The following is a 57,671-nucleotide window of genomic DNA, read 5'->3' on the forward strand; positions in this document are numbered from 1 at the left end:
GCGACGACTACCGGTCGAAGGGGCTGACGGCCTCGCTGGAAGCGGGCTATACGCTGAAGGCGGGCGAGTTCAGCGGCAGCGCGGGTACGCTGAACAGCTGGTACGTACAGCCGCAGGCGCAGGTGACATGGATGGGGGTGAAGGATGATGCGCACACCCGTCATGACGGCACGCGCATCCGCAGCGAAGGCGACGGCAACGTGCAGACGCGTCTGGGCGTGAAGACCTTCCTCAACAGCCATCACAAGCTGGATGAAGGGAAGGGTCGCGAGTTCCAGCCGTACGTGGAAGCGAACTGGATTTACAACAGTGAAACCTACGGCGTGCGGATGGACGGGGTACGCGTCAGCCGCGACGGCTCGCGCAACCTGGGCGAAGTGCGCACGGGTGTGGAAGGCAAGCTGAGCCAAAACCTGAGCGTGTGGGGCAACGTGGGCGTGCAGATGGGCGACAAGGGTTACAGCGACACCCAGGGGATGCTGGGGGTGAAATACGGCTGGTAAGGCCGGAAGTACAGAAGGGAGCCATTCGGCTCCCTTCTCATTTTTGCCTGATGGCGCTTCGCTTATCAGGCCTACGTGTTTTTCGCGATATATTGAATTTACGTGAATTTGTAGGCCGGGCAAGCGCAGCGCCTCCCGGCAATGTCACCGGGCTAAAAACACCTGCGGCGCATCGCATTCGGGATGCGTCCGTACCTGGACCTCGGCGCCGTACCAGCGCGCCAGCGTCTCCGCCTGTAACACCTCATCAGGCGAGCCCTGCGAAACAATCATTCCGTCATACAGCAGCACAATTCTGTCTGCCCACAGCGCGGCAAGGTTTAAATCATGCAGCACCACGCACACGTGCAGCTCCCCTTGCCGGGTCAGCCGTTTTAACAACCGCAGCAGATGCTGTTGATGGAACAGATCCAGCGCCGAGGTGGGCTCATCCAAAAACAGCCAGCCGCGCGGCGAACCCTCACACCACAGCTGCGCGAGCGCTCGTGCCAGCTGTACGCGCTGCTGCTCACCGCCGGAGAGCGAGGCATAACGCCGGCCCGCCAGCGGCAGACATTCGGTTAGCTGCATTACCTGCTGAATCACGGTGTTTTCCGGCTGCGGTGTCCACGGCATGCGCCCCATGCCAATCACCGCTTCAACCGGCCAATCGAAGCCCATCTGCGTTTGCTGAAGCATCACCGCGCGCTGGCGGGATAGCGTGTTGGCCTCCCAGCTTTCCAGCGTTTTTCCCGCCAGCCAGCGCTCGCCGCCAGCGGGCGCAAGATAACCGGTCAGTAAGCGCAGCAGCGTCGATTTCCCCGCGCCGTTGGGGCCGATGAGCGTCAACAGTTCACCGCGTTCAAGGCTGAGTGACACATCACGGATGATCAACCGGTTTGCCACGCGGTAGTGGAGATTTTTTACGCTCAGTGAATCAGCCATGTTGCCCTCCACGACGGAAAATCAGCCAAAGAAACCACGGTGCGCCAAGAATGCTGGTCAGCAGGCCGACCGGCATCTCCGCAGGTGCCACCAGCGTGCGGGCAAAAGTATCGGCGATCAGCAGCAGTAACGCGCCCGCGAGAACCGAACCGGGGATAACAGCACGGTGATCGGCACCCAGCCACATGCGGATTAAGTGCGGCACCACCAGGCCGATAAAGCCAATCACACCGCTCACCGCCACGGCGGCGGCAACCAGCAGGGCGCTGCATACCAGCAACAGTCGTTGAACCGATTGCACGTCCACGCCGAGATAGTGTGCCTCTTCCTCACCGAGCTGGAGCAGATTCAGCGCAGCGGCGAGACGCCAGATAACAAACACGGTGGGCACCATCAGGGAGGCAACGGTCAGCAGCGTTGACCACTGTGCCTGCCCCAGGCTGCCCATGCCCCATAGCGAGAGCTGGCGCAGCTGCGCATCGTTGCTCACCCACGACAGCACGCCCACCGCCGCACCGCACAGGGCGTTAATGGCGATGCCGACTAACAACAAGCGCGACAGCGAACTGTCGCGCTGGCGACTCAGCAGGAAGATAACCACCGTTGCCGCCAGCGCGCCGAAAAAGGCCGCTAACATGGGGGCGTAAAGCATGATCAGCGGCGGCAGCGTCAGCGGTAATACCACCCACAACGCCACCGCCAGCGCCGCGCCGCTACTGATACCGAGCAGCCCCGGATCGGCCAGCGGATTGCGGAACAGCCCCTGCATCACGCAGCCCGCCAGCGCCAGCGAGCCGCCGACAACCAGCGCCAGCAGTACGCGCGGCAGGCGAATGGTGAACCAGATTTGCCGCAGCGCGTCATCGCTGTTATTCCACAGCAGGCTGAGAGGCAGGCGCAACGCGCCAAAACCGCTTGCCGCCAGCGTCCCCACCGCCAGCAGCAGCGCCAGCGTAATGAGGGAGAGGGTGATCCGCCGTGACATCAGGGCAGCGACTCCGCTTTGGCACGCAACTGCTGAATCGCCTGCGGCGTACGTACGCTAAACCCGAGCAGTGCCATATCGTCTACCGGCAGAACCTGTTTGTGCTTCCCGGCGGGCGTTTGCGCCAGCCCCGGCAGCTTCCACAGATTCGCTTCGCCGCCAATCGCCGCTAAACCGTCGGCGGGGATCACCACCAGATCGGCCTGGCTTGCGATCACGCCTTCCTGCGACAGCGGCTGATAGCGGGCAAAACCCTGCATCGCATTCTTTAACCCGGCAGCGCGAATGGCCGCATCTGCCGCCGTCTGCTGCCCGGCGGCCATTGCGTTCATGCCGCCATGGTTGAGAATAAACAGCACTTTTTTATCGAGCGGCGTGGTGGGCAGCGCGGCAATAGCCTGACGCACGCTATTGCGCAGCGTTTCGCCTTCCGCTTCACGGTGCGTGGCTTTGGCGATGACCTGCACTTTTTCATCAATCACGCTGAGGTCGTTACGGCTCGGCACGCTGATCACCGGCACCTTATTCTGCTCCAGCTGTTTGAGCACCAGCGACGGTTGCGCCTGCTGGCTGGCGAGCACCTGCGTTGGGCGCATCGCCAGAATACCTTCCGCATTGAGCTGACGAAGATAACCCACATCCGGCAGTTTGGCCGCTTCCGGCGGCCATTGGCTGGTGCTGTCACGCGCGACAAGCGAAGACTGCGCCCCGAGTGCGTAAACAATCTCGGTCACGTCGCCGCCCAGGGCGACGATCTTCTCCTGCGAAGCTGCCAGCGCCGCGACGGGCAGGGCGACCAGCAGGGCGAGCCATTTTTTCATGCTGCCAGCCCTTCCGCCGTGAGGGCATCAATCTGTTTGCGCCACTGGGTCTGTTCCGGCTGGCCTTCGGTACGCTGACCGTAAAGCTGGGCAATCTGCGTGCCGTCGTGGGCGAAAATTTCCAGGCTGGTGACGTGGCCGTCAGCGGTCGGTTTGCGGGTGACCCAGCTTTCGGCAATATGATCTTCCAGCAGATGCAGCGTGAACGCCGGGTTGAAAATGTTCAGCCAGCCTTTCATCGGCACCACTTTTTCCACCACGCCGGTGAAGATTTGCACGCAGCCACGGTTGCCGACAAACACCATAATTTCATTGGCGTCCTGACGAGCGCTATCGAGAATCTGTGCCAGCGCGCTGTTAGGCACTTTGCAGGCAAGATCGTCGCCGACCAGCGAAAATGCCTGCTGACGCGTCAGGTTGTGGCGCTTCAGCAGGGTGAAGAACTGATGCACATCGGTCATCGCACGCCATTCGCTATCAACGGTTGCGGCGTCGGCGTGGCTTTCGCTGGCGGCTTCTTCAGCAGGTTTCAGCACCAGGGTTGTATTGTCGCTAATGATAAAGCGCGCCAGCACATCGGCCCATGCGGTCATGTCGGTGCGCTCGGTGGCGTAGACTTTCAGTAGCGCATCGCCCTGATGGTCAAAGAACTGAATGCTCTGGCGTTCGCCGCGCGCGGTCATCTCTTTGATGTGGAAAACGCTGGCCCACTGGTGCAGGAACAGGCGCAGGTCAAGCGCGCGTGGGTTGAGGATCAGCCCCGCATGGCCGCTCAGGTGCTGGTTAGTGAATTCGCCAACCTGCTCGTGCACCGCATATTCGTTACGGCAGATGCACTTGGTTTCGCCAACGGTTTCCAGCGCGGCAAGGATGTCGCGCACGTCGCTGGCAAGACGCACCGCGTCATAGCCCACACGGGCAAAGGTTAACTCTGCCTCGCTGATATTCATTAATGCTGCGATGTCACGCGCGTACTTACCTGGGTTTTGTTCTTTTAGCTCAAGCCAGCGTGTGTAGTGATTCATTGTCTCTTCCTTCCAGATGAAGCCCCGGCGAAGCGGGGCGATGTCGTTACCACTGATAACTTACGAAAATTTTCCCGTTGCGCCCGTCCTGCGGAATTCCCTGCGGCGACCAGTACTCTTTATCGAAGGCGTTACCCAGCACCAGGGTGGTGGTGACGCCTTTCAGCTGTTGCTGGCCCTCATAACTGACGTAGAAGTCGTTAACCGCATAGCCCGGCTGCTTGCTGTAGCTGCTGCTGACGTGGGTGGAGCGATCGGCAAACGTCCCAATCCAGCCGACCGAGAAGCCGCTGTGCGCCACCGGAATATTCAGCTTGCTGGTGACCGTGTCCGGGTTGATGCTGGAGATATACTCCCCGGTATCGGTGTCTTTCCCGCGCGTGCGGTTGTAGGCCACGTCGAGGCTGAACAGGTCCGCGCTATATTTGGTCATCACGTCCCAGCCCCAGATTTTGGCGTTCGGCACGTTATAGGACATCGTCGTTGCTGCCGCGAAATCGACCGCCGTGGAGATGTAATCCTTCGCTTTGGTATCAAAGTAGCTGGCTTTGAATTCGAGGGAATCGTTGGCCAGCATCAGGTCGTCGAAGCGCAAACCAAAACCGTACTCCTGCGTTTCGTTTGTTTCCGGACGCAGGTTCGGGTTCGGTACCCAGTAGTTAGTGTAGAAGCTACCGATGGAGAAGTGCTTCGAGTCGTTGTACATCTCGCCCATTGTTGGCGCGCGGAAGGCCTGCGCGTAAGAGCCGAACAGCATCAGCCAGTCGGTTGGGTTAACGGTCATCCCGGCGCGGGAAGACCATTTATCGGCATCCACGTCGTCGTAACCGTCGCTGCTGCCGCGATAGTTGTCATAACGCGTGCCGCCAAGCAGGGTAACAGGCAGATCGCGAAGGGTGATTTCGTCCTGGATCCAGCCGGAGCTGAAATCGATTTTCGCTTCCGGGAAACCGGTGGTAACGCCGCCGGGTTCCTGCTCCTGACGATAATATTCACCGCCCCAGGTCAGCAGGTGAGAGGCGAAGGAGTCGCTGAACAGACGGCTGCGGTTTTCGACTTTGCCGCCTTTAGTGGTTTGCTTGCGGAATTCGCCGGTGTTATCGATGTTTTGCGCGTTAATGCGTGCTTCCGACCAGTAGATTCTGGCGTCAGCGTTCAGCCAGTCATTGCCCTGCGGCGCGAGTTTATAGGTGAGCTGCGCATCGCGCTGAATGGTGGAACGATCGACCATCGGGTTGCTGCTGGTGGAGGCTTCGATAGTTTGCGGGTTTTTCGGCTCCTGCGCTTTGTTGTTGTAGTAGCGGAATGAGCCACCCAACGTCTGCGCATCGTCGATTTTCCAGCTTCCTTTCGCCAGCATGTTGTTGATCGACTCATCGTTTGGCGCCGTTGAACCATCGCCCTGGCGCAGATCGCCACGATCGCGGCTCGACCAGGAGACGATGCCATCAAGCGTATCCGTGCGGCCAAAGGCGCTTGCGCCCATACCGATGCTGTGATCGCCCGTCGCCCCGGAGCCAAAGACGCGGAAGCCGCTGTTCTGACCATCGCGCAGCAGATCTTTAGCGTCTACCGTATCGTATGAAATGACCCCACCCAGCGCGCCGCTGCCGTACAGCAGCGCCGACGGGCCGCGTACCACTTCGATTCGCTTGATCAGCGCCGGATCAAGAAAGGTGCTGTTGAGGTGCCCGGTATCGGTGCCCTGGCGCACGCCATCCACCAGAATCAGTACGCCGCGACGATCGTAGCCGCGCATGTTGACGTCCTGACCGTTGGTGCGGCCTGTGCCGTCAAGCGTAATGCCCGGCACGGTGCGCAGCAGGTCAGCCGCGGAACTGGCGGTTTGATTTTCAGGTTCGGTGGTATCGATGACGCTGACCATCATGGGCGCTTCAAATGCGCTGCGGGCGTTACCGGTGGCGGTTACGGTCATGGTATCGGCGGCGAGGGCAGTACCGGGCAGAATGCCGGCGATGGTCAGGGCCAGCAGCGTCGGGCGCAGCGGGGCGGATTGCGGGCGTAGCATAACAACTCTCCATAAGGAAAATGAAAAATTGCTGGCTGCCTGGGCGTCACCTGGGTGGCTGGCGAAATAGGATGATTTATTTAGTCAGGATCAATTTGCCGGATTGCGTCTGGCGAAGCTGATAATGTTGGCCATTGTGCTCAATCAGCACCGAACCCTCGTCGCCGAGCAACAATTTGCTGCTAATCAAGCGCTTCTCGTGCGAAGGGTACGGCGAGGCGCTGTGCTTTGTCCGGTCTTCTGCTGTGTTATTCATACCAGGCGCGTTCCGTTATGAAAATGATAACTAAGTCGATAACGAGAAGCATTATCAATATGTGTTAATTTGTATCAAGCTTTTTTTTACGGAAAAGAGAGATTGGGGGGAATTTGGGGGAATGCGCGCTTGCTTCCCCCTCGCCCCTCACCTACATCGCATCAAACATATAACTCACCGACAACCCTACGCCATAATTGCGTCCCGGAGCCGGTTCGTAATAACGCCCGTTGCTTTCGTTGACGATAACCGAACCCACATACTCTTTATCAAACAGGTTATCGACGCGGGTATACACATCCACCACCCAGTTATCCGCCACGAACTTATAGCCGCTGTTCAGCGCCGTGACCGTGTACGCCGGAGCCTGTTCGGTATTCGCGTCGTTGGCCTGAATGTCGCTCATGTAGCGCATTTCCGCGCCTGCATACCAGCCTTCTTCCGGCACCCAGCCCAATGAGGCGTAAGCGCTGTTGCGGGCAATACCTGGAATACGGTTGCCGCTTTGGATCGTGCTGCTGGCGTCTTCGCGATAGGTTGCATCCAGCCACGTCCAGGCGAGTTTGGCGCGCCATGCGGTAGCGAACTGCTGATCCCACGCTAGTTCTACGCCGCGACGGCGTGTTTTCCCGGCATTTTGATAGGAGGTACGCCCGTTGTCGCTGGCGGCTACCACAATCTCATCCTTCGTATCGGTGTTAAAGACGGAAAGGCTGGCAAGCCCGGTGCCAACCTGCCACTTGCTGCCTGCTTCAACGGTGGTATTCGTCGCTGGCTGTAAGCCAAAGTTCAGGCCGGATTGCCCATCAGGGCGATACGACAGTTCATTAATCGTCGGCGTTTCGAAGCCACGCCCGGCGGAGAGATAAACGTTCCACGTCGGCGTCATGGCATATTTCAGCGCGGCCGCCGGAAGCCATTTGTGATAGCTTGCTTCGCCGCTGTCGTCGCCATTTTTACCCACCACATAATGGTCATTGGAATCAAACCATACCGAGCTGTAACGTACTCCCGCATCGAGACTCAGGGCAGAGGTAAGCTGCCAGTTGGTCTGAATGTACGGGTCGAGGTTCCACATCAGGTTACGTTCGTTGCGACGCATGTCGCCCTTCGTCCCCAGATCGTAATGACCGTCCTGATAGACAAAGTTTTCATACCCTTTGCGCTGCTCGGTCATTGTCTCGTAGTCGAGGCCCGTGGTGATAGAGTAGGGCAGGAAGCCGCTCTCTTCGTGGTGCGTCCAGCGGGTATCAATGCCCTGGTAGCGACGCGTTAAATCAATCACGCCGCCCGGATGCGTGTCGCTGCGCTGCTGCACAAAGTAAGGAATAGACTGGTACTGCACGGTTTCACGGATACCGGCCCAGGTCATCACGCTCAGGTCGTCGTGCTCGCCCAATCCTTGTTGATAGCGCAGCCCAGCCTGTGTCTGCTTGACGGTTTTGCGCATGCGATACTCTTCGCCGCGCGGCGCTTGCGCCGAGTTATCTTTCCACTCTTTGCGGGTTAAACCACCCGGATCGTCCGCGGTGATATCCACGCTGTTGAGCTGCAATGTCAGGCTGCCGGTGTCGTTGACCTTCACGCCCAGTTTGGCATTGAGCAGGTTTTTGTGTGCGGCGCTGTTGTCGCGAAAACCGTGTGTAGAGAAGCGACTGCTGGAGACGGTGTAGTTCACATCGCCTTTCTGCGTGCCATCGCCCACTGCACCCGTGGCTTTTAACCCGGTACGCCAGGTACCGAAGCTGCCGTAATAGTTGCTGCTTTCAATCGTCGTCGGCTGGCGGCCCGTTTCTGTTTCCACGTTCACCACGCCGCCGGAAGCGTTGCCATAAAGCGCGGAGAATGGCCCGCGCAGCACGTCGATACGGTCAATCGAGCCAACATCAATATTGGAGAGCTGCCCCTGACCATCCGGCATGGTCGCAGGAATGCCGTCCACGTACAGCCGAAGGCCTCGAATACCAAAGGTCGAGCGCGCGCCGAAACCGCGAATCGACATCTGTAAATCCTGGGCGAAGTTCTGTCGGTTTTGAATTTGCAGGCCCGGCACATCGGCCAGCCCTTCTGAAAGGTTAATTCGCGGTGCAGCGTGACGGATATCGTCACCGTAATTGACGGAGACGGCAGCAGGCGTATCTAACGCGGAGAGGCCGGAATGGGGCGCTGCGCTGACGATCATGGTTTGCTCACCATCACCTGTTGCGGCGTCCTGCGCATAAACGTATGAAACCGGAGACAGCACAAAGGTGGCCGCCAGCCCGGAGAGGGGCAGAGTTAATTTCATCGGTGTGTTTTTTATAGGAAAGGGAAAAAAATCAGGCGGGCCAATAGACCCGCCTGCAAGTGCATTATTTACCGGTGTATTCGAAGACGATAATCGAACCCGGGTTGCTCAGGTTGTGCGTCGGATGGTTAGACTCATCCATCACGTTGCCGAAGTTATCGGTGGCAACGAAGATTTTACGCGTATCCGGGCTGACCACCACCATGCGGTAGCGGTTGGCGGTGTGGAAGTATTTCGCCACGTCACCCTGCACGTTTTTCTTATCGGCGTTCAGCAGAACACGATAGAGCGCGCCATTTTTCATCGAACTGACGATGATGGAGTTACGCCAGCTTTTGATGACGCCATCGGCCGGGTAGTACGCTACGCTTGACGGTGCAATAGTCGGCCAACAAATGTACGCAGAATCCGCGCTGCAGCTGGCGTCGTTATAGGTGTAGCCCTCTTTGACGGTGAAGAAGGTTTTGATTGGCGCTTTAAAGTCAGCAGCTTTCCATTCAGTCTCTTTCTGCACCGGTACGCCTGCCGGGATGTGGTTCGGGTCCCATGTCAGCGACGGGCAGTTTTCAGCTTTCGAGTAGTTTGCATAAACGTAAGCCTGATCGTCCTGGAAGCCTGCTACGTGCGGCCAACCGTAGTTTCCGCCCGCTTCCAGAATATTCAGCTCATCGTCAGAAGAGGGGCCTTGTTCAGAGGCGTAAAGGGTATCGCCGACAAAGACCAGCCCCTGCGGGTTACGGTGGCCGTAAGTGAACAGGTGGCTTTTAATGCCGTGAATGGTTGGGTTATCTTCCGGAATGGAGCCGTCGATATTCAGACGCAGCACTTTACCGGCATAAGCGGCGTAATTTTTATTTTTCAGCTCATCCTCAGTTGGAATTCGCTGTGCATCAATAGGTTTGCAGAAATTCGCGCCCTGGTTATGCCCTTGCTCACCGATGGTGTAATAGAGTTTACCATCCGGCCCAAAGCGCAGACGCCCACCATTGTGGTCATTCCCCGCCGGGAAACCGGCCAGGATTTCTTTTTCGTTACCCAGTTTTTGGGTTTTTTCGTCATATTCCAGACGAACAATTTTGGCATGTTCTTCATTACCGTTCATATAGGTATAAGCGGTATAAACATAATTATCGCCACCCGCTTTCATAAAGTTTGGCGATAATGCCAGACCCAGCACACCTTCGTGTTGCGGGCCGGTATGGACGCCGCTCAGCGTGATAGCGACTTTTTTCTCGCCGGTTTTCGGGTCGATGCGATCGATAGAAGCGGCTTTACGTTCGGTCACCCACAAATAACCATCCGGGCCCCACACCATATCCCACGGCGCATCCAGGCCGCTGATCAGAACGTGTGCGGAAAACGGCTCATTGGCCTGAACTTCCGGATGTTTTGCCGATGATGCATGACTCGTGGTTGCGGCATAGCTGACGCCACACAGGGCAAGCGATAACGCCACTGCCTGGCTGATTCGTTTGGTTTTATTATTAAACATTGCTGGCTCCATACCATAGAAATAGCCTCAGACTTATCCGAGGCTATCGGGATGGAATAACTATTGTCTGTGCGTCACATTTTGTCAAACTGTGACAAGTTGTGTGAAAGGTTATGATTAATGTAACTGTAAGCGCAAAAAAGAATATAGAGTCAATTTCTCCTCTCAATGGATTAGGAATTTTACGAGTCAACGCCGAATATTTTCACAGGATGTCTGGATTGATTGAGGATAACTATTGTTAAGAGGCGAAAAAAAATATTGTCGATATGATATTTAAATTTTTTGACTGAGTTATAAAAATTTTTTATCCATCATTTTAAAAGCCGGGAGGGAATTATCTGAAGAAAAGTTGTCGCTATTTAATATGTATGATAGCTGATGCATTATATTAATGTTAATTGTTTTTTGATTATTTGTAAAATCAAGCGATAAAGCAAAACGCTTTACCGCATGAGATTGTTTAACGTCAAAAAACGCATGAAATTAGTGATGGGTCTGGCGGGGGAGAGAATTGGCGTTGGATTGGCCAGCGGTCAGGGCTTCGATACTCTGCTCTTGCCACAGCAATCCCTGTAGCGCAAACCACGGCATGTTATCAAGCCAGGTCAGATGCTCCTGTGTTTCAATCCCTTCAACGATCACCTGATAATGGTTGGCGCTGAAGTAGTGCAGCAGCGAGGCCATCAACTGCTGCCCGTTTTTCTTTTCACGCAGATTCCACAGCAGATTTTTATCCATTTTAATAAAACGGAAAGACTGCATCGCCAGTGCGCCAAACCCGGCATAGCCCGCGCCAAAGTCATCCAGCCAGAACGAATATTTATCGCCCAGCGCCTCGATGGCCGGATTGCGTTTGACCAGGGTACTGGAAAACTCGCTCACCTCGAAATGCAGGCAGCCGATGGTTTTTACGCAATCGGCAATAAAGTCATCGTTCAGCGTATGCAGTGTGGCCTCGTCGACATTAATCGTGACCATCACGTCATTTTGCTGAAACCACCACTGATAGCTTTTCACCAGCGCAATTTGCTCCTGCAAAATGCGCGCGCGAAGCTCATCGGACGCGTCGCTAAAAAACTGTTCTACGGTGATGGCCGCGCTTCCCGGTTCCTGCGTAAACCGGGTTAAGCACTCAACGGCAATCATTTTGCCTGCACGGTCGAACATGGGCTGAAAAACATAGCGCAGTCCGGTTGGCTCGGCGGAGGTCAGCGACATTTTCGTAGAGTGTCCTCGTGTTATTTAAAGGTCACGTCAATATTAGCTGACGCGTTGAATTTGCCCACTTTCGGCGTTGCGCTGAGCCATTTCAGGCTGGCGAGGAAATTACTTTCGACAACGCTGCCGTTCACATAGCCCAGTTCTGTTGGCGTGTTCATGCTAAGCCAGGTGTTCGGCGAGTCGGCGCGGGAAAGCAAAATCCCGAAACCGCTGTTCTGTTCCGGCAGAATCAACTGATTATCCTGCGTCGGGTAGGTGGTGCTGAAGTTCGCCATCAGCGTCTGTTTTTCGCAATCCTGCCCCTGGCCGGTCAGGTCGGCGCGAATGCTGAACGGCACCTGCTTTTCAATCTTGCCGACGACCGCATTACGCGCCGGAATAGCGCCAAAGTTTACCGTTTCGCCATTGTTGGCAGAGACGGTAATTTTTGGGCTACAGGAGATGAACCTGATATTGCCAAGCCCGGAAACATAGGCACGGAAGTTACTGTTCGGTTGGTTGTTTAAGCCGCCCACGCCATCGACCTGAAACAGTGCATAGGGGCCATTATCCGTAATAATGCCTGTTGATGGCGGCGGATTCCCCGTCGCTTTGATATAGATGGAATAGCTAATAGTGATGGTTTGCGGCAATGCCGGAGGAGTACATCGGCCTGGCCTGCCGTTACAGACTGTCCCTGGGCCAATTTTGCTGTTGGCGTTTGGCGCGGGTTTATTATCCATCCCCATATAGGTCACACCCACTTCAAGCGATTTATCGATCGACGACATCTGAGAAGAGGGGTCCCACCACAAATAGGCGTTTTCCCCTTCAGGAAAGTTATTGGTGTCGGAGCACTTGAAGGTCGATGTAAACGTCTGTGAACGCCACAACACCGTCTTCGGTGCCAGGTTGGCGGTAGAAACGTTAATCTGGTGATCGAGCGTGATCGTCTGATTCAGAGGATCTCCGCCATTGGTACGTTTACAGGTCAGCGCATAGCTGCTGGTGGAGAACAGCGCGGCGGACAAAATCAGCAAAAGAAGCCCGGCGCGCGGCGTGGGGGTAAAAATCCGCATAGTAAATATCCTTTAGTTCCGGTTACAGGTGAGAGAGACAACCTGGTAACCACCGGGTTGATCGCGGTCGACAGGAGGCAGTTCAGGTATCGCCAGGGTGCAGGACGCGCTGTCGTCGTCGCCCCATTTCACCCGCAGACGTTCACCGCTTTCGATACCGGCAACATAGGCTTCGCCGCGCGTGCCGACGACGCCAACGTTCACGCCCTGCTGGTTAAAGATATTGGCGCCAATCATTGGCGCAGAGCCGTCCGCCAGTTTGGCGTGGATCAGCAGGCTGTGGCCAAGATGCGTTTCAAACTCGACGCGGCCAATGGCACGCTGTGTCGGTACGATATCTTTGGCGGCCAGCGGAATTTCCATGCCATTACCAATATCTGAAGTACGCAGTGCGACGCGGTTGTGGCGATACGGCATTGCAGAGGTCAACACCGCATAGCCAAACCGGTCGATTGCCACCCCTGGCTGGTTTTCCAGGCGCACACCTTGCGCGCCCGGCGCTTTCACCAGCACAAAGGTATTTTGCAGTGGCTGCGACAGCGTTACGCCGCCGGAGTGCGCCACTACGCCACCAGAGACGTTGAGGGACGTCTGTTGATAGTTGTTGTTGTAGTTGTAGCCCAGCGCCACGTTACCCATGCTGCCCATGTAACCCAGGTTCGCTACGCTGGTGTCACCGCCATACTGGGAATGACCGCTCTGGACGAAGTAGTTCATGCGGTGGTCATCCAGCAGCGTGCCGCTCAGGCCCGCGCTGTAGCCATCGCCGCTCTGCTTGCTGTGCGAGGCGTTAAAGGACGCGACGGTCTGGTTATCCGGGCTAAAGATGTTAAACGGAATTGATACGCTGACGTTCACGCTGTTATCGCTGTAGCCATAGTTACTGCGGCTGCTTTGATAGAACAGGCTGTAGTTCACTGAATGGAAGCTGGTGTTGATCCCGGTCTGGATGGTGCGATCATACGACGAGGTGTTCCAGTAGTTCTGGCGGGTGAAAGTGGCATACAACGATGCCCCGGCCACGTGCTGGTTGACGGTCACCTCGACACGCTGGCGTTTGTTGTTATAACGCATCGATTCGTAATAGCGACGGCGCTGGCTCTGCGTCGCCCATGACGGAGCGCCGCTGTTATCGCCTTCCTGATCGTAATATTCCGTCTGGTAGAAACCGTTTTTCCAGTTGGAGCGTTCGGTCACCGCATCCGAGAAATCATAGAAGCCGGAGGTGGAGTAACGATAACCGGCAATTTGTAATTCGGTGCCCAGCGCGTTCAGCGATTTCGAATAGAGGAAACGTATGCTGGCGCCGCGTTTGCTGTCGCCAGAGGCCAGATCGGTGTCAGACCACGACGCATCGACGGACGCCGCGCCGTACTCGCCCATATTCTTACCGATGCCCAGCACGCCGGAGCGGTAGTTTTCCGCCACGATCATCCCGCCGTACGGGGTGATGTCCCATCCCGCGCCGTGAGAAATCGTACCCTGAATAAAGTTCGGTTCGTAATCAGTCGTACCGTCGTGATATTTCCCTGCGGTCACCTGATATTCCCAAATCCCTTCGCGCAGCATGTTCGGCACGGAAGAGTAGGGAAGCGTGAAGTTATGGCGCGTGCCATCGGCCTCAATGACCGTGACGGCCAGGTCACCGCTCAGGGTACTGGGGTGAATGTCTGTCAGCGCGAATGGCCCAGGCGGTACAACGGTGCTGTAAACCGTATAGCCGTTCTGGCGCACTTCTACGCGGGCGTTACTGTTGGCGACACCGCGCACTACCGGCGCGTAGCCCTGGCGGCTGTCCGGCAGCATTTCCGGCACGCTGGAAAGCTGCGCGCCACGGAACTGGAAGCTATCGAAAACGTTGTTATTGGTGTTGCTCTGACCAATCAGCACGCGGCTACGCCACGGTACAATGTCTGTTTCCGCCCAACTGGACACGGAGTTCCACTGCGCGTTTTGTCCGCTCTCTTTTGAGACGGTTGAGTTGTTGCGAAAACGCCATGCGCCGATGTTGATGCCGTTATTCAGCGTCAGGAAGGAGTAATCGCTATCGCGCTTTGCACCGTTGCTGGTGTAGCGGGAATGGCTGCCGCTGTAGGCGTAGTTGGAGTAGGCGGCGTTGATCCCATCGTCATACACCAGGGGAGAAATCATCCCCTGCGGGCGTGGTTCAAGCTCGGTTTGCGGCACGGAAATATCCAGCTCCTGAAGTGCCGCATTCCAGCTAACGCTGCTGCCGGGGATCCCTTTGACCAGATCGTAACACGCGCTGCTTCCTGCCGTTTCTGGCACCAGTACGCCATATTGACGGAAGCTCTCTGCATCTAAACAAAAATAGCCAGGGGAATTGGGGCCATCTTTTTTAAATTCAACGTCGCGGTGATCGACGCGAATTTTGTTCAGATAAATATCAAAGGGATAGTGACCCGGCAGGATATCATCGCTGTTGGATAAACTCTGCACAAGCGAGGCATTGTCGGCCCCGTGGATAAAAGAGGTATTGAACTGTTCTTCCGCGTTAACAAACGGCGTCGCCAACAATGGCATTGTTGATACGTAAACGGCGCAACGAATCCGCTGCGCCAGACGTCCTGGTGTTGTCCTTATCTTATGGCTGGCCATTGTGCTGGTCCCTTATTGTAGGCGGATGTCTTTAATTTCCGTGTGTCCGCCAAAATCATTAATAAAGGTAAAAGAGAGCTGATCGGCGATAGATGCGCCCGCCGGTAAGTTGATGCGCATAGAGTCCATCGGATTGACCATATCGGCATTCACTTTCCAGGTTTTGCTGGCGCCATTTTTCAGCGTCAGCGTGCCAAAAGTGATGTGGAGCGGGCCGTTATTGGTGACCACCAGCTGATTACCTTGTTTACGCCAGCTCAGCGCTTCCACTTCTTTTTGCAGGGTGGTTTTCAGCGTGGTTGGGCGATAAAAAAGTTTCACGCGAGTGCGAATGGCAATTTGCAGCACGTTCTCTTGCTTTGACGCAGGGGGAATTTCCTGAACGTTAATCCAGTACACGGTTTCACGATCAGTCGGCAGACCTGCGCCGGAGTAAATGAAACGCAAAATTGCGTCTTTATTGCCCGCAAGTTTTAAAATGGGCGGGATTGCCTGCATCGGTAAATTCTTAGGCGTGGCGGATGAATCTCCGGTATCCAGCCAGGTCTGAACCATCCATGTTTCATCCGTATCGTTATGAATGGACAGCGCGGCGGATTTTTCATTGCCGTTATAAATCACACGCGTTTGATCGACCTGGATACCCGCAGATGCATCTAATGACGCCAGCAGTAATAAGGCTGCTACTATTTTTTTCATTTACCCGTTCCAGTTATATTTAATTAGCCATCCGTGGCTAACATCCGTTATCCGTAATTATTTGTATTCGATGGTGAAGGTTGCGCTGGCGTTTGCAGAACCGGCCGTCACTTTATCCAGGAAGGATTTGTAACGTGCTTTCAGGTTGAAGGTCGCGGTACCGCTGGCATCGCCAGTGGTGGCAACGTTAACCCATGGGGAGCTGGCATCGGCATCCTGGTTAATCGGGATGATTTTTTCGTCGTTAGTCAGAATTTCGATACCAACGCCGCCTGCCTGGTCAACGGACAGCAGGTTTGGGTTACCCGCAACTGACGGGCCGTCGAAACGCAGGGAGTAATCACCCGCTTCGCATTTTTCCAGGTTGATGGTGAAGGCTTTAGAAGCGGTGACGTCGCCTTTGGTGGCAAATGCACTGGTAGGATATTTACCAATGAAGACGTTTTTATTCTGGTCGCCAGAGGTCACTGTACAGGTGGATTCGATAATTTCACCGGTAAAATTGACTTTACCATTTACTGCATAAGCATTCATTGCGGATGCGGAAATAATGAGAGCCGCAATCGGCAGCAATTTCTTATTCATTTTAACTCCATGTATTTTTTTGAAAAACGACATAAGTAGTCAGCACTGAAAGTGAATGCAGTGCAGCCAGGCATGCAACCAGCCAGTGCAGGCAAGTTGAGTGCGATGAAATTTACAGCAACACTTTGATTACAAGGATTGTTTTAATATTTTAATGGATTGTTATTGATAGGCAGAAACAGTTGATTAGAACTCGTATTTATGTCTTATCGGAAAAGCCCTGGATTATTCGTAAGTTAGGCTAAGTCATATCCTAAATGAGAATTGATTATATACCGGTGTTAATCAATTAAACCGAATGCATTGATAGATAAAAGCAATAAGAACAGGTTAGCAATTCTGATAAGATCATCCGCCATATAAATGAAAAACGCAGATCTCTTTTTTAGCAAAAAGAGGCATATAGCGTTAACTCCGGCATATGTGTTTTTAAACAATAAATTTACGACTTAACAGCTAATTCACATATTGAGTACAGATAAACGTATTCTGTATTGATCTCGCCAGGCACTATTGCAAAAACTCAGCATATTTATGGAACTCAGCCATTTGAGGTTTGAGTGATATCTGCTTATTCAGCAGTTAGCTTATTGGCATACTTGCATTAACCCTGTCAGGGCGGTTAAGCGCAGTTTCCTCTGGTCAGAGAATTATGGACGAATCATACGTGAAGCAGGGTTTGTTTGAGAGCGTGGCGATTATTCGCGAGGCCCTCAAAAAAGGATGTCTGGTTGATATTCATAGCAAAAATACCGACGTGTTTTGCAAAATACAAAAACTGGATGCGTCCGGTTTTTACGTTCCGTGGGAGGGTGATGCGCCGGAAACGGAAGAAAATCTTGAGGTCGAAATTTTTGCCGATACCTGCAAATTCGAATTTCATGCCGCAGCTTCCGCGATTCACGCCCCGGGGGGGGAAAACTGGCTCTATATTCACTATCCCGATGCCATTAATGTGACGCAACGCCGTAAGCATCCCCGTTTAACGTTTAGCGATCGTCGTGTTTACACCGCGCAGGGAAAATTTAACGATGGTCTCTATTACCAGTTTCGAATTAAAGATCTGTCGCCGGGTGGCTGCGCGCTGATTGCGGAAGATGGTGAACGCGCCCAGGCGCTAATCAGAACCACGCTGCGCAATATCGAGCTGGATTTTGGCAGCCACGGTACCCTTGTGGCGGATCTCTTTGTGTTGAGCAGCGAAAAAATGGCGGCCTCTGAGGATGATGCGGCCCCCGCCTGGCATCTCTCCTGTCAGTTCAAACGCATCAGTGAACCCATGCGGCGCAATCTCGACAGTATTGTGATCAAACTGCTGCTGGAAGAGAAGCGCTTGCATCGGTTGTAGCTGCACGCCTTCTCAGGCGGGCGGCTGTATACCTAAAAGGTATCATTCCTTCCTTTATAAGGTATTGGTTTTCAATATAAAAATAACTTATAGATTCTCCCTCTGCTAAATAAAGAACCACAGATGGGGAAGGGGAAATGCATAAAGCAGGCGATGAACTGATCAAGAGCGTGATTGATATCCGCTTCTCAGCGTTGCAGTGGCGGGTTATCGCTATCTGTTTTCTGGTGGCGCTGTTTGACGGTTTCGATACGCAGGCGGTGGCTTTTACCGGGCCTGCGATGATTGATGCCTTTGGCGTGGATGTCAAAAATCTGGCGCCGGTGCTGACGGCGGGTATTGTGGGCATGACGGTGGGCGCGATGCTGCTGGGTATGCTGGGCGACAGAGTCGGCCGACGCATCACGCTGATGGTCTGCGTGCTGATTTTCTCCGTCGCCACGCTGCTGACCGCGTGGAGCACCCATCTTGATACCATTTTCATTTTGCGCGTCATTGCCGGGTTTGGCATGGGCGGCGCGACGCCGGTGTTACTGTCGCTGGCGGCGGAATATTCCCCGCATCGCCATCGCGGGCTGGTCACGACCGGCGTGCTGCTGGCGCTTCCCGCAGGCGCCATGTCCGGCGGCCTGCTGGCGGTAGACATGTTGCCGCGTTGGGGATGGCAGAGTATTTATCTGATCGGCGGTGTCGCACCACTGTTGTTGCTGGTGGTGATTTTCTTCCTGCTTCCCGATTCGCTGGAATCCCTTTACGCTCGCCGCAGCGCGCGCTCGCTGAAAAAAGCCAACGCCATTCTCAGCCGCATCGCCGGGCGTGAAGTGGTACTGCCTGATGCCTCAACTCAGGATGCCGCCGTTCCCGCGCGACCTGTTTCTCGTCTTAGCCATCTGTTCAGCGGGTCTCTGCGCCTGACCACCATGGGCATCTGGAGCGTCTACTTCTTCAACTGGGTGGCGTGGTTTATGCTGCTATCGTGGTTGCCAACGCTGCTCAAGCAGGCCGGCCTTGCGCCCGCCGATGCGCCCTACGCCTCGGTGACGGTCAATGCCGCGTTTATTGCCTTCGCGCTACCTTTGTCGTGGTTCCTGCCGCGTATCAACACGCTTAAAATCCTCTATCTGATGTTTGCCGTCGGTATCGCGGTTGCGCTGGCATTGAGCGTGGCGATTCCTCAACAGCTTTGGCTGGCCTCATTCCTGCTTATCGCCTTTGCCGGATTTGGCGTCGGCGGACAGCAGCTGGCGTTAAATTATCTGGTGGTCGCCACCTATCCCGCCGCCGTTCGCGCCACCGCGATGGGATGGGCGATTGGCATGGGGCGCATGGGCGCGATTGTGGGATCAGCCATCGGCGGGCTTGTGCTGAGCGGCGCAGGCACGGGGGGATTCTTCCTGGTGCTGATTGTGCCGCTGGCGGTCTCTTTTGCCAGCCTGCTGCTGCTGCGTCGCCGTTATGTGCAGGCGACGAGTCCGCAGGATGAAGTCGCGGTTCACTGACCGCTCGTGGGGCGCAGCAGATTTTTGCAGCGTTCAACCAGTGGATTGGCCTCATGTTTGCGATAGCTCAGGATGATGGGCGAGGTGACACGAGGCTCCTTCACGGCGACATAGCACACGCCTTCATGGTTAATTTGCCGTGCCGATTCAGGTACCAGTGCAACGCCCATGCCAGCAGCAACCAAAGCAATAGCGGTTTGCATATCATTCGCCTGCTGGCTCGGGTTGACACGCAGATGATGTAGCTCAAAAAGGCGCAGCGTGTGATCCGCGTAGCCTGGACGCGGTTGTGCAGGATAGAGAATAAACGGCTGCTGGCTCAACTCGGCCAGACTGACCGGGTTACTGTTCAGGATATGGTTGCCCGGCAGTGCGGCAACCAGCGGTTCTTCACGGATCGTTAACTGTTCAATCTCGCTATCATGCAGATAAATTCGACCAAAGCCGACGTCAATCCGGCCCTTTTTCAGCGCCTCAATTTGCCGCAGCGTAACCATCTCCTGCATCTCAACGGCAATCTCATTTTCATCGTGCAGCCGCCGGATAAGCGAGGGTAACTCCCCGTAAAGCATGGAAGGCGCAAACCCGATAATTAAACGTGCGCGAGACGCATGGGCAATCTGCCGGGTTTGCTGTGCGATCTCTTCCAGTCGGTTAAAGAGCGGCTCGATTTGCTGATAAAGATAAACACCGGCTTCGGTCAGCGCCAGCGGGCGGGTACGGGTGATGAGTGTGACGTTTAGCTGTGATTCCAGCTGCTGGATCTGCCGGCTCAACGGCGGCTGCGCGATGTGAAGGTTTTCCGCCGCCCGCGAAAAACTCAGCGTGCGACACACTTCCTGGTAGTAGCGCAAATGGCGCAGTTCCATGCATTCTCCTGCGGTAAAAAAATGGGATAGTGTTTACGGTTTCTTAATGATGACATTCAACTCTAGTCCATTTTTCTATGAGGAAGAGAGGGAGTGGGATCGTGTCGCCAGAATGATGCTTTTGCCACGATAAATGTCAGCGTCGAGCATGATATATCGATCGTTTTTTCTGATGTTTTCTTGGGGGAAGACCCTGAGTATTTTCTGGTGATTAAGTAGTAGTGCTAATCAAATGAACGTAGAATAAAAAATAAGTAACGGTTATTTATTAGATTTACTTAATGCTTTTTGCTACGAACATGTTTAATTAAATTTAATGATATTTTCTTTTCTCTATTTTACATTACGTATCAGGATAGTTTCTTTTTTTGTATAACCAATTTAATTTAATGATGTTTTATAAAAAATATCATGTATTTATTATGAGTTTTGTTTTGTTTTTTAAATATGAGACGCCATTAACAAAATTCCTACATTGATGGTGTGGATATGAAGTGAATGTTGTGTTAGATTTTTCCTAAGTAAAATTCTTACAAGAAATTATTTTTGATTTTAGTACTGAACTATTTCTCTGAGCGAATGACGTGTAGAGAGACTAAAACTCTCAGAACAGCATTCTTTATCAATTCTACGAATCAGGTGTGGCAAAAAGTAATACGGCCTCCGAAATAATAATTAGACCTTAACCATGGAAAGCAACATGAGTGAAAAGGATGACACCTCTGAAAAAAAACGTATTTCCTCTGCTAATTGTTGCCACAGTAGTGATGCAGATCCCCCCGGCGATTGCCGCCCCTGCTCCGGCCTGGGCGTCTCGCCCGGATATTGCGCAGGCAGCGGTGGTGGATTTAAAAGAGAGCGTTCTGTTTGCGCTTAATCGCGATCCCTCCGTCAATGAGCAGGCCGCCCAGCTTGGTATAGGAGAGGGCATGGTGGATGAAGCGCGTAGCGCATGGTTCCCTCAGGTCGCGCTGTCTGGCAGTACCGGTCATAGCCGGACGACAGATTCCAGCGGTTCGATGAACAACTCTGCCCAGTGGGGAATGAGCATTACTCAGCTGGTATACGATTTCGGTCGTACCAATAGCTCGATTGATAAACAGTCATCACAACGGGATAGCTACCGTTTCCAGTTAATGAGCACCTTTACGAGCGTCGCGGAAGAAACGGCGCTTTCCTACATCGATATTCTGCGTTATCAGGCGCTGATTCGCGTGTCAGAAGAGGGCTGGAAAGCGCTTGATAACGTCCGTCAGCTGTCTGAGTACCGCGCAAATGCGGGGCTTAACTCTCGTTCCGAAGTGCTGCAAACCGAAACCCGTATGGCCGGGATGCAGGCGACGCTGGAGCAATATCGCGCCGGTCTCGAGAGCGCGACGGCTCGCTTCGGCGTGCTGACCGGGATCACCGCCAAAACCTATCGCCCTTTGCCTGAGTCATTGGCCCTCGAGCAAAAACCGCTCTCCGAAATTGAATACTCCTATATTCCGGCGGTGATGGCTGCCGAAGCCAACGAGCAGGCATCACGTTACAACGTCGAGGGTGCGAAATCCGATCACTGGCCGTCGGTCAGTGTACGCGGGGGACGCACGCGCTATGAATCCAGCAACCGTAACTACTGGGATGATCAAATCCAGGTGGTGGTCGATGCGCCGATTTATCAGGGGGGCGCGGTCTCAGCCCGCATTGCTCAGGCGCAGGAAGCGCGCAAAATGGCCTCCTCGCGCGTTGAGCAAGCCAAATTCGACGTGCTGCAAAAAGCCTCCGTTGCTGCCGCCGACTGGCGTGGTGCTCAGGGGCGCGAAGCCGCGGGAGCATTGCAGCATCGCAATGCGATTCGCACGCGTGACGTTTACAAGGATGAGTACAAATTGGGCAAACGCAGCCTCAACGATTTGCTCAGCGTCGAGCAGGATGTCTATCAGGCAGCCTACTCACAAACCCTTGCTGATTTCGATGGCTGGAGCGCAGCGGTGAATTATGCCGCCGCAACAGACAATTTATTGCCGTTAGTAGGAATTCAAAAACACGTAACCTCGACACTACCGGAACTGAAATAGCCCGCAAAAAATAAATGCGCGCCAGATTGCGAAAAATGGGATTGATTTCTCAGGGGATCCCTTATTCGCCATCTCAGGAAAAACGCAGTTCCGCAGATTACTTACAAGGAGCCTCCTGTGTCTAAAACTATCAATATCATCGCCCGTAAAACCGCCAGTAAAACTGTTCTCAACAGTGAGGGGAACCTCTCTATTTTACTGACCGAACCGAGCGTAGTGCAGATTCAGGGGGCGCCGGCAAACGTCGAGCGATATGTTCGGCAGGGAAAAGACCTGCTCATCTACATGAAAGATGGCTCGGTCATCCGTTGCAGCAACTATTTTTCGGCCTTTGGCGAAGAGGACGGTAAACAGTCTGAACTGGTGTTTATGGATGACAACCAGCAACTGACCCATATCACTTTTGCCGAAACGGGCGAAAGCCTGGGAATGGGCCAGGTTGCGCTGACGCCGCAGGCGACGCCAATTGCCAGTATTGAACCTTTTATCGAACAGAGCGCGCTGGATAACCTGCCTTGGGGCTGGATTGCAGGCGGTCTGCTGCTGGGCGGAGGCGTAGGCGCACTGCTGGCAAATGACAGCGGTGGCGGGCACAAGACAACGGTTATTGATAACACCACTCCTGTTGAGACGGCAAAGCCGTCCTTTGTCGTTTCTGACGATCAGGGCGATAAGCAGGGCGTGTTGAGCAGCAATGCGCTGACCGATGACACTACCCCAACGTTCTCCGGCACCGGGCAGCCGGGCAGCACGATTCAAATCAAAGATGCCAGCGGCAACACCGTCGCCAGCGCGATGGTCAGCAGCGATGGCACCTGGAAAGTGACATTACCGACTCAGGATGCAGGCAAGCATACCTGGAGCGTGGTACAGATCGACGGTAGCAAAACCACCGATGGCGGCAAAATCACGCTGGAAGTGGTGACGGCGAAGGCCAGTATTACCGCAGATACCGTGAGCGGCGATAACGTCGTCAACGCAACAGAAGCGGCCAGCGCCGTTATCGTCAGCGGGCAGTCGAAAGAACTGGCTGCCGGAACTTCACTTACCATCACCCTGAACGGCAAAACCTATACAACTGAAGTGGGCGCAAACGGCAGCTGGCAGGTCTCGGTGCCTGCCGCCGATATTGGCAAGCTGGCGCAGGGTACGCATCAGGTGAAGGTGACGGGTACGGACAGCACCGGCAATGTGATTACCGGTGAACAAACCCTGATGGTGGATACCCAGGCGCCAAATGCGACAATCAATAAGCTGACTGATGACAACGTTCTCAACAGCGGTGAACTGGCGACGGCGCAAAGCCTGAGTGGCACAACCGACGCCGAAGAAGGGCAGACGGTCACCGTAAACATCGGCGGCAAGAGCTGGACGACAACAGTGCAGGCTGGCGGGAAATGGCAGATTTCCATCGATGCCGATGCGCTTGCAACGCTGCCGCAGGGGGCGAACGCCATTACCGTCACGGTCAGCGACAAAGCCGGTAATGAAACCACCACCACGGGCAGCGTCACTATCAGCAGCGTAGGACCCGCGCTGACGGTTGACTCTTTGACCGCCGATAACGTCCTGAATGCGCAGGAACAATCGGAAGTGCAGATCCTGAGCGGCACCACGGACGCCGCACCGGGCAGCAAAGTGGAAGTGACCATCAATGGCACTACGGTCATCGGTGCTATCTCCAGCGACGGTAAGTGGAGCGCGCCGTTAACCCCTGCGCTGATTAGCCAGCTTGAGCAGGGCCAGCACACGGTCCAGATTACGATCACCGATGCGGCGGGTAACGTCAGCAGCGGTGAGCATACCTTTACAATGGCGGCTGAAGCGCCGGTGATCCAGATTGATGATATCAATGGTGCGCAGACGCTGAACGCCGATAGCGTCAGCCAGCCATTGACCATTTCCGGTACCACTAACCTTGCGGTGGGCACCGAATTAACCGTTACCCTGAACGGCCAGTCTTATCAGTCTACCGTTGAAAGCGCACAGGGCGGGGGCAACTGCTGGTCGGTTATCGTCCCGGTGGAAGACCTGGTGTCGCTGGACAACACCACCTACTCCGTGACCGTCGGCGGGACCAACGCGATTGGTAACGCGGTCGAAAACAGCGGCAAACTGGTGGTGGATACCCTGTCGCCGGTCGTGACGCTGAACACCGTTGCCGGCGATAACCTGCTGGGTGTGGACGATGTGGCGCAAAGCCAGTACATCACCGGCTCTGTCAGCTATGCGAAACCGGGCGATACCGTCGCGGTCTCGCTGAACGGCATTTTGCTGGGCAACGCGACCGTTAAGAGCGATCTGAGCTGGGAAATGGAAGTGACCTCCGCGCAGTTGCAGGCGCTGGGCGACACCGAAGTGAATATCACCGCCACCGTCACCAACTTCAGCGGCAACAGCGCCACAACCCACGGGGCGTTTGTGATCAGCGCTAACCTGCCGGGTCTCGGCGTGGATATCGTCTCCGGCGATGACATCATTAACGCCATCGAACTGAATCAATCACTGACCATCAGCGGAACCAGTAGCCATATTCAGGCAGGCACGACCGTACACCTGGAGATCAATGGTCAACAGTTTACCGCGCAGATTGGCCCTGGCGGGCGCTGGCAGACGGGCATCAGCAGCGAACAACTGAAAACATTGGTTGAAGGGCAGGACAGCCTGACCATCACCGTCTCCGCAGATGACGGCTACAATCAGGCAACCGGTAGCCACGGTGTGACCGTCGATCTCAACCCGGTCGCCGTCTCCATCAACCCGGCGACGGGCGATGACATGATCAATGCCGCCGAAAAAGGCACTGGGATCACCCTGGAAGGCCTGACGCAGAACGTGGAAGCGGGCCAGACCGTGGTGATCCGTATTGGCGGTGCAACCCTGACCGCCACCGTAGAGGGCGACGGTAGCTGGCATTGCGACGTGCCGGCAAACGTACTGTCGAATCTCGCGGACGGTGCGGCGGATATTCAGGTCAGCGTCACCAATACCAGTGGCAACACCGCCACCAGCGGTCGTCAGGTCACTGTCGATACACAACCTCCGGCTGTCAGCATTGACTCCCTGACCGATGACAACATTCTTAACGCGACAGAAGCGACGCACACCGCCGGACAAATCCTGAGCGGCATCACCTCGGCAGAGCCGGGGCAGACCGTTACCGTTCGCCTCAATGGTAAATCGTACTCCGCAGATGTGGCAGATAATGGCACCTGGACCCTGACCGTTCCGACGGCAGATTTAACCGCGCTGGGTCAGGGCGCGCAAAGCGTCACTGTGACCGTACAGGACCGCGCGGGCAACAGTAGCACCACATCCCAGGAGATTCTGGTCGATACGCTCGCACCGACGGTGATTATCGACACATTCACCGCCGATAACGTGATAAACCAGGGCGAGCATCAACTGGCGCAGGTGATTTCTGGATCCAGCACCGGGGGCATCGCGGGTGATAGCGTCACGGTGACCTTGTGGTACGGTACGGATGCAAATGTGCAGAAAGAAACCTTCACCACCGTACTGGATGCCGCAGGCCGCTGGAGTATCGGCGTCGCGGCTGACAAGATCCAGGCCCTTGCCGCAGGTGAGGCGAAAATTACCGCCAGCATTACCGACAAAGCCGGTAACACCGGTGAGAGTGAAAATGTCTTTACCGTGAGCCTCGCCGCGCCGGAAATTGCCATTAATAGCGGTGTGGCAAGCGACGATGTGATCAACGCCATCGAAAAAGGCCAGAACCTGGAGATGAGCGGTAGCAGCAACCAGCCGGGCCGCCAGATAACGCTGACCCTCAACGGGCGTGAATACCACACGACCGCCAACGCGCAGGGTGACTGGTCGGTCACGATCTCCCCGGCAGACCTCGCGGCGCTGGGCGAAGCGCAATACACCCTCAGCGCAAGCGTGACCGATAGCGCCGGCAACAGCGCCTCAACCAGCCATAACGTGGTAGTGGATACCGCCGCGCCGCAGGTGGTGATCACCGGGCTTGACGGCAACGACAGCGTCATCAGCCTCGATGAAGTGAACGCCGGACAAATCCTGAAGGGCTACGTGGTCAACGCGGAAGCGGGCAGCATTGTCACGGTGACGGTGGGCGGCATTAGCAAAGACGCCATCGTGAACGGCGCAGGCGAATGGGACATCGAATTAACCAAAGATGAACTCACCGCGCTGGGCGATGGTGAACTGCACTTTACGGCGGAAGTCACTAACGTCCACGGCAACCGTGGCACAGGCGAATTCCAGGCCGAAATTGACGCCACTCTTCCGGGGATCCGCATCGACACCGTGGCAGGTGACGACGTGGTTAACCTGATTGAACAGGGCGCGCCGGTAGTGATCAGCGGTACGGTAAGCGGTGCGAATACCGGGGCGGACGTTCTGGTCTCCGTGAATGGCAAGGAGTACAGCACCACGCTGCACGCGAACGGTACCTGGTCGGTGACCGTTCCGGCGACCGATGTTGCACGCTGGCCGAACGACGCGCTGAAGATTGACGCCAGTGTCGATGACCATGCCGGAAATACCGGCTCCTGGCAGCATACGATCGATGTGGATCTGGATGCCGTGGCTATCTCAATTGAAAACGTCACCGCAGATAACGTGATTAACGCCACCGAACAGGGGCAGCCGCTGGTACTGAAGGGGACGACCTCCGGTGTGGAAGCGGGCCAGACGGTGACCATTCTGTTTGCGGGTCATCAGTACACCACCACCGTCGATGAAAACGGCGGCTGGCACTACACCCTATCGCCATCTGATATGGCTTCGCTGCGCGAAGGTGACGCGACGGTGCAGGTAAGCGTCAGTAACCAGAATGGCAATCAGGCGCACAGCGCACAGGATTACGGGGTTGATCTCAGTGCACCGACGATTGTGGTCGATGCGGTCACCGGTGATAACGTGATTAACGCGGCGGAAGCCACTGCCGGGTTTACCCTACAGGGCCAGAGCAATGCGGAACCGGGCCAGAAAGGCCTGGTGAGCTGGAACGGCAAATCGTATGAAATAGAGATTCAGGCCGACGGAAGCTGGAGCGTCACGGTCGATGCGGCGGACGCGGCCCTGATGCCGCAGGGCGCGCAGCAGGTTATCGTCACCCTGGCGGATAAAGCCGGGAACAGTACGACGACCACGCAAACGCTGCTGGTGGATACGCAAGCGCCTGTTGTCACCATTGATAACGTCGGTGGCACCGACAACACACTGAACAGCACCGAACATCGCCAGTCGCAAATTATCAGCGGCAGCGTCACGGGCGCATCGGCGGGCGATATTGTCACCGTTGTCGTAGGAAGCTGGAGTATCACCACCGTGTTGGACGCCGCCGGGCGTTGGAGCGTCGGGATGCCGGCGGATATCGTCAACGCGCTGAGTGAAGACAAGCACACCATCTCCGTGACCGTCAAAGACACCGCCGGAAACACCGGCAAGGGCAGCCATGATTTTGACGTTGCCCTGACCGCGCCGGACATTGCTATCAATGCGGTGGACAACAACGGCGTCATTAACGCACAGATGCGCGGCGAAGGCATCACGCTCACCGGCACAAGCAACCAGTATGGCGTTGACATCACCCTGACGCTGAACGGCAAAAATTATACCGCCACGACGGACGCGACGACCGGTGAGTGGAGTGTGGATCTGTCACCTGCCGATCTGGCACTGCTGGGCGAAGCGGGTTATACGCTGGTCGCCAGCGTGACCGATGCGGCGGGCAACACGGCCAGCACCAACCAGACTATCCTGGTGGATACGGCGTCGCCGGTGCTTATTATCGACGGCCTGCAAAACAATGATGATGTGATCAACATTGATGAACTCGCCGCAGGGCAGAAGCTGACAGGCTCTACCCTGAACGTTGAAGCCGGAAAAAAGGTGACCATCACCATCGGCGGCCAGGATTATGACGCGCAGGTTGGGGCTAACGGTACCTGGGAACTGGAGCTCCCGCAGGCGATGCTGGAGGCGCTAGGCGATGGACGCCTGACGGCGACAGCTTCCGTCACCAACGAACATGGCAACAGTACGCAAAGCCAGTATCAGTTCACGATTGATATCGACAAACCGGGCATTCGTATCGATACCGTGTCGGGCGATGACGTTATCAATATCCTCGAACACCAGCAGGATTTACTGATCAGCGGTACGTCGCAGGGCGCGGAAGCGGGCGCGGATGTGATTGTGACGGTCAATGGCGTTCAGCACACCACCACACTGCATGCCGACGGTAGCTGGTCTGTTACCGTTGACGCACAGGAAGTGGCTGGTTGGATCGGTAGCGAAGTCGTGATTGGCGCAAGCGTTGCCGATGTTAACGGCAACCAGAGCATTGAAATTGGTCATACGGTTGAACTGGATCTCAGTGCTGCGGCGATCACTATCGATCCGATCACCTCGGATGACGTTCTCAATTTGACCGAGCGCGGCGAGCCGTTGTCACTGGGCGGTGCGGTGGCGGGCATTGAAGACGGCCAGCATGTGACGGTCACCTTCGCGGGCCATCGCTACGAAGTTGAAGTGGTTGGCGGTCGCTGGGCGCTTGAGGTTGCCGCAGTGGATATGGGCAGCCTGAAAGAGGGCGATGCCAGCATCAGCGTCAGCACCAGCAATATCAACGGCAACAGCGCATCAGCGGAACGCCAGTTTGCGGTCGACTCCACGCCGCCGACCATCAGCATCAACACGGTCGAAGCGGATAACCAGGTCAACGCGCTGGAAGCAGGTGCCGGTTTTGACATTAGCGGTACAACCAACGCCGAAGCGGGCCAGCAGATTGTTGTTAAATGGCTGAATGAAACCTATAGCGCCGACGTCAATGCCGATGGCACCTGGCGCGTACACATCGATGCCGTTCAGGACGTCACGACGCTGGCGCAGGGGCTGCAAACCGTTGAGGTTAGCGTAGAAGATAAAGCGGGCAACAGCACCAGCCAGACGCACAGCGTGAATATTGACACGCTGGTGCCGGAACTGACGCTGACGCCGGTGACCGGCGACAACAAACTCAACGCCACTGAACTGAAACAGGCACAGATCCTTTCGGGCACCTGTCTGAACGCGGAGCCGGGCGCGGTCGTCACCGTGACCTTCAATAACAAAAGCTACACCACGGTGCTGGACAACAACGGCAACTGGCAGTTGGGCGTTCCGCCAGCAGGCGATTTGATCGCCGGTGATTACCCGCTGGTGGTCACGGTTACCGACAGCGCGGGCAACATCGACACGCTGACCAGCATTGTGGAAGTGGTGCTGGATTTGCCATTAATCGCCATTAATCAGGTCGCGGTTGACGACGTGGTGAACGATGCGGAGAAAGCCGCCGATATCACCATTACGGGCAGCAGCGATCAGCCGGGGCGCGATATTCTCGTTACCCTGAACGGGCGTGATTACACCGTTCTGGCCGATGCCAGTGGCAACTGGCAGGTCACCGTTTCCCCGGCGGATTTAGCCGCGCTGGGCGAAGCGAACTATACGATCACCGCCAGCGTCACCGACGAAGCGGGCAACCATCAGAGCACCAGCCGTCCGATCACCGTGGATACCGCTTCACCGCAGGTCACCATTACGCCGCTGGCGGGTGACGATGTGATTAACGTCGAGGAAAGTAAGCAGGATCAATCTATTAGCGGTACGGCGAAAAATGCCGAAGTGGGCAGTAAAGTCGTGGTAACGCTGGGCGGGGAAACCTTCGAGACGACGGTTAAAGACGGCGGCGTCTGGACGGTGACTATCCCAAAAGATACCTTCAGCGCCTTTGGCGACGGCCCGTTAACGGCGACCGCGACGGTTACTAACGGTCGTGGCAACAGCGGCAGCGCAGACTATGAATTGAGCGTGGATACCGGTGTACCGGGGCTGCGTATCGATACGGTGGCGGGTGATGACGTTATTAACATCCTGGAAGCCCAGGGCGATGTCACCATCAGCGGCACCAGCACGGGCGTGGCGAAAGGGCATGATGTCACGATAACCATTACCGAAATGCGTGACGGCGTGGCGGAAACCACTACCTATACCACGCAGGTCAATGCCGATGGTCGTTGGTCAGTGATCGTGCCGGAGTCAGATGTCAGCCGCTGGCAAAACGGTGAACTGAGCATTGTCGCCAGCGCAGAAAACGTGTCAGGTAACGCAGGCAGCAGTTTCGGCCATCTGGCGCAGGTTGATTTGAACGCGGTGGCGGTGAGTATCGATCCTGTCACAACGGATAACGTGATTAACGCTGAAGAAAGCGCAAACGGGATTACGTTGACCGGCAGCACTTCCGGTATCGAAGTCGGACAGAGCGTGATGGTCACTTTTGCCGGGCATCAGTATCAGGCCCGGGTGGAAGATGACGGAAGCTGGCACGTCGATATTTCGACGGAGGATTTAGCGTCGCTGCGCGACGGTTCCGCCAGCGTACAGGTCAGCGTCAGCAGCGTGAACGGTAATCAGGCTGATGCGGGCCGCCAGTATGAGGTTGATGTCACCGCACCTGCATTAAGCGTCTCTGCCGTGGCGGGGGATAACGTCATTAACCTGGCCGAAGCGGAAGGCGGCTTTGTGGTCAGCGGCTTTAGTGACGCAGAACAGGGACAAACGGTACAGGTTGAATGGAACGGCCAGTGGATTAGCGGCACGGTGGCTGAAAATGGCGCATGGAGCATTACGCTGCCAGCGGCGCAAAGCGCGTTGCCACAAGGGCCGTTAGAGCTGACGCTTAAAGTCAGCGATCTGGCAGGCAATGAAACCACGATCACGACCGACGTCAATGTGGATACGCTGCCGCCGGTGATTACCGTAGAAAATATTACCAGTGACAATATCCTGAACGCCTCCGAACACGGTCAGGCGCAAATCATTAGCGGTACGTGCAGCGACGCGGAAGCCGGGGCGATTATTACCGTCTCTATCGGCGGGAAAAACTACACCACCGCACTGAACAGCGAAGGAAAGTGGAGCATTGGCTTACCGGCCTCTGCGGTTTCCGCACTGAGCGAAGGAAGCAACCCGCTGGTGGTGACGGTTTCGGACAAGGCGGGTAACGAAGGCCGTCTGGAAAGCGCCGTCACGGTGAACACCGCACTGCCGGACATTACTATTAATACGGTGACCAGCGATGACATCATCAACCTGAATGAAAAAGGTCAGGATCTGGCGATCACCGGGACCAGCAACCAGCCGAACCAGACCATTACCGTTACGCTGAACGGCGTGCTGTACACGACGGTCGCGAACGCCGATGGCGACTGGTCTGTCACCGTGCCGCCGTCAGCGTTGTCGGGCCTGGGTGAAGCCAGTTACACCACGACCGCCAGCGTGACCGACACCATTGGCAACCATAACACCGCCAACCACGATGTGCTGGTGGATACCACGTTGCCGTTGCTGACCATCAACACCATCGCAGGCGATAACGTCATCAACGATGACGAAATCAAAACCGAGCAGACCATCAGCGGTCGCGTGGTGAACGCGGAAGCCGGGCAAAAAGTCTATATCGATATCGGGCTCAGTGATCCGCTCGAAGCCCTGGTGCTGGCGGATGGCACCTGGTCGGTGAACGTTAGCGCGGATGTGTTACAGGGCATCGGCTATGGCGACCTGACGGTGAACGCCTGGGTTGAGAACCAGAACGGTAACCGGGGCGACGCCAGCCGTGAGATCCTGATCGATGCCTCCTACCCGTCGATTCGTGTCGATACGGTAGCGGGCGATGACGTCATCAACGCCATCGAACTGGGCAATTCCCTGGTGCTTTCCGGCACATCAACCGGGCTGGATAATCTCAAAGGACTGACGATCACCATCAAAGGTGTGAGCTACGATGCCGCGCTGGATACCAATGGTAACTGGCAGCTTCTCTTCTCGCCGCAGACGATGCAAACCTGGCCGGAAGGCTCTTTGGTGATTGCCGTTAGCGGCACCAACGCCTCGGGCAACGTGCAAAACATTGCGCACACGGTTGAGGTTGATACGCAAGCCGTCGCGGTGTCGGTGAATACCCTGTTTGGCGACGATCGCCTGAACGCGGCGGAACAAGGCGCTGAACAAACGCTGACCGGCGAGACGCGCGGCGTTGAAAACGGTCGCCAAGTCATCATCACCCTGAACGGTAAACAGTACACGACGACCGTGAATAACGGGGCCTGGAGCCTGACGCTGAGTGACACTGACCTGGGCGCGCTGCGCGACGGCCAGACCACGGTGCAGGTTTCTGTTTCTAACGCACACGGCAATACCGCCAGTGCGGAGCGCCAGTTCGTGGTGGATAGCGAATCCCCGATGCTGACCCTCAACACGGTCGCGGGCGACAACATTATCAACGGCGCGGAAGCCAGTGCGGGTGTCACCCTCAGCGGCACAACAAATGCGGAAATTGGCCAGACGGTCACCGTATTCGTTGGCAACCAGACGCTGGGAACGGCGCTGGTACTTGCGGGCGGAGTCTGGAGCCTGGTCGTTGACGCCAGCACGCTGAATGCGCTGGGGCAGGGCTCACACGATCTGACCGTCGCGGTGACGGATAAAGCCGGGAACAGCACTTCGCTGGAACACGGTGTTCTCATCGACACCGTCGCACCAGGCATCACTATCGATAGTCTCACCGCCGATAACGTCCTAAACGCGACCGAAGCAGGTCAGGCGCAGGTGATCAGCGGCAGCAGCACGGGCGCTGTCGCCGGAGACAAAGTGGTTGTGACGCTGGGCGATCACACCTATTCGACCATCGTTGATGGCAGCGGACGCTGGAGCGTTGGGGTGAAAGCCAGCGATCTGGCGGCGCTCGATGACGGCGAACAGACTATTCAGGTGGCGATCACGGATGCGGCAGGTAACGTCGGGACGGAGTCCTTCCCGTTTGCCATCGACACGGCAGCACCGGTTCTAACCATCGCAGAGATCGCCGGAAACGATCTCCTGAGCAGCGAGGAGCGCGGTACAGATCTCACCGTGTCCGGTACGTCAGATATTCTGACCGCAGGCGTACAGGTGACCGTTCGTCTGAACGGCAAAACTTACTACGGCGTAACGGAAGCTAACGGTAACTGGTCGGCGATAGTGCCGAAAGAGGATCTTCCGGCGCTGGTGGACAACCATCAGTACGACGTCAGCGTGAGCGCGACGGATGCCGCCGGGAATACCGGAAGCGCCAGCCGTCCGCTGGATATTCAGGTCAGCCTGCCACGCATCACCATTGATGTGATTGCAGATGATGATGTGGTGAATAACACGGAAGCGCAGGAAGGTATCACCCTGACCGGCTCTACCGATGTTGCCGTGACCAACGTGACGGTGGCGATCGGCGGAAAAACCTATACCGCTGTACTGGGGGCAGACAACAAGAGCTGGTCTCTGGATCTGGATCCCGAAACGATCGCTGGTCTGGGAGACGGTTCGCTGTCGGTTAGCGTGACGGCGACGGATGCCAATAACAACCAGGGCGCGGCTGAACGTGAAATGACCATCGACGCCAGCCTGCCGGGTATCCGTTTCGATACGATAGCGGGCGACGATATCATTAACCTCGCCGAACTGAACCAGTCTCTGTGGGTAAGCGGAACCAGTGAGCATATCGCGAAAGGAACACCGTTCACCCTGACGTTGACCACTATCGATGGCGTGATTTTCTCGTCTGATAACGTGCTTATTGGCAACGATGGGCGCTGGATGATTGAGATACCGGCAGATAAAGTCGTCCAGTTGCGCGACGGCTCTGCAACACTGACCGCCAGCGGTGAAAACCTCTCCGGTAACGCGATTTCTGTCAGTCATGATGTGGATGTAGTGACTGCCGGGCCGGCTATCGCGATTGATGCATTGAGCAGCGATAACATCGTTAACGCCAGCGAAGCGGGAACCAGCATGGTGCTTACCGGCACCAGTGCAGATACTGCCGCAGGTAACCCGGTGGTGGTGTATGTCGGTGGACAGCGACTGGATACCACCATTAAAGGGGATGGCACCTGGGAAGTGACGGTCACTAACGCGATGTTTGCCGCCATTAAAGACGGCAGCGTGGCTGTCGAAGCCAGCGTGACGAACTCGCAGGGAAATAGCGCCAGTGCCAGCGGGACTTTCGTTCTCGACACTACGCCGCCGACGCTTTCGGTGAACCCGTTGACCGCCGATAACGTGATCAACGCCAGCGAAGCGAAAGCGGAGCAGGTCCTCAGTGGTTACACCAACGCGGGTGAAGGGCGAATCGTCACCGTGAATGTCGGTAGCACCAGTGTAGAGGCCGAGGTCAGAGCCGATGGCACCTGGGAAGTGAACATCCCGTCAAGTGCCTTCAGCAGCAATGGTACCGTGCAGTTTGATGTGAGCGTCAGCGATGTGGCCGGCAACCCAACGCAGATTCAGCACACCGTTGATGTAGACACCGTTATCCCACAGGTAACAGTGAACCCATTGACCGGCGATAACATCATCAACGCCACCGAAAAGGGCCAGGCACTGGTGATTGACGGCGGCAGCACAGACAGCGCAACGGGCGACACGGTTATCGTGACCGTGAATAATGTGGAATATCACACCGTCGTCGACAGCAACGGAGAATGGCGCGTTGGCATTCCGGCCAGCGAAATGGCCAAGCTTAGCGAAGGCGACAACAACTTCACGGTCGTGATTGCCGACCGGGCAGGGAACGAACAGACAGTCACCCATGACTTCACCGTCAACACCGGCAAGCCGCAACTGGACATCGATACTCTGGCCGAAGATGGCGTACTCAACGCGACCGAAAAAGGCCAGCCGCTGACCATTAGCGGAACCAGCGATCTGCCCGCTGACACCGACGTGCTGGTGACGCTGGCGGGGCTGAGCTACACCGCGAAGACCGATGCCACCGGTAAATGGAGCATTGAGGTGAGCACCGCCGACCTGGCAACGCTTGGCGAAGCAAATTACACCGTAAGCGCCAGCGCTGTGGCAGGCGATGGTAACAACGTGACCACTACGGAACCGTTGCTGGTCGATACCAAAGCGCCGGTGGTGACGGTTTCTATCATCGCCGCCGACGACACCATCAACAGCACTGAAGCACAGGGCTCGGTCCTAATCGGCGGCAGCGTCACGGGCGCCGTATCGGGCGATCGCGTCGTTGTTACCCTCAGTGGCATGGACGCGAAAACCACAACGGTGGATGCCGCGGGTAACTGGAGCATCTCCCTGACGCCAGCAGAGCTGGCGACGCTGGGCGACGGGCCGTTGACGGCGGACGTGGCTATCACCAATGGTCACGGCAACGTGGGCTCCGGCAGCCGTGATTTCACTCTCGACACGGGTGTACCAGGGATCCGTATTGATGCTCTGACCGGCGATAACGTGCTGAACATCGCGGAACTGGCGCTGGATGTGTGGGTCACCGGGATGACTTACGGCGTTGAGCCGGGCGCGACGGTGACCGTCACTATCGGCAACGAGTCCTGGAACGCGTCCGTTAATCCGGATGGCAGTTGGGCATTCAGCGTTCTACCGAGTGTGGCTGGCGGCTGGACTGGTGAAATTACCGTCGCGGCGTCCGTTGAGAACAGTGTAGGTAATATCGCCGCTATCAGCCAGGATGTGCAGATTGACAACGCTCCGGTATCGGTCGCGATGGGAATTATCACCCACGATAACGTACTTAACGCCGCAGAAAAAGCGGGCGACGTGGTGCTGAATGGCACAACCAGTGGCATCGAAGACGGGCAAATTGTCACCCTCACTCTGGGGAATAAACAGTACACCGCCACGGTGAATAACAATACGTGGAGCACGACCGTTCCTGCCGGTTCTCTCGCTGCGCTGCGCGACGGCGAAGTGACCGTGCAGTTGAGCGTGACGTCGGCCAACGGTAACCACGTCACCAACAGCCACACCTTCGACGTTGACACGCACGCACCGGTGCTGGCGATCGACCCGGTTACGGCTGACAACATTCTGAACAGTACCGAGCTTAGTCAGACGCTGACCTTAACCGGCACCAGCGATGCTATCGGGCAGACGCTCTCTCTGACGCTGAACGGCAAAACGCACGACGCCGTCGTGGGGAGTGATGGTCGCTGGTCATTGAATGTGAACGCAGCGGATCTGGTCGGCCTGAACGATGGGCTAAACGACATCAAACTGGTCATTACAGATGCGGCGAACAACCGCACCGAAACGACTCATTCCGTGCTGGTCGATACGGTTGCGCCAACGCCAACCATCAACATGGTGGCGGGTGATGACAAGATCAACATCACTGAACTGGGCCAGGCGCTGGTCATCAGCGGCGGCTCCACGAACGGCACGACGGGCGATAAAGTGAGTGTGGTGCTGAACGGTAAAACGTACACCACGCAACTGGATGTGAACGGTAAGTGGAGCGTTGGCGTTCCGGCGGCGGATATGGCCGTGCTGGAAAGTATCGATTATGACATTAAGGTGACGGTGACCGATAGCGCGGGCAATAGCCAGTCGCTGGAACACACCATTAACGTTGATACCGGTATTCCGACACTACGCTTTGATACGCTGTCCACCGACGGCGTGCTTAACGCCATTGAACAGATGCAGCCTCTGGCGGTATCGGGAACCAGTTCACTGGCGGAAGGCACTGTGGTGACCGTTACGCTCAACGGCATGAACTATCTGGCGGCTGTCGGCGCGGATGGCGCGTGGTCGGTCTCTGTTCCGGCGGATGCGCTGGCGAAACTGGGTGAGGCGGATTATACGCTGACCGCCAGTGCCGCGGGCAGCACCGGAAACAGCGTGACGGATACAACGTCGCTGCTGGTGGATACCCGCGCACCGACGATTACCATTCTGCCGGTGTCCGACGATGACATTATCGGCATGACCGAAACCAACGGTGTCGTGACGATCAACGGTACGGTGAGCGGCGCGGCAGAAAATGATGTGGTGACGGTGATTATCGCCGGGCAGTCGCATACCACAAACGTGAAGAGTGACGGCACCTGGACGGTTGCGTTAGGTGAAGGCGAATTGTCTGCACTGGGCAGCGGGCCGCTGACCATTACTGCGAGCGTCACCAATGGACATGGCAATATCGGCTCCGGTCAGCACGGTATCACGCTTGATAGCACCGAACCGGGCATTCGTATCGATAGCGTCACCGCAGATAACACCCTGAACCTTGCCGAGCGAGCATCCGACCTGGTGATCAGCGGGACAACGACCGATGTCGCCACGGGCAGCATTGTGACGGTCAGCGTTAACGGTACAGCCGTGGGTACGGCGGCAACGCGGGCTGATGGTTCGTGGTTGCTGCAATTGACACCAGACCAGATGGAAAACTGGAACGGGGCATCGATCACCGTGAACGCCAGCGTGGCGAACGTGAGCGGTAATGATGCCGCGATTAACGAGTCCGTGGCGCTGGATCTGCGTGAAACCTCCGTTTCTATCAATCCGGTGACGGCAGATAACGTGGTGAACAGTGCGGAAAAATCAGGCGAAATCGTCCTGACGGGCGACACCACTAACATCGACAACGGGCGTACCGTGACGGTGACCGTGAACGGCAAGCAATTCACCGGCACGGTGCAGGATAACGCCTGGAGCGTCACGCTGGATGCGGGGGCGCTGAACGGGCTTCGCGACGGTGATGCCGTCGTGCAGGTGAGTGTTTCTAACGCCAGCGGCAACAGTACCAGCAACAGCCTGAACTTTGTTATTGATACCACCGCGCCAACAATCTTCATCGATGCGGTCACCGCAGATAACGTGCTGAACGGTGCGGAAGCGAGCGGTGAAGTGGCGGTATCGGGCACCACCACGGCGGAAGTGGGCCAGACGGTCACGGTGAACATTGGTGGTGTTGAACAAACCGCTCTGGTGACGGCTGGCGGCATCTGGACAGCGCTCTTTGCGGCCGATGCACTCAGTAATCTGCCGCAGGGTTTAACCACGATTAACGTCAGCGTGAGCGATAAGGCGGGTAACCCTGCGTCCGGCAACCACACCTTCCTGGTGGATACCCAGGCACCGACAGTCGCGGTAAACGATCTGACCGCCGATAACATCATCAACGCGGCGGAAAAAGGCCAGGCGCTGGTGATCAGCGGTACGACCGTTGATGCGAAAGTGGGCGATACGGTGGTGGTTGAGTTTAATGGCAAACCGTACACCACGCAGGTGGATGCCAGCGGCACATGGCGCATTGGTGTCACCGCAGAGGATATGGCGACCCTTCCGAACGGCAGCGGCGAATTGAAGGTCACCATCACCGACAGCGCCGGGAACAGCACGTCTATCACGAAAGACTATCAGGTCGATCTGGGTGTGCCGACGCTGACCTTTGAGGATATTGCCGACGACAATGTGCTTAACGCCATCGAGCGTGGAACCGATCTGGTTATCAGCGGTAAGAGCAGTGGTCTGGCAGACGGCGCAATGGTGACCGTCACGCTGGGTGGGCGCGAATATACCGCGCAAACCGATAACAGCGGCAACTGGTCGCTGTCGGTTGCGCCGTCCGATCTGGCCTTGCTGGGTGACGCGGGCTATACGGTTAGCGCCAGCGCCAGCAGTGCCAACGGTAACCCGGTTTCCGGCAGCACACAGTTGCAGGTCGATACTCGCCTGCCGGTGGTGCATATCGATCTGGTCGCGGGCGATGATGTGATTAACGTTAGCGAAGCGGGCCAAAATCTGACGGTTTCCGGTTCGGTAAGCGGCGCTGCGGTGGGCGATAGCGTGCAGGTGATTATTGCAGGCAAAACGCACAACACCACCGTTGAGGCGAATGGCCTCTGGTCGGTCACCGTTGATAGCACCGACGTTGCCGGCTTTGGTGACGGTCCGCTGACTATCGACGCCAGCGTCCAGAATGCGCACGGTAATACCGGTTCGGATAGCCGTGATATCGCGGTCAATACCGGTACGCCGGGGATCCGTTTTGATACGGTTGCCGGTGATGATGTCATTAACAGCATTGAGCAGGGCCATGCTCTGGCGGTGTCGGGAACCAGTAGCGGGCTGGCAGAAAATGCCATCGTTACCCTGTCCGACGGTCAGGGTGGAAGCTGGACCGGAAGCGTCAACGCTGACGGTAGCTGGACCGTCTCTGTGCCACAAAATGTGGTCGCAGGCTGGAGTGCGGGCACGGTGCAACTGAGCGCCACAGCGAAGAATACCGCCGGGACGTCAACCGCAATGGATCACCAGGTCACGGTAGATACCGCGCCGGTGGCGATCACCATTAATGCCTTCACCGCTGATAACGTGCTGAACGCGATTGAGCGCGGTGAAGCGCTGACGGTGAGCGGCTCAACCCGCAACGTGGAAAGCGGGCAGACCGTCACCGTGATGCTGGCGGGCAAAGCCTGGACCGCACAGGTGCAGGATGATGGAAGCTGGCAGTTTACCGTGCCGACAGGCTCGCTGAACACACTGCGCGATGGCACGGCAAACGCCACCGCCAGCGTTACCAATCAGCATGGCAATAGTGCCAGCACCGAGTGGGCGTTTAGCGTCGATGCTTCGGCACCTACGCTGACTATCGCGGCGGTGACGGCGGATAACGTCCTGAATAAAGCCGAAGTCGAAGGCGCGGTCACTCTCAGCGGCACCACCAGCGCGGAAGCAGGGCAGAGCGTCACCGTGCTTATCAACGGCCAGTCCTATGGTGGCCCGGCAACGGTGGACAGCGATGGAAACTGGAGCCTGACGCTCGCCAGCGACGCGCTCGCAGGGCTGCCGCAGGGCAGTGCCAGCGTGACCGTTAGCGTGACGGATAAAGCCGGTAACAGCAGCACCGCGACGCATCAACTGACCGTTGATACCGTTGCGCCGACGGTGACTATCGACATGATTTCCGGTGATGACATCATCAACGCCGCAGAGCAGAACCAGGCGCTGGTCGTGACCGGAAGTAGCGTCGGCGGTACCACGGGCGATAGCGTGAGCGTGGAAGTGGGCGGTAAGCAGTACACCACCCAACTGGATGCGCAGGGGCGCTGGAGCGTGGGCATTCCGGCTGCCGATATGCAGGTGCTGGGTGCGGGTCAGCAGAGCGTAAACGTTTCGGTAACCGATAGCGCGGGTAACACCGGCACCGGGTCTCGCCCGGTCGTGGTGGACAATGGTCAGCCGTGGCTCAGCTTTGAAGCGATTGCCGTTGATAACGTACTGAACGCCGTTGAACAGGGCGTTAACCTGACTATTAACGGTACCAGCGATGGTCTGGCGGCGGAAACGTGGGTGACGGTCACGCTGAACAGCAAAGAGTACCGTACGCAAATTGATGCCAGCGGTAACTGGTCGCTGGAGGTGACGCCTGCGGATCTGGCGCAGATTGGCGATGGCACGTACACCGTAACGGCAAACGCCAGCAGCGACGCGGGTAACCCGGCGTCCGGCTCCGCGCAACTGGTTGTGGATACCCGCGCGCCAACCGTTACCATCAACGCCATCACCGACGATAACATTCTTAACAAGGATGAATCTGCGCTTGAAGTGGTGGTGAGCGGCAAGGTCTCCGGCGCGGCAGAAAACGACATTGTGTACGTTCTGCTCGCAGGGAAAACCTATGAAGCGACCGTTGACGCCAGCCTGAACTGGCAAGCGACAATCCCGGCGAACGAACTCTCCGCGATTGGCGATGGCGCACTGACGATCACCGCCAGTGTTACCAACGGCCACGGCAACCTCGGCACAGCCCAGCATGACTTTATGGTGGACTACAACGAACCGGGTATCCGTTTCGATATCGTGGCGGGCGACGATGTCATTAACCTCAGCGAACATAACCAGTCGCTGGTGGTGAAAGGCAGCAGTGAGGATCTGCCGGTTGGCGCGAAAGTCACGCTGGTTATCGGCGCGAAAAGCTACAGCGGCGTGGTCGCCGCAGACGGTAGCTGGTCGGTCGGCATTGATGCTGCCGACTTGAAGCAGTGGAACGAAGGCAAACTGGAGATGACCGTTAGCGCCAGCAGCGCAGCGGGAAATAAGGTTGAGATTAGCCATGAAGTCACCGTTGATCTCGCGCCTGTCTCTGTCTCGGTGAATGACGTGACAGACGATAACGTGCTTAATGCGCTGGAGATGAAGCAGGATCTGACCCTGAGCGGCACCACCACCGGCGTTGAAGCGGGGCAGGAAGTGACTGTCACCTTTGGCGGCAATGTGTACACCACGACCGTCGGTGCGGATGGCTCCTGGAGTCAGGTTATCCCAACGGCGGCACTGGCGGCCCTGCGTGACGGTTCGGCGCAGTTCACGGTTGAGGTCACCAACAAAGTCGGTAACCCGGCGAGCACAAGCCATGAATATCAGGTGGACACCACGCCGCCGCACATCACGCTGAACCCGATCACGGCGGATAACGTGATTAACATTGCGGAAGCTGAAGCGGGTGTGGCAGTCACGGGCACAACTAACGCTCCGGTAGGGACAACGGTGACCCTGACGCTGAACGGTGTGGATTACCTCGGTAGCGTACTGGCTGACGGCACCTGGCAGGTTGACCTGTCGCCAGACGCGCTGGCAACGCTGGCCTCCGGGCAATATACCTGCACGGTCACGATTGCTGATGCCGCAGGTAACCCGGCAACCATCAGCCAGACGGTCTCGGTTGATACCCTGGCGCCAGGCGTCAGTTTCGATATCACGGCGGGCGACGACATCATTAACCTGGCAGAGCATGGTCAGGCACTGGTGGTCAGCGGTACCACAACGGGCACCGTGGCGGGCAACACCGTCACCGTCACCGTGGGCGATTACACCGTCAGTACGGTCGTGGATGCTAACGGCAAATGGAGCATTGGTGTTCCGGCAGAGAGGGTTTCTGCGCTCAACAACGGCACGGTCGATATCAGTGCGACTGTCACCGACAGCGCGGGCAATGCCACCACGCAGGGCAAAGTGGTCACGGTCAATACCTCGAACATCCTGTTGACGCTGGATACGCCTGCGGTCGATGGCGTGCTGAACGCCAGCGAGCAGGGCAAAGCGCTGACGCTGACCGGGTCGAGCAGTGGTCTGCCGGAAGGCAGCGAAGTGACGATCACCCTGAACGGCCAGAACTACACGGCGACGGTGACGGGCGATCGCTGGACGACGACGATCCCGAAAGCCGATTTAGCCTTGTTGTCAGATGGCCAGCGTTACACCATTTCGGTGAGTGCTCAGGACAGTGCGGGCAACATCGGGCAGGTGGGGCAATCACTGCTGGTGGATACCACACCGCCAGAAATCATTATTTCGCCGGTTTCCGGTGACGGAATGCTCAACGCAACCGAGCATGGGCTGGCGCTGGTGATCAGCGGCACAACCACGGCAGAAGTCGGGCGTACCCTGACGCTGACCGTTAACGGTAAGAGCTATACCGCGACGGTTAACGCCGACGGTAGCTGGCAGACAACCGTGCCGAAAGCCGATGTCGCCCTGATGGGTAACGGCACGATTCAGGTGGATGCGATGGTCAGCGATGCCTCCGGCAACCTCGGCAGCAGCAGCGAAACCTTTGTCGTGGATACCGTCGCGCCAGTGGTAACGATTAACGTCGTCGCCGGGGATGACCTGGTGAACTCGCCAGAGCAACTGGTGGCGCAGACTGTGAGCGGCAAAGCGGAGGGCGCTGCCGGGCAAACCATCACCGTAGAACTCGCTGGACGTACCTATACGGCGAAAGTGGCGGCGGATGAAAGCTGGGAAGTGACCGTACCGGCGCTCGATTTCGTCGGCCTGGTGGATGGCAAATACACCATTACCGCGACCGTGAAAGATGCGGCGGGCAACACCGGTAGCGGCACGCACGAGGTGACGCTGAGCGGTGAAAAACCGACTATCGCCATCAACACGGTTTCGCAGGATGACGTGATCAACGCCGCTGAACGCGGTCAGAGTCTGACCATTTCCGGTACCACCACGGCACCGCAAGGGCAGAAAGTGTTGGTGACGTTGAATAACGTCACCTATGAAACCACCGTGCAGGTGGGCGGGATCTGGTCGGTGCTGGTGGGGGCGGTTGCGCTGATGGCACTGACCGACGGCAACGCTTATGAGATCAAAGCCAGCGTCACTAACACCATTGGCAACAGCGGTGAAAGCGTTCACGGCATCAGCGTTGATCTCACGCCGCCGCAGATGGATATCTCAATTGATAGCCTGAGCAGTGACAGCGGGTTAGTCGGCAACGACTTTATTACCAACGTTGGCAATGTGGTGCTGAACGGTAAACTTGGCGCGGCACTGGGCCTGGGTGATAAAGCGCAAATCAGCCTTGATGGTGGCGTAAGCTGGATTGACCTGGTCGTCAACGGCACCCAGTGGAGCTACGCCGATGGCCGCACGCTTGCCGATGGTACGCACAACTATCAGGTGCGGGTCGTTGATCAGGCGGGCAACGTCGGCGCAACCGACAGCCAGAACGTGGTACTTGACCGCGTGGCACCGGATGCCAGCCAGAGCATCATTATCGACCGCATCTCCAGCGATACGGGGATTGCTGACAATGACTTTATTACGCACAGCCAGACCTACTCGCTGGAAGGACGACTGGGCGCAGGGCTGAATGCGGGCGAGCATCTGCAAATTCGCATTAACGGCGGTGCGTGGATGGAGCTGGAAGTGAACGGCACCGACTGGATCTACGCCAACGGCACGCCGCTGGCTGACGGAACCTACGCTTATCAGTTACGCGTCATTGACGATGCGGGCAACGTCGGTCAGACCGCCAGCAAAACCGTCACGGTAGACACGGTACGCCCGGATATGGCTAACCTGGTCACCATTACGCATATCTCGGAAGACAGTGGCCTGAGCGACAGCGACTTTATCACTAACGATAAAACGCTGACGATCCACGGTTCGCTGGTGAGTACGCTCCAGCCGGGTGAATACGTACAGATCAGCATGGACGGCGGCGTGACCTGGGTGAATACCATCGCTATCGGGACCTCCTGGTACTACAACGACACGCAGGTTCTGGACGATGGCAACCACGACTACTGGGTGCGCGTGGTCGATGCGGCGGGCAACGTCGGGGCGACCGATAGCGCAACGGTCACCATCGATACGGTGAAACCGGACGATGCGAAAACCATTACCGTGGACAGCATCTCGGATGACACCGGCTATAGCGAAACCGACTTCCTGACCAATGACACCTCCATCACCCTGTACGGCACGCTGGGGGCTGAACTGAGCGCGGATGAACGTGCGCAGATAAGCCTCGACGGCGGCAAGACCTGGATTGATGTGGTGGTCAACGGCACTAACTGGCGCTATATCGACACCCGCGAGCTGGATGACGGTGAAAACCTCTACCAGCTGCGCGTTGTCGATAACGCCGGGAACGTCGGGCAGACGACGCAGCAGATTGTCACGGTAGATACCAACGCACCGGGCGGCCTCACCAAAGTGGTGGGTTACATCGATAATACCGGGTCGGATACCGGGAACTTCGGCGCGAATACCGTCACGGATGAACGCTTACCGGTACTGCGCGGTACGCTGCTTGAAACGCTGAAAACGGGCGAATTTGTCCGCGTTTACGACAGCAATGGCGACTATCTGGGCCGCGCCAGCGTGACCGGTACAGAGTGGACGTATGCACTGACGGAACCGCTGCGCGACGGGCAGACCTACGGTTATCAGGCGGCGGTTGTCGATGCCGCAGGTAACGAGGGCACGCTCTCTGACGTGATGAACTTTACGGTTGAGCTGCCGGTAACGATCAACACCCAGGACACGCTGGATACGACGCCAATCATCAGCGGTACGCTGAACTTCGCGCGCTATGCGGACGAGTATCTGGAAGTGACGATTGATGGCACAACCTATAGCTCGCGCACGGGCGATGTGGTTATTGAGCCGAACAAGAACAGTTGGTATGTACAGTTGCAGGATTCGCACGCGCTGGATGTTGGTACTCATGACGTGACGGCGGTGCTGTACAACAAAGACAGTCAGGAGATCAGCCGGGATAAAACGGGCAGTGAACTGACCGTCTCGGCAGCGCCGGTGATTAGCTTTAGTTCAACGGCGGCCACCAGCAGCGATAGCGGAACAGCGATGACTCTCGGGGAGGATGGCACCTGGCGCATTCTGAGCAACTCCACCATCTTTACGCAGAATGGCACCACGTCTTCGACGCTGGGATCGTTTAACTCCGTATCGTTGAACGGAACCGATCGTCAGCAGTCTTCATCGTTTATCGACTTTGACCGTGACGGCCTGATGGATTTGCTGGGATCGGATACGGAATATGGCAACGGTCAGCAGTCGTTTAAGTACAACAGCGACGGCACGTACACCACGTTCCAGGTGGGGTCTTACGGTGTGACCGGGCAAACCAACGATGGCAATGCCAACACCTACTCCTGGTGGGCGGGTGTGATAGGCATTGACTTCGACGGTGACGGCTACGTGGATGTGGCTTACGGCGACGGTACGCCAAACGACTCCGAGGCGCGCGGTGGCTACGACTCGCAACTGGTCATGAACACCAACGGCACCATTCTCGGGTTCGATAAAACCGGGGCCTATGTTTATACCTCCACGACTCAGGATGGCGTGGCGTCCACCAACAACAACAACGCCCAGCCAAGTCGTGAACTGTCGGGCGTTGACCTGAACAACGATGGTTATGTTGACCTGGCTTATCACGGCACGGGCGGGTCGAACACGACCGATACCGGCGGAAGCAGTTCATCGTCGAAACGTCTGGTGATCGTCAGTAATGGCGCGAATGAGGCGGGCAATATGACGCTGACCAACACCCAGATCATCAACGATGTGTTCTACGGTGATACCGGCACGACGGCGAACCGCTTTACCACCATGATGTGGGCAGATCTGAACGGCGATGGCTTTATGGATCTGTTCATTGGCGGGCTGGGTGGACAGGGAGGAAGCTACGGTGCTAACAGTGCCATTTACTATAACGACGGTAAAGGCAATTTGACGCTGGCGGCGAAAGGGATGGGCGCGGGCTACAACGTGCAAAACCTCGGCGATGATATTAGCAGCATGACGTCAATCGCTGTCGACTGGAACGGCGACGGTAAGATGGATGTGATTGAAATTGCCGGTGAAAGGGGCAGTACCGCTCTCGGTAACGCCAATAACATTGTCGCACTGTGGACCAACCAGGGAACGAACGTCACTACCGGACAGGTAAACTGGAGCATGCCGCAGACGCTGCTGCAAAACGCCAACCTGAGCAGCACTTACGTGAGCACCGGTGGGCTGGCGATCGACCTTGACTATGACGGCGACCGCGACCTGGTGGTGTTCAGGGCGCAGGGCGGCGCAACCGCCTATGTTGAGAACAAGAGCGTCATTAAAGACGGCACCAGCATGATCCTGCGTTTAACGGACGCCAACGGCATTAACGTCTTCTATGGCAACACGGTGCTGCTGGTGGATGAAGCGACGGGCAAAGTGGTCAGCTCGCAAATCATCAACCCGCAGGGCGGGGTCAACATGAACGACTCGACGGCACTGGTCTACTTCTACGGGCTGGATGCCAGCAAGTCGTACAGCGCGGTGCTGCTGGCAAACGGTCAGCACTACGGTGGCGTCGAGAACTTCGCCCTGGATAGTTCCGGCACACTGACGTCCGTGGCAAACGTCAACAGCACCTGGGCCGGGTTGAAAGCGGTGGAGAAAAACCATGCTTACGTTCTGACTGCGGAAAGCGGCGCTCGCGCGGAGGACAGCGCTCTGGCCGCCAGCGATGGCAGCAACACCACCGGGATTCTGGGCACGGGTTACAACGACACCCTGTATGCCACGGCGGGCACGCATGTTTACAACGGTGCGGGCGGCAGCGTAGTGGTCTCCGATGAAAACGTCTGGAGTTCAACGGGCGGTATGGACATCGTGGACTACAAACTGGCGGGCGATACGGCGCTGAAGATTGACCTAAGCAATGCCAACGCGCAGGAAACGGGCTTTGGTAAAGCGACCTTCGTCAATATCGAAGGCGTTGCGGGTGGTGGCGGTAACGATGTGTTTACCGGCAGCACCGGCGATAACATCTTCGAAGGGCGCGGCGGTAACGACACCTTCAACATCGGCAATGGCGGCCAGGATACGCTGCTCTACAAACTGCTCAACGAGGCTGACGCCACCGGCGGCAACGGCAGCGATGTGGTGAAAGGCTTCACGCTCGGCACCTGGGAAGGCACGGCGGACTCCGACCGTATCGACCTCAGCGACCTGTTGCAGGGCAGTGGCTACACCGCCAATGAAAGCGCGCACTACATCAACGGCATTGCGCAGATGGACGATCCGAACAGTGAATTGTTGAGCTACCTGAAGGTTACAACAGAAGGCAGCAACACGCTGATTCAGGTTGACCTGAGCGGGGAGGGCGGTGATTTCACCACCCTGGTGACGTTGAACGGTGTCCAGACCGATCTTGCCACCCTGCTGGCAAACCATCAGTTAATCGTAGGCTAACCCTTAACAGACCCGTCCGCCGTGCGCGGCGGGTCTTTGCAGTTCTTTAGCGGCAATGGAGAAATCCTGTCAGCCGCTTTCAAATCTTTACCGCATGGACGGGATAATGGTGAACGGTTTACCCGGACAAACCACTGGCTCATCCCGTCAGGCTGCCACAGGAAGTGATAATAATGAGAACACGAACACAACATGAACCCTGGCTGTTGGCGCTGCTCAGCGTCGCCCGCCATTATCGCCTCGATTTCTCCGAAGAGAATGTCCGAGTTGCGGTGAATCAGGGCAACAATCACTCGGCCCGCGAAATCCAGGAAGATATCGCCCGTCAGCTCGGGCTGGGGCTACGTTACACGCCGCCCGACCTTTCGCTTATCGATCCCTGGCGACTGCCGCTAATAGCGGTGCTCGACAACGACGCCGTTGCGGTTATCTCACGCATGGATGGCGAGGGTAATTTTATCCTGCTGATGAGCGGCGACGGTGAACAGCAAACGGTGGTCAACCGCGAAGAGCTGGCCTCCCGTCTGACCTCGCTGGCCGTGGCCAGGCCGCAGGACACCATTCCCGACGTGCGTGTCGATGAGTACATCAAACCCTATAAGAAAAACTGGTTCTGGCAGCTGGCGCTGAAAGACTGGCGGCGCTATAGCGATATTATGCTGGCCGCGCTGGTGGCTAACGTGCTGGCGCTGAGCGGTATGATTTTCTCGATGCAGGTGTATGACCGCGTGGTGCCCTCTCAGTCAGAGGCTACACTGTGGGTACTGTTTGGCGGCGTCATGCTGGCGATTCTGTTTGAATTTACCATGCGTATGATTCGTGTCCATGTTTCCGATATCGTCGGCAAAAGGGCCGATTTACGCATCTCGGACCGCGTCTTCGCACGCGCCTTGCGCCTGAAAAATAACGCCCGCTCCAAATCGACGGGGACCTTTATCTCGCAGCTGCGCGAGCTGGAATCGGTGCGCGAGCTGATCACCTCTACCACCATCAGTACGGTGAGTGACATCCCGTTCTTCCTGCTGTTTGTCTTCATCCTGTGGATGATTGGCGGCCCGCTGGTCTTCGTGGTGCTGCTGGCAATCCCGTTGCTGTTAATCCCTGGTATGTTGATTCAAAAACCGCTGTCGAAGCTGGCCAATGACGGTATGCGTGAAAGCGCGATCCGCAATGCCACGCTGGTTGAGGCGGTGCAGGGCATTGAAGATATCAAACTGCTGCGCGCTGAGCGCCGCTTCCAGAACCAGTGGAACAACAGCAACGATGTCGCCGCGTCTATTAGTATGAAGCAACGCTGGCTGACTGGCCTGCTGATGACCTGGACGCAGGAAGTGCAGTCGATTGTTTATGCGGTGGTGTTGCTGGTGGGGTGCTATCTGGTGATGAATGGCGACATGACCACCGGGGCACTGGTGGGAACCTCGATTCTGGCCTCGCGCACAATCGCGCCGTTGGCGCAGATCTCTGGCGTCTTGTCGCGCTGGCAGGCAGCGAAAGTGGCGCGTAAAAGCCTTGATGAGCTGATGAAGCGCCCGGTCGATCAGCCGGAGCCGCGCGAGCGCGTGCATCGTACCAATCTGAACGGTAACTACCTGCTGGAAAACGTCGGTTTTTACTACGACGAAGAGGAAAAAGTTAACGTCCTGACGATACCGAAGCTCGAGATTAAAGCCGGTGAGAAGGTGGCGATTCTTGGGCGCAACGGATCGGGGAAAAGTACGCTGCTGCAACTGCTGGCCGGGATGCAGGACCCGCAAACAGGCACCGTGTCGCTGGATGATATCAGTCTGCCGTTGCTGGATGTTGCCGATGTGCGTCGCGATATGGCATTCCTGAGCCAGAATGCGCGTCTCTTTTTTGGATCGGTGCGGGAAAACATCACGATGGGCAGACCGCTGGCCTCCGATGACGATATTCACCGCGCGCTAGCCATGAGCGGGGCGCTGGAGTTTGTTCGCCAGCAGAAAAATGGCCTCAACTATCAGATTCTGGAAGGGGGATTTGGCCTCTCGGGTGGGCAGCGTCAGGCGTTACTGTTGGCGCGGATGCTGATTACGCAGCCGAATATTGTGCTGATGGATGAGCCAACGGCCTGGCTGGATGAAATCAGTGAACAGCGTTTGATTGGTCATCTGGAACAATGGATTGGGCGTCGCACGCTGGTGATTGCCACCCATCGGCTGGCGATCCTTCATCTGGTCGATCGCATTATCGTGCTGGAGAAAGGCAACGTGGTTATGGATGGCCCGCGCGATGTCATTCTCAAGCAGCAGCGCCCCGCTGAGACGGCTAAACCGGCGCAATCCGTTCGGCGCGCCACGCTGAATCGCGCGGCCACAGACCGCAGCAAGGAGGAAACGGTATGAGACGTGAAGATCTCTATGATGGAAACTTTAACGAGCCTCCCTTGCCGCGCGCGACGATTGTCGCCTGGGCGCTGGCGCTGCTGCTGGCGCTCTTTGTGGTCTGGGCCTGGTTTTTCGAACTCGACGAGGTGACGACCGGTAGCGGAACCGTGGTGCCTTCCTCCCGCGAACAGATTATCCAGTCGCTGGAAGGCGGAATTTTAACGCGCCTTAGTGTGAAAGAGGGCGATATCGTTGAGCGCGGTCAGGTACTGGCGCAGCTCGATCGCACCAAGACGGAGTCCGGCGTGCAGGAGAGTATTTCCCGTTACAACGCTGCGCTGGCGCGCGCCGCGCGTTTAAATGCGGAAGTGAACGATACCCCACTGACCTTCCCGGAAGAGTTACATCACTATCCTTCGCTGATTGCGCAGGAAACACGTCTGTATGAATCGCGTCGCAGCAGTTTGACAGAAGGCATTAAGGGGCTTCGGGATGGCATTGTGCTGGTCGATCGCGAGCTGGCGATGACCCAACCGTTGGTTCGCAAAGGGGCGGCCAGTGACGTGGAAGTGCTGCGTCTGCAACGGCAAAAAAACGATCTCAACAGCCGTATCACCGAAATGAACACGCAATATTACGTTCGCGCGCGAGAAGAATTATCGAAATCGGAAGAGGAAATTGCCGCCCAGCGCTCCGTCATTCGCGGGCGCACGGATTCGCTCGATCGTCTGGAATTTACTGCGCCGGTTACCGGTATTGTAAAAGATATCGAAGTGACCACCGTGGGCGGCGTTATCCCGCCGAATGGCAAATTAATGAGTATGGTACCGCTTGACGATCAGATGCTGATTGAAGCGCATATTTCACCGCGTGATGTCGCATTTATCCACCCCGGTCAGGAAGCGTTGGTAAAAATTACCGCTTATGATTACTCGATTTATGGCGGCTTAAAAGGTGAAGTGGTCATGATTTCACCCGATACGATTCAGGATGATGTGAAGCGCGATGTGTACTATTACCGCGTTTATATTCGCACTGACCACAACTTTGTCGAGAATAAAAACGGCCATAAATCGCCTATTTTTCCTGGCATGATTGCGACGGTGGATATCCGCACCGGCAGCAAAACCGTGCTCGATTATTTGATCAAACCGTTTAATAAAGTGCAGGAAGCGCTGCGCGAACGGTGAGGGGACCCTCACCCTAACCCTCTCCCTCAGGGAGAGGGAACTGATCGAGCTAACGGTTAAATATGCGCGGTTTTCTCCCTCTCCCTGAGGGAGAGGGCCGGGGTGAGGGGGAAAGCTCACAAACCCACTCCCTCTCCCAATTTCCCACTAATTCCCCTGTTTTTTATTTCTCACCTGATAATACCTCCCGAAATTATATTCGCTAAATATTCATGTTTACTGTTTGTTTACTATTTTATCGCATGATCGTTTTGCGTTAATGAAATGTTTTATCAGGATTGTCTAATTTCGAATTCATCCGCCAAATAAGCTAACTCGATCCTGTTTTTACATTTTGTTACATGTACCCGCTATTCATTTCTGAATATTTCAATAACGTATAAAACGCTTCACAAAGAAGCACGTATGAATAGTCCTTTTTGGTGTTTCATACTCTTAAAATTAAATATAATGATGGTGGCTTAATATGAAAAAAATTCTCGCAGTCGTTATTCCTGCCATTCTGGCCGCAGGCGCAGCACACGCAGCAGAAATCTATAACAAAGACGGAAATAAACTCGATTTATATGGCAAAGTTGACGCTCGCCATATTTTCTCTGACGACAAAGGCGCTGATGGCGATAACACCTATGTTCGTTTCGGTTTCAAAGGGGAAACGCAGATCAATGACCAACTGACCGGTTACGGCCAGTGGGAATACAACATTCAGGGTAACAAAACCGAAGACGGCGCGGACACCGCAACCCGTCTGGCGTTTGCCGGCCTGAACGCGGGCGAATACGGCAGCTTCGATTACGGCCGTAACTACGGCGTTATCTACGACGTTGAAGCCTGGACCGATATGTTGCCGGTCTTCGGCGGTGATTCGTACACCCAGACCGACGGCTTCATGACCGGTCGTGCGAACGGCCTCGCGACTTACCGTAACACCGGCTTCTTCGGCCTGGTTGACGGCCTGAACTTTGCCGTCCAGTACCAGGGCAAAAACGGTGGCAGCGGCGAAACTAACAACGGTCGCGATAACGTGCTGAAACAGAACGGCGAAGGTTGGGGCGGTTCCGTGTCTTACGAATTCGCTGAAGGCTTCGCAGCTTCTGCGGCGTACTCCGGTTCTAAGCGTACCGACCAACAGCAGCAATTCACGCGTACTCAAAACACGGCTGAACACGCAGAAGCCTGGGCGGGCGGTCTGAAATATGACGCGAACAACCTGTACCTGGCGGCGACCTATGCGGAAACCCGTAACATGACCGGTGGTTCGTATGATTCCAGTACCATCACATTCGACAAAACTAAAAACATTGAACTGGTTGCTCAGTATCAGTTTGATTTCGGTCTGCGTCCGTCCCTCGCTTATCTGCAATCTCGCGGCGACCATAATGGTTCCGGCGATATGGATATCGTGAAATATATCGAAGTAGGTGCGAACTACTACTTCAACAAAAACATGGCCGTCTACGCAGATTATAAAATTAACCTGCTCGACAGCGATAATGCCAATGTTCAGCATCAGGGTCTGAATACGGATAACCAGGTTGGTATCGGCGCTGTTTACCAGTTCTGATTAGCCTGAATACGCCAGCCTTTACGCTGGCGTAAGCTTTACTACCCTCTATGCCTGTTATTTGCCGGATGGCATTATGCTATCTGGCAAATACTTTTAGCCTTTTTCCTGCTGTCTTTATCTCTGTCATTCCATTATTATTGCGCGTCGAAAAAGTGTGCTGCGCAGGAAAGAGTGAGATTTTGCTGAAGACTATCCCATTACCGTTAACCCTTCTGATGGGCATGTTCCTGACAGGTTGTCACTCCTCACTTTCCAGTAATCCGGTTGATACGCTGGATACCAATACTTCGCTGCACACGCTCTGCGACGCCCCCTTAAATCAGCAAATAGCACAGCTTTCCCGCGACCATTTTGCCCGTCAGCGCTCCACCGCGCTGGTGATTGGCGTGATTTCACATAATCAGCCGCCACAGCTCTTCAGCTACGGTTTTACTGATTCAGATAAACGCGTGCCGGTAACCGGCGATACGCTTTTCGCTGTGGGGTCGGTTACCAAAGGCGTGACCGCTGAAATTGCCGCATTACAGGTGCAGGAAAATAAGCTGGCGTGGCATTCGACGCTCCGAGAATTATTGCCATCTGAGAAAGAACTTAGCCCGGATGCGCAAAAAATTACCGTCGAGCAGCTTGCCAGCCATACGGCGGGCCTGCCAAGACAGGCTTATGATTTGCCGATGTTAGGCAAACTGGTGCGCTACGTTTTTACCGGCGAACAGTTTTACGATGATCTGGATCGCGGTGAGTATCAGGATTATCTCAGCACCTTCCGTGCGCCGGATAACGTTCAGGTGAATTATTCCAATCTGGGTTACGCCATTTTAGACAGCGCACTGGAACAAAATGCCTCGCGAACGATTCCCAACATGGCGCAGCAGGACATTTTCACTCCCCTAAAAATGACGCATACGGGTTACGTGCCGGAAAAACTCCCCGGCTATATTCTGCGCGCGCGCGGGCAGGCGGGGGATCAGCCAAAATTCGTCGCCCGTGGAGAAGTCGTGCCGGAGTGGCGCTTCAGCCATGATATGGTCGGCGCGGCGTCAATGTGGTCAACGGGCAATGACCTGCTGCGCTATTTGCAGGCACATCTCTCCGGTACCGGTGACACACAGCTGGACCACGCTTTTGCTGACGCCATGACCCTTCGTCGCTTCCAGAGCGATGATGACGCGGCGGCCCTGGGCTGGTTAGGCTATTCCGCCTATGGGCAAACCCTGCTCTATCAATCCGGTTTTATAGGTGGTTACAGCAGCTATATCGGCCTGGATAAACGCCACGGCAACGCCATCGTGGTGCTGCAAAACAGTTTTAACTGGCAGAACGACATTGGCCATCGCTTGTTGCTGCGCATGGCGGTTGCCAGCGATCATCCCCGGATCTGCGCAGCGCAGTAACCCGCGTGTCCGCTTGTTTAGACCTGGTTTAGCCCGCTTCTGTAACAATCCCTGTAGTAAAAATGGACGACTTCCTTCACGGAATTTGAAGGAAGACTACAAGGGATATTTATGCCAAAAACCATCCGCCACGCCGTACTCAGCTGTGTGCTGATTGCCTGCTCGTTGAGCCCCGCTTTCGCCTCGGCCATTGCCGTTCGCGTTTCTCCCGTTGAAAACGTCAGCCATGCCGCCGAGCGCCAGATACCGGGCCGTATCGAAGCGATTCATACCGTTGAGCTGCGCGCACGCATTGAGGGCGCGATTCACACCATTCATTTCCATGACGGCCAGTATGTGAAGCAGGGCGACCTGTTATTTGAACTGGATGACGCGGAACATCAGGCGGCATTGCGCTTAGCGCAGGCAGAGCTAAACAGCGCGCAAGCCACGTTACGTCAGGCTCAGCAAGTGCTCAATCGCTATCAAAGCCTGAAAAGCAGCGATGCCATTAGCCGTAACGATGTGGATAACGCTCGCATGCAGCGCGATGTCGCCAGCGCCGCCGTCGCACAGGCCAGCGCGCGCGTGGAGGCACGGAAGGTCACGCTGGGCTATACGCGCATTACCTCCCCGGTAAATGGCCGTATTGGTCACACACAATTTCATGTCGGCAGTCTGGTGAGCCCTTCCAGCGGTACGCTGGTTGATGTGGTGCAGCTCGACCCTATTCGCATCGCGTTCGCGATGGAAGAGCAGGTCTTCGCCAGCAAAGTCGATCGTCATGCGGACGTTGGTGCGCTGAAAAAAGCGTGGCTGGCGCAGATTGAGGTGGGCGATGCGCGCGAAGACGGCGTGCTGACATCGGTGGACAACCGTATTGACCCGCGTACCGCCAGCGTCACGCTGCGCGCGGAATTTGCCAACCCACGTCATCGTCTGCTGCCGGGCGGCAGTATTAACGTTTGGCTCCGCCCGCAGGAGGCACAGCAGGTGGTCACGCTGCCTGCAGCCGCGGTCATGCAAAACGGCGACGGGTTCTACACCTGGGTTATCTCAAAGGACGATACTGCCGAAAAACGCCCGCTCAAATTAGCCGGGCAGATTGGGCAGGCTTATCAGGTGCTGGAAGGCGTGAACGCCGGTGAGCGCGTGGTGGTCGAGGGCGTGCAGCGCGTGCAAAACGGCGCTGCGGTCCAGGTGCTGAATTAAGGAGCCGCCATGCTGACTTTCTTTATTAAGCGCCCCCGCTTCGCGATGGTGATTGCGCTGGTCATTACCCTGCTGGGCGCGATTGCCCTGAAGATTATTCCGGTCGAACAGTACCCGCAAATCACGCCGCCGGTAGTTAACGTCAGCGCCAGCTGGCCAGGTGCCAGCGCAACCGACGTAGCAGAAGCCATCGCCACGCCGCTGGAAACCCAGCTAAATGGCGTCGATCATATGCTTTATATGGAATCGACCAGTTCTGATGAAGGCAGCTACAGCCTTAGCATCACCTTTGCTGCCGGAACCGATCCCGATCTCGCGGCGATTGACGTACAAAACCGCGTCTCGCAGGCACTGGCACAGCTCCCCGCCGAGGCGCAGCAGAATGGCGTCCAGGTGCGTAAGCGGGCGACCAATCTGATGATGGGCGTGAGTTTATATTCACCGAATCAATCTCACTCGCCAGAGTTTGTCAGCAACTATGCCAGTACCCAGGTACGTGAAGCGCTGGCGCGTTTGCCGGGTGTTGGACAAGTGCAGATGTTCGGCGCAAGAGATTACAGCATGCGTATCTGGCTGCGTCCGGATCGCATGAACGCGCTTAATATTACGACCGATGATATTTCGCAGGCGCTGCGTGAGCAAAACGTGCAGGGTGCTGCCGGGCAAATTGGTACGCCGCCGGTCTTTAACGGTCAGCAGCAGACCTTGACCATCAAAGGGCTGGGGCGACTAAATGAGGTTGAAGCGTTTCGCCATATCATTGTGCGTACCGGCGAAAACGGCCAGCGCGTGCGGCTGGAAGATGTAGCAACCATCGAACTGGGCGCGCGCAACTATAACGCAGGTGCGCAGCTGAATGGCCACGATTCTGCCTATCTCGGTATTTACCCTACGCCGTCGGCGAATGCGCTTAACGTAGCGGAAAGCGTGCGTGCCGAGCTGGAACGGCTGGGTGCGCGTTTCCCGGCGGATTTAACCTATGAAGTGAAATTCGATACCACCCGTTTTGTCGCGGCGACCATTAAAGAAATTGGGGTATCGCTGGCGCTCACGCTGCTGGCGGTTGTGGTCGTGGTTTCACTGTTTCTGCAAAGCTGGCGGGCGACACTCATCGTTGCGCTGGCGATCCCTGTCTCGCTGGTGGGAACCTTTGCGGTTCTTTATTTGCTGGGGTATACCGCCAACACATTGAGTTTATTCGCGATTATTCTGGCGCTGACCATGGTCGTGGACGACGCCATCGTGGTCGTCGAAAATGTCGAATCGCTTATGGCAGAAGGCATGAATCGCCGGGACGCCACGGCGAAAGCGTTGCAGCAAATCGCCGGGCCGGTGATCGCCACGTCGCTGGTATTGCTGGCGGTGTTTGTGCCGGTAGCCTTGCTGCCGGGGATCGTCGGCGAACTGTATCGTCAGTTTGCCGTCACGCTGTCGGCGGCGGTGGTGTTATCGAGCCTGGTGGCGCTGACGCTCACGCCCGCCCTGTGCGCATTATTGCTTCGCCCGCGCGCTGAGCATCCGGCGCTGATATTCCGTGGGTTTAATCGTGGGCTGGAAGCCACGCGCCGCATTTATGTTCGGCTGGTGGGGCTGTTCAATCTGCGCCCGCTGCTGGCATTGCTGGCGATAGGCATTGCGGCGGCGGTCACTGCGTTTTGTTTCAGTAGCATGCCGAAAGGTTTTCTGCCGCAGGAAGATCAGGGCTACTTCTTTGCCAGCGTGCAGTTACCGGATTCCGCTTCGCTTGAGCGCACGGAGGCGGTAATGGCGCAGGCACGGCAAATTATCGCGGCGAACCCGGCGGTGAGCGACGTTATCCAGGTTTCTGGTTTTAATATTCTCAACGGCACCACCGCGTCGAGCGGCGGGTTTATGTCGGTGATGCTGAAAGAGTGGCACGAGCGCGCGCCGCTGGAGGCGGTGATGGCGTCGCTTCAACAGCAGCTTTTTGCGCTACCGGAAGCGACCATTATGACCTTCGCGCCCGCCACGTTGCCGGGTTTGGGTAATGCATCCGGTTTCGACTTGCGAATTCAGGCGCAGGCCGGACAGTCGCCGGATGAACTGGAGAAAGTGACTCAGCAGGTGCTGCGCAAAGCTAATCAGCATGCGCAACTAAACCGGGTCTTCACCACCTGGAGCAGCAACGTGCCGCAGTTGACGCTCACCGTTGACCGCGAGCGCGCGGCGCAGCTGGATGTCCCGGTCTCGCAAATCTTTAATAGCCTGCAAACGGCTTTCGGCGGCACTCGCGCCGGGGATTTCACTATCAATAACCGTTCGTATCACGTGGTGATGCAAAACGAAAT

The 57,671-nt window shown here is 56.4% G+C and carries 25 protein-coding genes (1 of these 25 running past the window's edge); 11 read left to right on the top strand and 14 right to left on the bottom strand.

The features are described from left to right. The coding region (locus tag ACWWFX_RS09400) for an autotransporter outer membrane beta-barrel domain-containing protein (RefSeq protein ID WP_473223667.1) at positions 1-503 on the top strand (503 nt) is incomplete at its 5' end. Positions 504-647: 144 nt separating this feature from the next. Here the strand turns inward: ACWWFX_RS09400 and ACWWFX_RS09405 are convergent. The 13 genes from ACWWFX_RS09405 to ACWWFX_RS09465 form a co-directional block, all read right to left on the bottom strand. Then, complete coding sequence (locus tag ACWWFX_RS09405; RefSeq protein ID WP_473223668.1) at positions 648-1,439, bottom strand: heme ABC transporter ATP-binding protein; 792 nt, start codon at positions 1,437-1,439, stop codon at positions 648-650. Then, a complete protein-coding gene (locus ACWWFX_RS09410) occupies positions 1,420-2,412 on the bottom strand; it encodes a FecCD family ABC transporter permease (RefSeq protein WP_276222710.1) in 993 nt (330 codons plus the stop codon). The genes ACWWFX_RS09405 and ACWWFX_RS09410 overlap by 20 nt, the downstream gene beginning before the upstream one ends. Beyond that, positions 2,412-3,233 (bottom strand): heme/hemin ABC transporter substrate-binding protein, encoded by an 822-nt coding sequence (locus ACWWFX_RS09415; protein ID WP_473223669.1) that lies wholly within the window; start codon positions 3,231-3,233, stop codon positions 2,412-2,414. The genes ACWWFX_RS09410 and ACWWFX_RS09415 overlap by 1 nt, the downstream gene beginning before the upstream one ends. Continuing rightward, positions 3,230-4,258 carry a hematinate-forming heme oxygenase ChuS gene (chuS, locus tag ACWWFX_RS09420; RefSeq protein WP_473223670.1) on the bottom strand — a complete coding sequence of 343 codons (1,029 nt, stop codon included), beginning with the start codon at positions 4,256-4,258 and terminating at the stop codon, positions 3,230-3,232. The genes ACWWFX_RS09415 and chuS overlap by 4 nt, the downstream gene beginning before the upstream one ends. Before the next feature lie 46 nt (positions 4,259-4,304). Further along, complete coding sequence (locus ACWWFX_RS09425) at positions 4,305-6,287, bottom strand: TonB-dependent hemoglobin/transferrin/lactoferrin family receptor (RefSeq protein ID WP_473223672.1); 1,983 nt, start codon at positions 6,285-6,287, stop codon at positions 4,305-4,307. Positions 6,288-6,363: 76 nt separating this feature from the next. Continuing rightward, positions 6,364-6,543 carry a hemin uptake protein HemP gene (gene hemP, locus ACWWFX_RS09430; RefSeq protein ID WP_276222702.1) on the bottom strand — a complete coding sequence of 60 codons (180 nt, stop codon included), beginning with the start codon at positions 6,541-6,543 and terminating at the stop codon, positions 6,364-6,366. Positions 6,544-6,694: 151 nt separating this feature from the next. After that, on the bottom strand, positions 6,695-8,830 hold the full coding sequence (pqqU, locus tag ACWWFX_RS09435; protein WP_473223673.1) for a TonB-dependent receptor PqqU: 2,136 nt from the start codon (positions 8,828-8,830) through the stop codon (positions 6,695-6,697). Between the two features lie 64 nt (positions 8,831-8,894). Further along, complete coding sequence (locus ACWWFX_RS09440) at positions 8,895-10,322, bottom strand: glucose/sorbosone family PQQ-dependent dehydrogenase (RefSeq protein ID WP_473223674.1); 1,428 nt, start codon at positions 10,320-10,322, stop codon at positions 8,895-8,897. Positions 10,323-10,808: 486 nt separating this feature from the next. After that, positions 10,809-11,543 (bottom strand): EAL domain-containing protein, encoded by a 735-nt coding sequence (locus ACWWFX_RS09445; RefSeq protein WP_276222697.1) that lies wholly within the window; start codon positions 11,541-11,543, stop codon positions 10,809-10,811. A 20-nt stretch (positions 11,544-11,563) separates the two neighbouring features. After that, positions 11,564-12,604 (bottom strand): fimbrial protein, encoded by a 1,041-nt coding sequence (locus ACWWFX_RS09450; protein ID WP_473223675.1) that lies wholly within the window; start codon positions 12,602-12,604, stop codon positions 11,564-11,566. A gap of 12 nt (positions 12,605-12,616) precedes the next feature. Further along, on the bottom strand, positions 12,617-15,223 hold the full coding sequence (locus tag ACWWFX_RS09455) for a fimbria/pilus outer membrane usher protein (protein ID WP_473223676.1): 2,607 nt from the start codon (positions 15,221-15,223) through the stop codon (positions 12,617-12,619). A gap of 12 nt (positions 15,224-15,235) precedes the next feature. Continuing rightward, on the bottom strand, positions 15,236-15,922 hold the full coding sequence (locus tag ACWWFX_RS09460) for a fimbrial biogenesis chaperone (protein WP_149463567.1): 687 nt from the start codon (positions 15,920-15,922) through the stop codon (positions 15,236-15,238). Between the two features lie 57 nt (positions 15,923-15,979). Further along, positions 15,980-16,507, bottom strand: coding sequence for a fimbrial protein (locus tag ACWWFX_RS09465; RefSeq protein ID WP_456147233.1), 528 nt, complete (start codon positions 16,505-16,507; stop codon positions 15,980-15,982). A gap of 652 nt (positions 16,508-17,159) precedes the next feature. Between ACWWFX_RS09465 and ACWWFX_RS09470 the strand changes: the two genes are divergently transcribed. Continuing rightward, positions 17,160-17,855 (top strand): flagellar brake protein, encoded by a 696-nt coding sequence (locus ACWWFX_RS09470; protein WP_473223677.1) that lies wholly within the window; start codon positions 17,160-17,162, stop codon positions 17,853-17,855. A 137-nt stretch (positions 17,856-17,992) separates the two neighbouring features. Beyond that, positions 17,993-19,354, top strand: a complete 1,362-nt coding sequence (locus tag ACWWFX_RS09475) for an MFS transporter (protein WP_473223678.1) — start codon at positions 17,993-17,995, stop codon at positions 19,352-19,354. Here the strand turns inward: ACWWFX_RS09475 and ACWWFX_RS09480 are convergent. Further along, complete coding sequence (locus tag ACWWFX_RS09480; RefSeq protein ID WP_473223679.1) at positions 19,348-20,223, bottom strand: LysR family transcriptional regulator; 876 nt, start codon at positions 20,221-20,223, stop codon at positions 19,348-19,350. The two genes, ACWWFX_RS09475 and ACWWFX_RS09480, sit on opposite strands and share 7 nt — an antisense overlap. Positions 20,224-20,990: 767 nt before the next feature. Between ACWWFX_RS09480 and ACWWFX_RS09485 the strand changes: the two genes are divergently transcribed. The 8 genes from ACWWFX_RS09485 to ACWWFX_RS09520 form a co-directional block, all read left to right on the top strand. After that, positions 20,991-22,283 (top strand): TolC family outer membrane protein, encoded by a 1,293-nt coding sequence (locus ACWWFX_RS09485; RefSeq protein ID WP_473223754.1) that lies wholly within the window; start codon positions 20,991-20,993, stop codon positions 22,281-22,283. Positions 22,284-22,400: 117 nt separating this feature from the next. Continuing rightward, positions 22,401-47,672, top strand: a complete 25,272-nt coding sequence (locus ACWWFX_RS09490; protein ID WP_473223680.1) for an Ig-like domain-containing protein — start codon at positions 22,401-22,403, stop codon at positions 47,670-47,672. Between the two features lie 173 nt (positions 47,673-47,845). Then, the gene (locus tag ACWWFX_RS09495) at positions 47,846-50,038 is read left to right on the top strand and encodes a type I secretion system permease/ATPase (protein ID WP_473223681.1); all 2,193 of its coding nucleotides are present in this window, start codon (positions 47,846-47,848) and stop codon (positions 50,036-50,038) included. After that, entirely contained in the window at positions 50,035-51,210 is a 1,176-nt protein-coding gene (locus ACWWFX_RS09500; protein ID WP_473223682.1) for a beta-barrel domain-containing protein, read from the top strand. Before ACWWFX_RS09495 ends, ACWWFX_RS09500 begins: the two co-directional genes overlap by 4 nt. 466 nt (positions 51,211-51,676) lie before the next feature. Continuing rightward, the gene (ompC, locus tag ACWWFX_RS09505) at positions 51,677-52,774 is read left to right on the top strand and encodes a porin OmpC (protein ID WP_473223683.1); all 1,098 of its coding nucleotides are present in this window, start codon (positions 51,677-51,679) and stop codon (positions 52,772-52,774) included. 182 nt (positions 52,775-52,956) lie between these two features. Beyond that, positions 52,957-54,171 (top strand): serine hydrolase domain-containing protein, encoded by a 1,215-nt coding sequence (locus ACWWFX_RS09510; RefSeq protein ID WP_456147240.1) that lies wholly within the window; start codon positions 52,957-52,959, stop codon positions 54,169-54,171. 111 nt (positions 54,172-54,282) lie between these two features. Further along, positions 54,283-55,362, top strand: a complete 1,080-nt coding sequence (locus ACWWFX_RS09515; protein ID WP_473223684.1) for an efflux RND transporter periplasmic adaptor subunit — start codon at positions 54,283-54,285, stop codon at positions 55,360-55,362. Positions 55,363-55,371: 9 nt separating this feature from the next. Beyond that, positions 55,372-57,671, top strand: partial view of an efflux RND transporter permease subunit gene (locus tag ACWWFX_RS09520; protein WP_473223685.1) — the 5' portion only. The gene runs 796 nt beyond the window's last position; the window shows 2,300 of its 3,096 coding nt (coding positions 1-2,300); its start codon is at positions 55,372-55,374; its stop codon lies off the right edge, out of view.

The sequence above is a fragment of the Pseudocitrobacter sp. 2023LY-00077 genome (genome assembly GCF_055796175.1).

Excerpts from the sequence above, each read along its gene's own strand:
- ACWWFX_RS09410 (WP_276222710.1), bottom strand. The coding sequence starts at position 2,412 with ATGTCACGGCGGATCACCCTCTCCCTCATTACGCTGGCGCTGCTGCTG.
- ACWWFX_RS09475 (WP_473223678.1), top strand. The coding sequence starts at position 17,993 with ATGCATAAAGCAGGCGATGAACTGATCAAGAGCGTGATTGATATCCGC.
- chuS (WP_473223670.1), bottom strand. The coding sequence starts at position 4,258 with ATGAATCACTACACACGCTGGCTTGAGCTAAAAGAACAAAACCCAGGT.
- ompC (WP_473223683.1), top strand. The coding sequence starts at position 51,677 with ATGAAAAAAATTCTCGCAGTCGTTATTCCTGCCATTCTGGCCGCAGGC.
- ACWWFX_RS09465 (WP_456147233.1), bottom strand. The coding sequence starts at position 16,507 with ATGAATAAGAAATTGCTGCCGATTGCGGCTCTCATTATTTCCGCATCC.
- ACWWFX_RS09480 (WP_473223679.1), bottom strand. The coding sequence starts at position 20,223 with ATGGAACTGCGCCATTTGCGCTACTACCAGGAAGTGTGTCGCACGCTG.
- ACWWFX_RS09440 (WP_473223674.1), bottom strand. The coding sequence starts at position 10,322 with ATGTTTAATAATAAAACCAAACGAATCAGCCAGGCAGTGGCGTTATCG.
- hemP (WP_276222702.1), bottom strand. The coding sequence starts at position 6,543 with ATGAATAACACAGCAGAAGACCGGACAAAGCACAGCGCCTCGCCGTAC.
- ACWWFX_RS09495 (WP_473223681.1), top strand. The coding sequence starts at position 47,846 with ATGAGAACACGAACACAACATGAACCCTGGCTGTTGGCGCTGCTCAGC.
- pqqU (WP_473223673.1), bottom strand. The coding sequence starts at position 8,830 with ATGAAATTAACTCTGCCCCTCTCCGGGCTGGCGGCCACCTTTGTGCTG.
- ACWWFX_RS09445 (WP_276222697.1), bottom strand. The coding sequence starts at position 11,543 with ATGTCGCTGACCTCCGCCGAGCCAACCGGACTGCGCTATGTTTTTCAG.
- ACWWFX_RS09450 (WP_473223675.1), bottom strand. The coding sequence starts at position 12,604 with ATGCGGATTTTTACCCCCACGCCGCGCGCCGGGCTTCTTTTGCTGATT.
- ACWWFX_RS09515 (WP_473223684.1), top strand. The coding sequence starts at position 54,283 with ATGCCAAAAACCATCCGCCACGCCGTACTCAGCTGTGTGCTGATTGCC.
- ACWWFX_RS09455 (WP_473223676.1), bottom strand. The coding sequence starts at position 15,223 with ATGGCCAGCCATAAGATAAGGACAACACCAGGACGTCTGGCGCAGCGG.
- ACWWFX_RS09460 (WP_149463567.1), bottom strand. The coding sequence starts at position 15,922 with ATGAAAAAAATAGTAGCAGCCTTATTACTGCTGGCGTCATTAGATGCA.
- ACWWFX_RS09500 (WP_473223682.1), top strand. The coding sequence starts at position 50,035 with ATGAGACGTGAAGATCTCTATGATGGAAACTTTAACGAGCCTCCCTTG.
- ACWWFX_RS09485 (WP_473223754.1), top strand. The coding sequence starts at position 20,991 with ATGCAGATCCCCCCGGCGATTGCCGCCCCTGCTCCGGCCTGGGCGTCT.
- ACWWFX_RS09470 (WP_473223677.1), top strand. The coding sequence starts at position 17,160 with ATGGACGAATCATACGTGAAGCAGGGTTTGTTTGAGAGCGTGGCGATT.
- ACWWFX_RS09425 (WP_473223672.1), bottom strand. The coding sequence starts at position 6,287 with ATGCTACGCCCGCAATCCGCCCCGCTGCGCCCGACGCTGCTGGCCCTG.
- ACWWFX_RS09415 (WP_473223669.1), bottom strand. The coding sequence starts at position 3,233 with ATGAAAAAATGGCTCGCCCTGCTGGTCGCCCTGCCCGTCGCGGCGCTG.